At 52.2% G+C, this 57,671-nt stretch carries 46 protein-coding genes and 1 pseudogene (1 of these 47 running past the window's edge); 36 read left to right on the top strand and 11 right to left on the bottom strand.

Features of this window, described 5'->3' with window-relative positions; all coding sequences use genetic code 11:
* The 10 genes from rpsA to ACYVRB_RS01360 all read left to right on the top strand — a co-directional run.
* Nucleotides 1-662: the 3' portion of a 30S ribosomal protein S1 gene (rpsA, locus tag ACYVRB_RS01405; protein ID WP_461213092.1), read on the top strand. The gene continues 622 nt to the left of window position 1, outside the view; the window shows 662 of its 1,284 coding nt (coding positions 623-1,284); its start codon lies beyond the left edge, outside the window; the stop codon is at nucleotides 660-662.
* A gap of 112 nt (nucleotides 663-774) precedes the next feature.
* On the top strand, nucleotides 775-2,085 hold the full coding sequence (der, locus tag ACYVRB_RS01400; RefSeq protein WP_461213091.1) for a ribosome biogenesis GTPase Der: 1,311 nt from the start codon (nucleotides 775-777) through the stop codon (nucleotides 2,083-2,085).
* A gap of 233 nt (nucleotides 2,086-2,318) precedes the next feature.
* The gene (locus tag ACYVRB_RS01395) at nucleotides 2,319-2,594 is read left to right on the top strand and encodes an HU family DNA-binding protein (protein WP_054715215.1); all 276 of its coding nucleotides are present in this window, start codon (nucleotides 2,319-2,321) and stop codon (nucleotides 2,592-2,594) included.
* A 506-nt stretch (nucleotides 2,595-3,100) separates the two neighbouring features.
* Nucleotides 3,101-4,360 carry a tetratricopeptide repeat protein gene (locus ACYVRB_RS01390; RefSeq protein WP_461213089.1) on the top strand — a complete coding sequence of 420 codons (1,260 nt, stop codon included), beginning with the start codon at nucleotides 3,101-3,103 and terminating at the stop codon, nucleotides 4,358-4,360.
* Between the two features lie 52 nt (nucleotides 4,361-4,412).
* Nucleotides 4,413-5,609: a CCA tRNA nucleotidyltransferase gene (locus ACYVRB_RS01385; protein ID WP_461213088.1), complete on the top strand. Its 1,197-nt coding sequence runs from the start codon at nucleotides 4,413-4,415 to the stop codon at nucleotides 5,607-5,609.
* A gap of 42 nt (nucleotides 5,610-5,651) precedes the next feature.
* Nucleotides 5,652-6,104, top strand: coding sequence for a hypothetical protein (locus ACYVRB_RS01380; protein WP_461213087.1), 453 nt, complete (start codon nucleotides 5,652-5,654; stop codon nucleotides 6,102-6,104).
* A gap of 94 nt (nucleotides 6,105-6,198) precedes the next feature.
* Entirely contained in the window at nucleotides 6,199-8,085 is a 1,887-nt protein-coding gene (locus ACYVRB_RS01375; protein ID WP_461213086.1) for an ABC-F family ATP-binding cassette domain-containing protein, read from the top strand.
* 15 nt (nucleotides 8,086-8,100) lie between these two features.
* Nucleotides 8,101-9,051 (top strand): thymidylate synthase, encoded by a 951-nt coding sequence (locus ACYVRB_RS01370; protein WP_461213085.1) that lies wholly within the window; start codon nucleotides 8,101-8,103, stop codon nucleotides 9,049-9,051.
* Between the two features lie 448 nt (nucleotides 9,052-9,499).
* Nucleotides 9,500-9,988, top strand: a complete 489-nt coding sequence (locus ACYVRB_RS01365) for a dihydrofolate reductase (protein ID WP_461213084.1) — start codon at nucleotides 9,500-9,502, stop codon at nucleotides 9,986-9,988.
* Between the two features lie 93 nt (nucleotides 9,989-10,081).
* Nucleotides 10,082-10,840 carry a MerR family transcriptional regulator gene (locus ACYVRB_RS01360; RefSeq protein ID WP_461213083.1) on the top strand — a complete coding sequence of 253 codons (759 nt, stop codon included), beginning with the start codon at nucleotides 10,082-10,084 and terminating at the stop codon, nucleotides 10,838-10,840.
* A gap of 128 nt (nucleotides 10,841-10,968) precedes the next feature.
* On the opposite strand, the gene trhA is transcribed toward ACYVRB_RS01360, so the two are convergent.
* A complete protein-coding gene (trhA, locus tag ACYVRB_RS01355; RefSeq protein ID WP_461213082.1) occupies nucleotides 10,969-11,607 on the bottom strand; it encodes a PAQR family membrane homeostasis protein TrhA in 639 nt (212 codons plus the stop codon).
* A gap of 184 nt (nucleotides 11,608-11,791) precedes the next feature.
* Here trhA and ACYVRB_RS01350 point away from each other — a divergent pair, with 184 nt between their 5' ends.
* The 7 genes from ACYVRB_RS01350 (at nucleotide 11,792) to ACYVRB_RS01320 (ending at nucleotide 17,716) form a co-directional block, all read left to right on the top strand.
* On the top strand, nucleotides 11,792-12,634 hold the full coding sequence (locus ACYVRB_RS01350) for a DegV family protein (RefSeq protein WP_461213081.1): 843 nt from the start codon (nucleotides 11,792-11,794) through the stop codon (nucleotides 12,632-12,634).
* A gap of 97 nt (nucleotides 12,635-12,731) precedes the next feature.
* A complete protein-coding gene (locus ACYVRB_RS01345) occupies nucleotides 12,732-13,625 on the top strand; it encodes an SGNH/GDSL hydrolase family protein (RefSeq protein ID WP_461213080.1) in 894 nt (297 codons plus the stop codon).
* A 3-nt stretch (nucleotides 13,626-13,628) separates the two neighbouring features.
* The gene (locus ACYVRB_RS01340) at nucleotides 13,629-14,243 is read left to right on the top strand and encodes a YpmS family protein (RefSeq protein WP_461213078.1); all 615 of its coding nucleotides are present in this window, start codon (nucleotides 13,629-13,631) and stop codon (nucleotides 14,241-14,243) included.
* Between the two features lie 329 nt (nucleotides 14,244-14,572).
* Nucleotides 14,573-15,088, top strand: coding sequence for a peptide-methionine (S)-S-oxide reductase MsrA (gene msrA / locus ACYVRB_RS01335; protein WP_461213077.1), 516 nt, complete (start codon nucleotides 14,573-14,575; stop codon nucleotides 15,086-15,088).
* Between the two features lie 39 nt (nucleotides 15,089-15,127).
* Nucleotides 15,128-15,370 carry a YozE family protein gene (locus ACYVRB_RS01330; RefSeq protein ID WP_461213076.1) on the top strand — a complete coding sequence of 81 codons (243 nt, stop codon included), beginning with the start codon at nucleotides 15,128-15,130 and terminating at the stop codon, nucleotides 15,368-15,370.
* The gene (locus ACYVRB_RS01325) at nucleotides 15,363-16,787 is read left to right on the top strand and encodes a S41 family peptidase (RefSeq protein ID WP_461213075.1); all 1,425 of its coding nucleotides are present in this window, start codon (nucleotides 15,363-15,365) and stop codon (nucleotides 16,785-16,787) included. Before ACYVRB_RS01330 ends, ACYVRB_RS01325 begins: the two co-directional genes overlap by 8 nt.
* 116 nt (nucleotides 16,788-16,903) lie before the next feature.
* The gene (locus tag ACYVRB_RS01320; RefSeq protein ID WP_461213073.1) at nucleotides 16,904-17,716 is read left to right on the top strand and encodes an alpha/beta hydrolase; all 813 of its coding nucleotides are present in this window, start codon (nucleotides 16,904-16,906) and stop codon (nucleotides 17,714-17,716) included.
* Between the two features lie 114 nt (nucleotides 17,717-17,830).
* Here the strand turns inward: ACYVRB_RS01320 and ACYVRB_RS01315 are convergent.
* Both ACYVRB_RS01315 and ACYVRB_RS01310 read right to left on the bottom strand, forming a co-directional pair.
* Nucleotides 17,831-19,155: pseudogene (locus ACYVRB_RS01315) on the bottom strand (MFS transporter).
* A 167-nt stretch (nucleotides 19,156-19,322) separates the two neighbouring features.
* Nucleotides 19,323-20,675 (bottom strand): MFS transporter, encoded by a 1,353-nt coding sequence (locus tag ACYVRB_RS01310; protein WP_461213231.1) that lies wholly within the window; start codon nucleotides 20,673-20,675, stop codon nucleotides 19,323-19,325.
* Between the two features lie 207 nt (nucleotides 20,676-20,882).
* Between ACYVRB_RS01310 and ACYVRB_RS01305 the strand changes: the two genes are divergently transcribed.
* Both ACYVRB_RS01305 and ACYVRB_RS01300 read left to right on the top strand, forming a co-directional pair.
* Nucleotides 20,883-21,095: a hypothetical protein gene (locus ACYVRB_RS01305; RefSeq protein WP_461213072.1), complete on the top strand. Its 213-nt coding sequence runs from the start codon at nucleotides 20,883-20,885 to the stop codon at nucleotides 21,093-21,095.
* Nucleotides 21,053-21,214 (top strand): hypothetical protein, encoded by a 162-nt coding sequence (locus ACYVRB_RS01300; protein WP_461213071.1) that lies wholly within the window; start codon nucleotides 21,053-21,055, stop codon nucleotides 21,212-21,214. The genes ACYVRB_RS01305 and ACYVRB_RS01300 overlap by 43 nt, the downstream gene beginning before the upstream one ends.
* Before the next feature lie 57 nt (nucleotides 21,215-21,271).
* Here ACYVRB_RS01300 and ACYVRB_RS01295 read toward each other — a convergent pair whose 3' ends face one another.
* Both ACYVRB_RS01295 and ACYVRB_RS01290 read right to left on the bottom strand, forming a co-directional pair.
* Nucleotides 21,272-22,030: a sulfite exporter TauE/SafE family protein gene (locus tag ACYVRB_RS01295; protein WP_461213069.1), complete on the bottom strand. Its 759-nt coding sequence runs from the start codon at nucleotides 22,028-22,030 to the stop codon at nucleotides 21,272-21,274.
* A gap of 52 nt (nucleotides 22,031-22,082) precedes the next feature.
* Nucleotides 22,083-22,856 carry an ElyC/SanA/YdcF family protein gene (locus ACYVRB_RS01290; RefSeq protein WP_461213230.1) on the bottom strand — a complete coding sequence of 258 codons (774 nt, stop codon included), beginning with the start codon at nucleotides 22,854-22,856 and terminating at the stop codon, nucleotides 22,083-22,085.
* A gap of 12 nt (nucleotides 22,857-22,868) precedes the next feature.
* On the opposite strand from ACYVRB_RS01290, the gene ACYVRB_RS01285 reads away from it, so the two are divergent.
* Nucleotides 22,869-23,399: a hypothetical protein gene (locus ACYVRB_RS01285; protein ID WP_461213068.1), complete on the top strand. Its 531-nt coding sequence runs from the start codon at nucleotides 22,869-22,871 to the stop codon at nucleotides 23,397-23,399.
* Nucleotides 23,400-23,423: 24 nt separating this feature from the next.
* Nucleotides 23,424-26,996: a BREX-1 system adenine-specific DNA-methyltransferase PglX gene (gene pglX / locus ACYVRB_RS01280; RefSeq protein WP_461213066.1), complete on the top strand. Its 3,573-nt coding sequence runs from the start codon at nucleotides 23,424-23,426 to the stop codon at nucleotides 26,994-26,996.
* 64 nt (nucleotides 26,997-27,060) lie between these two features.
* Here the strand turns inward: pglX (ACYVRB_RS01280) and ACYVRB_RS01275 are convergent, their stop codons facing one another.
* Complete coding sequence (locus ACYVRB_RS01275) at nucleotides 27,061-28,137, bottom strand: site-specific integrase (RefSeq protein WP_461213064.1); 1,077 nt, start codon at nucleotides 28,135-28,137, stop codon at nucleotides 27,061-27,063.
* Entirely contained in the window at nucleotides 28,040-30,199 is a 2,160-nt protein-coding gene (gene pglX / locus ACYVRB_RS01270; RefSeq protein ID WP_461213062.1) for a BREX-1 system adenine-specific DNA-methyltransferase PglX, read from the bottom strand. The genes ACYVRB_RS01275 and pglX (ACYVRB_RS01270) overlap by 98 nt, the downstream gene beginning before the upstream one ends.
* Before the next feature lie 123 nt (nucleotides 30,200-30,322).
* Between pglX (ACYVRB_RS01270) and pglZ the strand changes: the two genes are divergently transcribed.
* The 8 genes from pglZ (at nucleotide 30,323) to ACYVRB_RS01230 (ending at nucleotide 43,384) form a co-directional block, all read left to right on the top strand.
* Nucleotides 30,323-32,851, top strand: a complete 2,529-nt coding sequence (pglZ, locus tag ACYVRB_RS01265) for a BREX-1 system phosphatase PglZ type A (protein WP_461213060.1) — start codon at nucleotides 30,323-30,325, stop codon at nucleotides 32,849-32,851.
* Nucleotides 32,841-34,886, top strand: a complete 2,046-nt coding sequence (brxL, locus tag ACYVRB_RS01260) for a protease Lon-related BREX system protein BrxL (RefSeq protein WP_461213059.1) — start codon at nucleotides 32,841-32,843, stop codon at nucleotides 34,884-34,886. Before pglZ ends, brxL begins: the two co-directional genes overlap by 11 nt.
* 101 nt (nucleotides 34,887-34,987) lie before the next feature.
* Nucleotides 34,988-35,893, top strand: a complete 906-nt coding sequence (locus ACYVRB_RS01255) for a restriction endonuclease (protein WP_461213058.1) — start codon at nucleotides 34,988-34,990, stop codon at nucleotides 35,891-35,893.
* A 76-nt stretch (nucleotides 35,894-35,969) separates the two neighbouring features.
* The gene (locus ACYVRB_RS01250) at nucleotides 35,970-36,377 is read left to right on the top strand and encodes a (deoxy)nucleoside triphosphate pyrophosphohydrolase (protein ID WP_461213057.1); all 408 of its coding nucleotides are present in this window, start codon (nucleotides 35,970-35,972) and stop codon (nucleotides 36,375-36,377) included.
* On the top strand, nucleotides 36,367-39,252 hold the full coding sequence (locus ACYVRB_RS01245) for a DUF3427 domain-containing protein (protein WP_461213056.1): 2,886 nt from the start codon (nucleotides 36,367-36,369) through the stop codon (nucleotides 39,250-39,252). Before ACYVRB_RS01250 ends, ACYVRB_RS01245 begins: the two co-directional genes overlap by 11 nt.
* Nucleotides 39,253-39,264: 12 nt before the next feature.
* Entirely contained in the window at nucleotides 39,265-39,552 is a 288-nt protein-coding gene (locus ACYVRB_RS01240) for a hypothetical protein (RefSeq protein ID WP_461213055.1), read from the top strand.
* Between the two features lie 77 nt (nucleotides 39,553-39,629).
* Nucleotides 39,630-41,384 carry a restriction endonuclease FokI C-terminal domain-containing protein gene (locus ACYVRB_RS01235; protein ID WP_461213054.1) on the top strand — a complete coding sequence of 585 codons (1,755 nt, stop codon included), beginning with the start codon at nucleotides 39,630-39,632 and terminating at the stop codon, nucleotides 41,382-41,384.
* A 68-nt stretch (nucleotides 41,385-41,452) separates the two neighbouring features.
* Nucleotides 41,453-43,384 (top strand): Dam family site-specific DNA-(adenine-N6)-methyltransferase, encoded by a 1,932-nt coding sequence (locus ACYVRB_RS01230; protein ID WP_461213053.1) that lies wholly within the window; start codon nucleotides 41,453-41,455, stop codon nucleotides 43,382-43,384.
* A 259-nt stretch (nucleotides 43,385-43,643) separates the two neighbouring features.
* Here the strand turns inward: ACYVRB_RS01230 and ACYVRB_RS01225 are convergent, their stop codons facing one another.
* Both ACYVRB_RS01225 and ACYVRB_RS01220 read right to left on the bottom strand, forming a co-directional pair.
* Nucleotides 43,644-44,576, bottom strand: coding sequence for an alpha/beta hydrolase (locus ACYVRB_RS01225; RefSeq protein WP_461213052.1), 933 nt, complete (start codon nucleotides 44,574-44,576; stop codon nucleotides 43,644-43,646).
* A gap of 15 nt (nucleotides 44,577-44,591) precedes the next feature.
* Nucleotides 44,592-44,942 carry a MerR family transcriptional regulator gene (locus tag ACYVRB_RS01220; protein WP_461213051.1) on the bottom strand — a complete coding sequence of 117 codons (351 nt, stop codon included), beginning with the start codon at nucleotides 44,940-44,942 and terminating at the stop codon, nucleotides 44,592-44,594.
* A 195-nt stretch (nucleotides 44,943-45,137) separates the two neighbouring features.
* On the opposite strand from ACYVRB_RS01220, the gene ACYVRB_RS01215 reads away from it, so the two are divergent.
* From ACYVRB_RS01215 to ACYVRB_RS01190, 6 genes are all read left to right on the top strand, one after another.
* Nucleotides 45,138-46,073, top strand: coding sequence for an AAA family ATPase (locus tag ACYVRB_RS01215; RefSeq protein WP_461213050.1), 936 nt, complete (start codon nucleotides 45,138-45,140; stop codon nucleotides 46,071-46,073).
* Nucleotide 46,074: 1 nt separating this feature from the next.
* Nucleotides 46,075-47,079, top strand: a complete 1,005-nt coding sequence (locus tag ACYVRB_RS01210) for a DUF58 domain-containing protein (protein WP_461213048.1) — start codon at nucleotides 46,075-46,077, stop codon at nucleotides 47,077-47,079.
* A complete protein-coding gene (locus ACYVRB_RS01205; RefSeq protein WP_461213047.1) occupies nucleotides 47,060-49,096 on the top strand; it encodes a transglutaminase domain-containing protein in 2,037 nt (678 codons plus the stop codon). Before ACYVRB_RS01210 ends, ACYVRB_RS01205 begins: the two co-directional genes overlap by 20 nt.
* Nucleotides 49,097-49,367: 271 nt before the next feature.
* Nucleotides 49,368-52,886 carry a hypothetical protein gene (locus ACYVRB_RS01200; protein ID WP_461213045.1) on the top strand — a complete coding sequence of 1,173 codons (3,519 nt, stop codon included), beginning with the start codon at nucleotides 49,368-49,370 and terminating at the stop codon, nucleotides 52,884-52,886.
* Nucleotides 52,846-54,978 carry a hypothetical protein gene (locus ACYVRB_RS01195; RefSeq protein WP_461213043.1) on the top strand — a complete coding sequence of 711 codons (2,133 nt, stop codon included), beginning with the start codon at nucleotides 52,846-52,848 and terminating at the stop codon, nucleotides 54,976-54,978. The genes ACYVRB_RS01200 and ACYVRB_RS01195 overlap by 41 nt, the downstream gene beginning before the upstream one ends.
* A 131-nt stretch (nucleotides 54,979-55,109) precedes the next feature.
* The gene (locus tag ACYVRB_RS01190; RefSeq protein WP_461213041.1) at nucleotides 55,110-55,850 is read left to right on the top strand and encodes a hypothetical protein; all 741 of its coding nucleotides are present in this window, start codon (nucleotides 55,110-55,112) and stop codon (nucleotides 55,848-55,850) included.
* 48 nt (nucleotides 55,851-55,898) lie between these two features.
* Here the strand turns inward: ACYVRB_RS01190 and ACYVRB_RS01185 are convergent, their stop codons facing one another.
* Both ACYVRB_RS01185 and ACYVRB_RS01180 read right to left on the bottom strand, forming a co-directional pair.
* Entirely contained in the window at nucleotides 55,899-56,534 is a 636-nt protein-coding gene (locus tag ACYVRB_RS01185) for an HAD family hydrolase (protein ID WP_461213039.1), read from the bottom strand.
* Complete coding sequence (locus tag ACYVRB_RS01180) at nucleotides 56,512-57,129, bottom strand: sugar O-acetyltransferase (protein ID WP_461213038.1); 618 nt, start codon at nucleotides 57,127-57,129, stop codon at nucleotides 56,512-56,514. The genes ACYVRB_RS01185 and ACYVRB_RS01180 overlap by 23 nt, the downstream gene beginning before the upstream one ends.
* A gap of 202 nt (nucleotides 57,130-57,331) precedes the next feature.
* Between ACYVRB_RS01180 and ACYVRB_RS01175 the strand changes: the two genes are divergently transcribed.
* Nucleotides 57,332-57,671: helix-turn-helix domain-containing protein (locus ACYVRB_RS01175; protein WP_461213036.1), on the top strand; the 340-nt coding region annotated here is incomplete at its 3' end.

Below are 57,671 nucleotides of genomic sequence, written 5' to 3'. Positions count from 1 at the left end.
GTACGGTTGCACGTCTCACCAACTTTGGTGCGTTCGTTGACCTTGGCGGCGTGGATGGTTTGGTCCACGTTTCCGAAATTGCCTTTGATCACGTTGACAAGCCTTCTGATGTTTTGAAGGTTGGCCAAGACGTTAAGGTTAAGGTCCTCGCCGTTGACGAAGACCGCGATCGGATTTCCTTGTCCATCAAGGCAACCTTGCCACAACCTTGGGATGATATCGAAGAAAAAGCCCCAGCCGGCGCTGTTCTTGACGGCACGGTTCGTCGCTTGACCAGTTTTGGTGCCTTCGTTGAAGTCTTCCCTGGCGTTGAAGGTTTGGTTCATATTTCTCAGATTTCCCACGAACACATTGCGACCCCGCAAGACGTGCTCAAGGAAGGTCAAGAAATCAAGGTCAAGGTGCTTTCTGTTGACCCAGATGCACATCGTTTGGCATTGTCCATCAAGGCGCTTGAAGAAGCTCCTGAAGGCGCCAGCGAAGAACGCGAAAGCCGCCCACGTAACAACAACCGTGGTGGCGAACGCAACGATCGTCCTCGTCGTAACAACCGTTCAGAACGGACATCTATTCCTGCTGAATATCAACAAGATGATTCCGGCTTCTCTCTGGGCGACATGCTTGGCGATGCCCTCAAGGACTTCGGCAAAGACGACAAGTAAGTTTAAGGTTTCACTGCGGGACAAAAGCAATTTTGTCCCGCTTTTTATTGCCAAACTACTGAGAGGCGCATTACCTGAAGTGCCTCGGCAACACAATTAAGGATGTGAGCAAATGGTATTACCAACATTGGCGATCGTTGGCCGCCCGAACGTCGGCAAGTCCACGATTTTCAACCGGATCTTAGGCGAACGTGTTTCGATCGTCGAAGATACCCCCGGGATCACGCGTGACCGGATCTACGGCAAAGCTGAATGGCTGGGCAAAGAGTTTGCATTGATCGACACCGGCGGGATCGATCTGGGGGACGAACCATTCTTGTCCCAGATCACCCAACAAGCCGAAATTGCGATCGATGAAGCGGATGTGATCATGTTTTTGATGAGTGTCGAAGCAGGGGTCACTGACGCTGACGAAAAAGTCGCCCAGATCCTCTACCGTGCCGACAAGCCGGTGGTGTTGGCCGTTAACAAGGTCGACAACCCTGAGCGGCGCAACGATATCTATGATTTTTACTCGCTGGGTTTCGGGGAACCTTATCCGTTATCTGGGACCCATGGGATCGGCTTAGGGGACGCCTTAGACGCTGTTTTGGCCGCCTTTCCTGAAGAAGGGGAAGCGCCAGAAGACGACAGCATCAAGTTCTCCTTCATCGGCCGGCCCAATGTTGGCAAGTCCAGCTTGGTCAACGCGATCCTTGGTGAAGAGCGGGTGATCGTGTCTGATATTGAAGGCACGACTCGAGACGCGATCGACACCAAGTTCGTCAGTCACGACCAAGAGTTCACCATGATCGATACTGCTGGGATCCGCAAACGCGGCAAGGTGTACGAAAACACCGAAAAGTATGCTGTGATGCGGGCCTTGCGTGCGATCGATCGTTCCGATGTGGTGTTGGTCGTTTTGGATGCTGAAACCGGCATCCGCGAACAAGACAAGAAAGTTGCCGGCTATGCGCACGAAGCCGGGCGTGGCATCATCATCGTCGTCAACAAGTGGGACACCTTGACCAGCAAGGACAACCACACGATGCAAGAATTCGAACAGCACATTCGGGACGAATTCCAGTATCTCGACTACGCGCCAATCGTTTTTGTCTCCGCAAAAACGCATCAGCGCCTTAAGAATCTGCCGCAAATGATCATCAATGTTTCTGAAAATCAGAATCGGCGAATTCAAAGTGCAGTGTTGAACGATGTCTTGTTGGATGCGATTGCAGTCACGCCGACGCCAACAATCAACGGCAAGCGTCTGCGTATCTACTATCTGACGCAAGTGGCCGTCAAACCGCCGACATTCGTGGCTTTTGTCAACGATCCGGACCTGTTACACTTCTCGTATCAGCGCTTTTTGATCAACCAGTTGCGCCACACATTTGATTTCGATGGCACGCCAATTCACTTGATTGCGCGAAACCGCAAGTAATTAGGCTTTGCAGCTTCGGCACGCCGAAACTTAACTTTTCAAAAATGTTTTTTCATTGGTTGCTAAAACTACCGCTAAAACGTGAAAAAACCTTGCTACACCGGCGTTGGTGTGCTATCTTTAAGCATGAAATAGTGATACGGTTTTATCATTGTTTCCTCATTCTGTGAGGTAGCTCACAGTTGGGACTTTAGATGATGAATCATCTAAATCATACGGAGGTGAAATTGCTTATGGCAAACAAAGCTGAATTGATCGAAAGCGTTGTGGAAAAGACTGGTCTGACCAAGAAAGACGCAACTGCTGCTGTTGACGCTGTCTTCAGTTCGATCCAAGATAACCTGGCTGCAGGTGCTAAGGTTCAATTGATCGGTTTCGGTAACTTCGAAGTGCGCGAACGCGCTGCTCGTAAGGGCCGCAACCCACAAACCGGTGCAGAGATTGAAATCCCTGCATCTAAGGTACCAGCATTCAAGCCTGGTAAGGCACTCAAGGACGCTGTTAAGTAGTCTCCTGAGGCAATGATACATCAAACGGCTGAACCTTAACGGGTTCGGCCGTTTCGTTTTGCCCAGAGCGAAAAAACCAGAGCGAAGCAAAGCGGTTTTAGCAGGGAGTCTAAGATGGCTTGGTCATGGTGCGGCGAAGCCGTGCCGTGGCCGAGACAGCTTAGACAGTCCAGCGTTGCTTTGTGTCGCTCGACGAAAAAAACCAGAGCGAAGCAGGACGGCTTTAGGCATGTGCAAAAGGCGGCTTGGGTGCGTGCTGGCAGCGCCAGCGCGTGACCGAGACGACTTATGCGCAATGCCGTTGTCCTGCGTAGCTCGACGAAGAAAACCAGAGCGAAGCGGTGCGCACTTAGCGGGTCGGGTAGCCTAGCTATCGGGTTTGGGGCGGTTTTGGCCCCGAGTGCAATGGCGTAGCTAGCCGTACCCGCGTTGCTCCGCGTAGCTCGACGAAAAAGCCACCCCAGCCGCCTAAGCAGGCATGTCGAAACGATGATACGGAGGGAATCATGAGTTATTCAGAACAGATGTTGACCGCCTTAGAAAATGGCGACATGAATCAGGCCCGTGACCTGTTCATACAAGTGATCGCGCATGATGATGATGAAACCAAGTATAATCTTGCTCAAGAGTTGTACGCCTTAGGCTTCACCGGCCAGGCACAGCGTTTGTATGAAGAGCTGTTGGGCAAATATCCCGATCAAGACGATATCCGCGCGATGCTGGCCGATATTGCCGTATCCAACGGCGATGCTGACAAGGCGCTGAATTATCTGGCGCAGGTGCCTGAGACCAGCGATTACTACGTGCAGGCGCTGATGACCGCCGCAGACGTTTACCAGACGCAAGGGTTGTATGAAGTCAGTGCCCAAAAACTGCTTGAAGCTAAAAAGTTGGCGCCTGACGAGCCGGTCATCACCTTTGCACTTGGCGAGTTGTACTTCGATTGGGGAAAGGACTCAGAGGCCGCCTTGGCGTATTCTGAGCTGATCCAAGCCGGTGTGGATACCGTGGCGAACGTCTCGGTGAAGGCACGCTACGGGGCGACGCTGGCCAATCTCGGCCAATACGAAGACGCGGTGGCGGTGTATGAAGAACTCGGCGACGCCTTGGACTTCAACAGCACCTTCACCTTAGGCGGGCTATACCTGCAACTCAAAGACTACCCGCGGGCGATCGACAAGCTGTCGGCTGTCATCGAAGAAGACGACACGTATGCCAATGCTTATCTGCCGCTGGCCCAGGCCCAAGCGGCCGACCATCAAGCCGACGCGGCCTTGACGACGGTGCAATCCGGCCTGCAAGTTGACGACACCAATCCGGACCTGTATGGGTTAGGGGCGGATCTGGCGCTGAAGGCTGAAGACTTCGATCTGGCACGAACGTACTTACAAAAAGCGCGCGCCATCGATCCGGAAAACCAGGCGCTGATGTTGGCATGGTCGAACCTGTTGCTGGCAACGGAAAAAGACGACGACAACATCGCATTCTTAGAGGCCATCGATCAAAGCGGTGACGTCGATCCGCAGATCTATTGGAACCTCGCCAAGAGTTATGATCGCCTAGACAACGTTGACAAGGCGCGGGAAAACTACCTGTTGGCGTTCCGGTCATTTGCGGATTCACCGGACTTTTTGCACGACATCATCGACTTTTTCCAATCCACTTCAGCGTTGCCGGAGTTGAAGGCCGCACTGACCCGCTATGTGGCCTTGGTGCCTGACGACACCGAGATGCAAGCGCGACTGGATGAATTAGACGCTGAGTGACTCTGCAGGCCGGCGGGGAATTTGCTATCATGGTAGAGAAAGAGGTGCCAGTATGCAAATTGATTTAACCCATCCAGATTTTCAAGCTGCGATCCCGCTCATGCGACAAATCGAAGCAGCCGGCTACGAGGCGTATTTTGTCGGTGGTAGCGTGCGCGATGCGCTGTTGGGGTTACCGATTCACGATGTCGATATCGCCAGCTCCGCTTACCCTGAAGAAATCAAGCAGATTTTTCCTAAAACCGTCGATACCGGGATTCAACACGGCACCGTCATGGTGTTGGACCACGGCGTCGGCTACGAGGTCACGACGTTTCGGACGGAGTCGACTTATCAAGACTTCCGGCGGCCTGACCACGTCACCTTCGTGCGTTCACTTGAAGAAGACCTGCGCCGGCGGGACTTCACGGTCAACGCGTTGGCCGCGCGGCACGACGGCACGATCGTCGACTTGTTTGGTGGTATCGATGACCTCAACCACAAGGTCTTGCGCGCGGTCGGCGATGCCCACGAGCGGTTCCATGAAGACGCGCTACGGATGATGCGTGCGGTTCGCTTCCAGAGCCAGCTGGGCTTCACCATCGAGGCCCAAACCGAAGACGCCATTGCCACCAACGCGGCGTTGTTGGCACACATTTCGGTGGAGCGGATCGCCACGGAGTTTGGCAAGCTCTTGTTGGGCTTCGATCGTGCCGCCGGTTTGGACACGTTGATCACGACGGGGCTGTATCAATACGCGCCGCTGATGGCAGACGCCAAGGCCGGCTTGCAAAAGCTCGCCGCGCTACCGGCCACACCGCTGGCTGATCTGAATGTCGGTTGGACGCTGGTGTGTGCCTGTCTGAACCTCAACGTGCACAAGGCGATGAAAGCCTGGAAGCAGGCCAACGCGCTGGATCGGATCGTGCAACGCGCTGTTGCCTTGTTGCCCAAGATCGATGATGGCGACGTCTGGGCACTGTATCAAGCCGGGACCGATGCCGTCAAAACCGCAATTGCTGCTAAGCAGTATCTGCAACCGGCGTTTGCTGCCGAAGCCGTGCAGGCGCGCTATGCGGCCTTGGCGATCCACAGCAATCAAGAGCTAGCCGTCAACGGTGACATCTTGATGCAACACGGCTTCAAGCCTGGGCGTTTGCTGGGAACGACGCTGCACCGTTTGGAACAAGCGGTCGTGGAAGGCAAGCTACCCAACGACGAATCCAAACTCCTGGCGGCGGCAGCGACTTTTCGTGACGAAGTGTGCTAGAATAGGCATGTAAGCAGATTCACGAAAGGATGGATGGAGCAGATGACTGAACACGTTTTTGAACAGCTGGTGTTTCATTTTCGCAACGGGGACGAGTGGACGGTATCGCACAAGGAGCTGGCCGACATTTGGATCAGCCGTGTGACGACCAGCTACGGTCGGATCAATGGCGGTAATATCCGTGAAATTCACCCGTGCAAGAGTTTTAAAGTCGAGATCCTGCCTGAAGCCGACCATGTGAAGTCGACCGACATCAACACCGGGTCGCTGGAGCTGGGGATGTTTGGCCGGGCGACGAAGTATCAAGATATTGAGAAGATGGATCTGGTCTATGACAACGAGCATGGCATCACGATCTACTTCCCGTTCAAAGAAGTCGATGAAAGTGGCCTCGACAATATTTATCAAAGTAGCAAGGTCAGCAGCAAAAACGGCCATCTCTACATCGTGATCGATGCTCAGCGCACCGTTGATGATGATTATCCGCTGATCTGATCGTACTTAACCCGCAAGCCAACGCTTGGGGGTTTTTGTATGGCCAGGGATTGTCTGTTAAAATAGAAGCAGACTAACATTTGGGACGGATAAAATGCAAACATTAATGGCAAACGGCGTAAGCAAGGCTTACGGCGACAAGCAACTATTCAAAAATATCGACTTTCTGATCAACGAAGGCGACCGCATCGGCCTGATCGGGGTCAACGGCACCGGCAAGTCGACCCTGCTCAACGGGTTGGCGGATGTCGATCCGTTTGATTCCGGCGAGGTCACCACGGCCAAGAACTATCGGATTGCTTATCTGGCGCAGAAGCCGGCGTTGGCGGAAGACAAGCTGATCATGGATGCCGTTTATGGCGGTACCGGACCAATTTTCGCGGCGCTGCGGCAATACCAAAAGGCGCTGGCGGTTTACACCGAAGACCCCATGGACGAAGCCGCACAAGAGGCTTATTCCAAGGCCGACGCGCAGATGACGCAATTGGACGCCTGGCAGGTGGATACAGACATCAAGACGATCCTCACGCAGCTGCATCTGCCGGATCTCAATCAGACGATCGGCAGCCTCAGCGGCGGCCAGCAAAAACGTGTCGGCTTGGCCCAGGTGCTGATTGAATCGCCCGACCTGTTGATCTTGGACGAACCGACCAACCATCTGGATTTTGACTCGATCGCTTGGCTTGAAAAGCGCCTGAGTCAGTACAAAGGCGCGCTGTTGGTCGTCACCCATGATCGTTACTTCCTCGATCGTGTTGCCAACAATATCTGGGAACTCGATCACGGCCAGCTGTATCGCTACGAAGGCAACTATGAAGCCTATGTCACCAAAAAAGCCGAGCAGGTGACGAGAGACACTGCCGCCGCTCACAAGCAGCAACAACTGTATCGCCAAGAACTCGACTGGATGCACGCCGGCGCGCAGGCGCGGACGACCAAACAGCAGGCCCGGATCAATCGGTTTAACGATCTGAAAGCCGACATGGCAGACCGGCCGGCAGCCACCGGCACCGTCGAGATGAAGGTTGCCTCCACGCGTCTGGGCAAGAAGGTCATCACGTTCAAAGACGCGAACCTGACGCTGGGTAAGCACCACATTTTGCAAGATTTCTCATGGTTGGTTCAGCCGGGTCAGCGCATCGGGATCACCGGCGAAAACGGGGCCGGAAAATCGACGCTGTTGAACGTGATCGCCGGGAAGCTGAAGCTCGACAGCGGCGTCGTCGAAATCGGCGAAACCGTGAAGCTGGGCTATTACACCCAGCTGTCACAAGAACTCGACAACAACAAGCGCGTGATCGCGTATCTACAAGACGTCGGCGAAGAGCTGGTGACTAATTCCGGCGAGCGCATCAGCGTCACCCAACTGCTCGAGCAGTTCTTGTTCCCGCGCAGCATGCACGGCGAGCTAATCGGGCGTCTGTCCGGTGGGGAAAAGCGGCGGCTGTATTTACTGCGGGTGTTGATGGAACAGCCTAACGTCTTGCTCTTAGACGAGCCGACCAACGACTTGGATGTGGCCACCTTGACCGTGCTGGAAGATTACCTGGATCATTTTCCCGGCACCGTCATCACCGTCAGCCATGATCGTTACTTCTTGGATAAAGCCGCAGATCACCTGCTGATCTTCAACGGTAACGCCCAGATCGAGCGCTATGTCGGTGAGTTCACCGATTACCTCGCCAAGGCGCAAGCCAAACCCGCTGTCAGCGCGGCCAAGCCGAAAGCCCAACCGGTTGCGCCGGAAGCACCAAAAGTTAAAACTAAATTGACCTATGCGGAAAGCATGGAACATGATAAACTGCAAAAGCAAATGGATGATCTCGATGACAAGATCACCAAGCTCAAGGCCGAAATGGCCGCCACTGACGGCAAAGACTATGTGAAGCTGGGCGACTTGCAGGCACAGATCGATCAGGATAACGCAAAATTAGACGAGATGTTCGACCGCTTTGCAGAACTGGATGAGTACGTCAACTGATATGGAGGGCACGACATGTTAGAGCAACCTTATTTGGACTTGATGCGCCAGATCTTGGCGGAAGGGGATTTCAAAGGCGATCGGACTGGCACCGGCACCTACAGCCACTTCGGGGCGCAGTTGCGCTTTGATCTGCAACAAGGGTTTCCGCTGCTGACGACCAAGAAAGTGCCGTTTGGCCTGATCAAAAGCGAGCTACTGTGGTTTTTGCACGGCGACACCAACATCCGCTTCTTGTTGCAACACAAGAATCATATTTGGGATGAATGGGCGTTCGAGCGTTTCATCGCCAGTGCGGATTACACCGGCCCGGACATGACCAACTTTGGCCAGCGTCGCCTGCAGGATCCGGAGTTTGCCAAGCAATACCAAGAGCAGATGGCGAAGTTCGACCAGCGCATCCTAGACGATTCAGATTTTGCTGAAGCCTATGGGACGCTTGGCAACGTCTACGGGCGCCAGTGGCGTGCGTGGGAAACCAGCCGCGGCGACACGATCGACCAACTGGGTGATGTGATCGAACAGATCCGCACGAATCCCAACTCCCGGCGGCTGATCGTCAGCGCATGGAATCCTGAAGACGTTCCAACCATGGCGTTGCCGCCGTGTCACACGCTTTTTCAGTTCTACGTCAACGACGGCAAGCTCTCCTTGCAGCTTTACCAACGCTCTGCAGACATGTTCTTAGGCGTGCCGTTCAACATCGCGTCTTATGCGCTGCTGACGTCGATGATCGCGCATGAAGTTGGCCTGCAAGTGGGTGAGTTCATCCACACCTTCGGGGATGCGCACATCTACACCAACCACATCGAACAGGTCAAAACCCAGCTTGCGCGTACGCCAAAAAAGGCGCCAACGCTGTGGCTGAATCCCGACAAGCAATCTGTCTTTGATTATGATATGTCTGATATCAAGGTCGAAAACTACGACCCGTATCCAGCAATCAAGGCACCGGTAGCAGTATAACCAGAGCGGAGCAAAGCGGTTTTAGCTGGGAGTCTAAGGCGGCTTGGGCTTGTGCGGCGAAGCCGTGCACGACCGAGACGATTTAGACAGCCCAGCGTTGCTTTGCGTAGCTCGACGAGAAAAACCAGAGCGAAGCGGTGCGCACTTCGCGGGTCGGGTAGCCTAGCTATCGTGTTTGGGGCGGTCTTGGCCCCGAATACGATAGCGTAGCTAGCTGTACCGGCGTTGCACCGCAAAGCTCGACGAGAAAAACCAGAGCGAAGCGGGACGGTTTTAGGCATGTGCATAAGGGCGGCTTGGGTGCGTGCCGGCATTGCCGGCGCGTGACCGAGATGACTTATGCGCAATGCCGTTGTCCTGCGTAGCTCGACGACCCCCAACACAAAATTTGTCAGCTATTCCGCACTGTTCCCCAATCCCACATCCCTTTTTGGAGGAGAAATCCCACATGATCGCATTCTTATGGGCACAAGCCGCCAATGGCATCATCGGACGCGATGGCCGTTTGCCATGGCATCTGCCTGACGACCTCAAGTATTTCAAAGCCAATACGCTCGGACAGTTGACTGTCATGGGACGCAAGACTTATCTCGGTTTGCCCAAGCGGCCGTTGCCGGGACGGGTGAACGTCGTCTTAACGCACGATCCTGATTTTCAGGCTGAAGGCGCGGTAATCGTGCACTCTCGCGATGAGTTGTTGGCACTGGCGGCCAGTCATCCCGATCAAAACGTTGTGATCACCGGTGGTGCCGGCGTTTTTGCCAGTCTCGCTGATCTGCCGGATACGCTTTTGGTTACCCGCCTGGCAGGTGATTTTGAAGGCGATGTGACTATGACGCCGATCGATTGGCAGGCATATCAGCTGGAATCGTCGCGGACGGTTGAAAATCCAGACCCGGCGCTGACGCACACGTTTGAGGTGTGGCAGCGGCGTTAAGTGAGAACCCATCGGCTCAGCCGGTGGGTTTTTGTTTGACCTTCACGCAACGTGAGGGATTATGCTGGTATCAGCAAGGTTGAGGAGGACGACATGGCGACTTATCGGATTAAGGCGTTTGCGGCACTGACAGGCACAACGCCGCGCGCGTTGCGGTATTATCACGAGTTGGGCTTGGTGGTGCCCAAACTCGCGGCCAATGGCTACCGCGAATACACCAGCGCCGACGCAGATCGCTTGCAACGGGTGTTGATGTTACAAGAGCTTGGTTTTCCGTTGCGGGAAATCGCGACGTTGCTCGACAAAGACTCGGCGACGCTGGCGGCAGCGCTGAAGACCCAAGCACAGGTGATTGCTGACAAGCAGCAACACCTTGCGGATGTGGCCCGTCGTCTGGATGCAACTTTGCAGAACTTGGAAGGAGATAACCCGATGCCAGACAATGAAAAATTTGCTGCGTTTAAAGATCAGCAGATTGCGACCAACGACGAACAATTCGGACAAGAAGTCGTTGCCAAGTATGGCAAGACGCAAAAACAGGCCGCAGACGCGCACTGGCGCGATTTGAGCAAAGCCCAGTATGCGCAACTGCAGACGGCCGAACAGCGGCTGAAACAAGCGCTAATCGCTTATCTAGCTGCACCGGTGTTTCCAGGTGCGGATGCTCGGGCGGCGTTTGAAGCTCATCGCCAATGGTTGCGCTTGGCGATGCCCAACTACACCCCGGCGATCCACCGTGGTTTGGCAGATCTGTATGCTGCTGATTCACGCTTTGCGGCGTATTATACAAAACTCGTTGGCAATGATGCCGCGTCGCCTGCGCTGGTGGCAATCATTCGATATTATGCATAGCAAAAGGTGGCAAGAAAGTGAATCCGGCTTTCTTGCCACCTTTATTAGTTAGTGTGAGGTTTTAGAATAGACGCCTCTGGTCATCTTCGAGCTACCCGACCCGCTAAGTACGTGCCACTCCGCTCTGGTTAAACAAACAAATAAATCGATGCGTACATGCAGGCGCTGCCTGCCATGACGAAGAGGTGCCAGATGACGTGAATGTATGGGATATGCTTTTGTGAGTAAACAACTGCGCCCAGCGTGTAGGCGATACCGCCGGAGACGAGCAACCAGAAGCCGATAGGGCCGAGGTGGCGCCAGAGGGGCTGGATCCCGATCAGGCACAGCCAACCTAAGATGACATAGATACTGGTTTCGACGATTTTCCATTTGCCAATGAAGAAGCACTTGTAGCCGATCCCTGCCAAACACAACGCCCAGATCCCGATCAACAGGCCGATGCCAAGCTTACCGCCAATGGCGACGAGACAGTATGGCAGATAGGAGCCTGCGATGAGAATGAAGACGCCGGAATGGTCTAAAACCTGCAACACGTGCCGTGCCTTGGTAAAATAGAGACTATGGAAGGCAGTGGAGGCCGAGTACAAGAGAATCAAGGCCGCCCCGAAGCCGATAAAGGTCGCTTGTCGCAACGGGTCAGACCCTGCGCGGAAAGCGAGCACCACTGTACCGATAATCGCCATGCCCAAGCCAATGGCGTGAGTGGTGGCACTCAGGCTCTCGTTGGTGAAGGTGTAATCTTGTGAGTTGTTAGTTAGTTGCATATGAATCCCTCCGAGATATACCAGTTGTGAAACCAATCGTTTACGACTCCATCATAACATGATAGAATGACCGTATCAACTTAAACTAGTTATCAAAACTAGATAGTCCGATGCTGACAAGGACGACGGTCTTTGTTATACTGACGAAGTGTGTACGTAACCTAGAAGGAAGTGTGGCCGCGACATGGCAAAGATTAAACTTGTAACTGATTCATCAATTCAACTCACGCCAGAGGAAATCGCTGAATACGATATTACCGTGGTGCCGTTGACGATCATGATCGATTCCACTGTTTATATTGATGGGGAAACGATCACCAGATCGGAATTCATGGACAAAATGGCGGAATCTGAGGCCCTGCCCAAGACGTCTCAGCCGGCGCCAGGGACGTTTTTGGATGTCTACAACCGACTAACCGCCGATGGCAGCCAGGTGCTGTCCGTCCACATGTTGCAGGCGATCAGCGGCACGGTCAACTCTGCGCGGCAAGCCGCAGACATGGCAGACGGGGATGTGACGGTGGTCGATTGCGACTTCACCGATCGCGCCCAGGCGTTCCAAGTGATCGAAGCAGCCAAAGCAATCAAGAACGGCGCTGAGATGCCGGAAGTCCTCAACGTGATGCAAAAAGTCAAAGAACACACGACCCTTGTGATGGGTGTGTCGACCTTGGAAAACCTGGTCAAAGGCGGCCGCCTCAGCCGGACGGCCGGTGCGATCGGTTCTTTCTTCAACATCAAGGTGATCTTGCAGGTTGCAGATGGTGAATTGAAGGTCATTCAAAAGGGCCGTGGTGCCAAGACCTTGCATCGCTTCGTCGATAGCTTCATCGAGAAGATGCAAGGCTTCGACAACTTGCGCGAAGTCGGGGTATCCTTTGCCGGTGGTGAAGAGTACGCCCAAGAGATCGGCAACAAGATCCGCACGGCCTTGCCGCATGTGCCGCTCTTGATTCGGCCGACCGATCCAGTCATTGCAACGCACGCCGGAGCTGGCGCGTTTGCGATCATGTGCTATACAGACTAATCACGTCGCCTTACTCGTTTAACGGGTAGGGCGATGTTTGTTTACAGACCCTTAAACCTTTGATGGCGCGGGGTGTGTTATACTAATTTCAGCATGGGTGAGGGCAGGGTGCGACCTGTCCTTTTTCTGTTTGGAAGGAGGGGTCATCATCAAAAAATTTATCCAGGCCTTAGCCGTCGTGGTGGCGGTGGCGGCGGTGACCTTTGGCGGCTGGCAGGTCTTCGGGCCTAAGGTAGAAGCCACACATCTGGAAGGCGTCGCTAACAAAGTGCACACGCGGCGACTAGTCGGAGTGGGCGATTCACTGACGCACGGCGTCGGGGATGCGACAGACTCTGGTGGCTACGTGGCGTTGATCAAGACCGACCTCGAGGCTTCTGGCAATTACCAGGTCACGACGCAAAACTTTGGGGTTACCGGCAACACGGCGCCGCAGATTCAAGCCCGCCTCGATAAGCAAAAGAAGTTGCAAACCGCGGTTGCCAACGCCGATATTTTAACCGTCACCGTTGGCGGCAACGACTTGATGGCAGTGTTACAAAAACACTTTTTTGATATCACGAAACAAGACGTCGCCCAAGGCAACACGAAGTTTCAAAAAAACCTGTTGAAGCTGTTGCACACGTTGCGCAAGGACAATCCTGACGCGCCAATTTATGTCTTCGGGATCTATAACCCGTTTTACGTGTATTTTCCTAAGCTGACGGCGATGACGACCAGCGTGAAGACTTGGAACCAGGCGACGCAACAGACGCTTAAGAAAGTTAACCACGCGTATTACGTCGACATCGATTCTGTTTTGACCAAAGGCGGCACGACCACAGCCAGCAAGGCCACGAAGGCCAAGCTGAAAAAGGCGGTCGCAGGAGACGCCAGCGCCAACCCGCTGATCTTCACGCAGGATCATTTTCACCCGAACAATGCCGGCTACGCCCAGATGACGCAACAGTTGTGGCGGATCATGCAAAAGACGAAGGAGCAATGGCAATAATTAATGAAGCGAGCAGATAGGAAAACCCCGAAGAAAAGGATCAACTGGTGGCGTTGGGTTGCGCTGGTCTTGCTTGGCCTGATCATCGGTACTGGTGTCTGGTTTACCGTCAAGGTGCTGACACCGTACAACGACCCGATCACGCAAACCACGACTACCACTGAAGAAGACAATCAGCCGGCACTGTCTGTGCACCTGACCAAGCGGCAGGTCAACCGGATCGTTGATTATTATCTCAATGATTATCTCAAAGACAGTAAGATCAAATACACGATGACGATCGGAGACCAAGCGGTGCTTGGTGGCAAGTTCCAGTTCTTCGGGTCGACGATCAAATTCCAACTGTTGTTCGATCCGCTGGTCAAAGCTAACGGCGACGTCGAACTCAAGGCCCGCAAGTTGAATATTGGCAGCTTACCGGTCCCAATCAGTTATGTCCTGAACTACGTTGGCCATAGCTACAAGCTACCCAAGTGGGTGAAACTCAATAGCTCAAAAGAAACCATTGTGTTAAAATTGAGCAAATTCACCATGCAAAACGGCATGGCATTAAAAGCCACCAAGATCGACTTACCCAATGACGAAATTGACTTTTCGGTGTACTTACCGGAAAAGTAACCCAGAGTTTTTTGAGGCGTTCTTAGCGATGGGTGTAAGGTGGTCTGGGCTTGTGCGGCAAAGCCGTGCGAGACCGGAACGCCTTACACGCAATCGCGTTGCCTCAAAAAGCTCGACGAACTCCAGAGCGAAGCAGGACGGTTTTAGGCATGTACATAAGGCAGCTTGGGTGCGTAATGGCAACGCCATCGCGTGACCGAGATGACTTATGCGTAATGCCGTTGTCCTGCATAGCGCGACGACAACCGCCAAAGCAAGTCCCAGTTGGCTTGTTATGGTTCCCATTGCCGTTAAACAAACAATCATTATCTCAAAGGAGACGACCAAACATGTCTGAAACTGCAATTTTTGCCGGTGGCTGCTTCTGGTGTATGGTGCAACCATTCGAAGAACAACCAGGGATCTTGAACGTGGTGTCGGGCTATACCGGCGGCCATGTCGCCAATCCTACCTATCAGCAGGTGCAATCCCACACGACTGGCCACACCGAAGCCGTTGAAATCACGTTCGATCCCAAAATCATCAGCTATGACCAGTTGTTGGATGTTTATTGGCAACAAACCGACCCGACGGATGCGATGGGTCAGTTCCAAGATCGCGGCGACAACTATCGGCCGGTGATCTATGTGGCCAACGATGACCAACGCAAGGCGGCAGAAGCGTCCAAGAAGGCCTTGGCCGCCAGCGGCCGCTTCAAGGAGCCGATCGTGACAACGATCGAAGATGCCAAGCCGTTTTACCCGGCAGAACCTGAACATCAGGAATTCTACGCTCACAACCCGCGGCGTTATGCGCAAGAACACGCCCAACGCCAAGCGTTCATCGACGAGAACTGGAAAGACTAGCGATTCTCGATTCAGCGCGGAGACAGAGAAAGGAATAGCATGCGGCAGACTTTTTATCAGTATCTCATGACCTTGCGCAACCCCAACGATCACAGTGAGATCGCGGATTTTGCACAAAACGCCTTCTTAGACCAAAGTTTTCCCAAGCAGGTGTCTGATTTTGACAAACTCAGCGAATACCTCGAACTCAACGGCAACTACCTGCCGAGCATGAGTGTGTTTGATGATGTTTGGCAGGAATACCTGGCGCGGGAACAGATCGGAGGCGAGACGCTTGGCTAAAAAACATTTGCAGGTCCCAGCATGGCTACTCGCCGTTGGCATGAGTGTGACGCTGATCGGTGGCGGCGTGCTCGGCTACACGGTACACACGATGCAAGACGCGACAACGACCAATACGGCCAATTTGCCGAAGGGCTTTGGCAAAGTGTTGTCGACTTATTCGACGATCCAGTCGAGCTACTATAAGAAGACATCGAGCACTAAGCTCGCAGACGGCGCGATCAAGGGGATGCTTGATAGCCTAGGTGATCCGTATTCGACCTACCTCACCAACGATTCCAAGAGCTCGCTGGATTCGACGCTTTCTGCCAGCTTCGGCGGCATCGGGGCCACGGTTCAGCAGGGCTCGGATAAGTTAACGGTCGAAAGCATCATGCCAAACACCCCAGCCAAAAAGGCGGGGATGCAAGTCGGCGACCAGTTGATCAAGGTCAACGGCAAAGACGTTTCCAAAGAAGACGTCAGCACCGCCGTCGCTAAGATCCGGGGCAAGATCGGGACCACCGTCAAGGTCACGGTCAAGCGCGGTAGCAAGCAGCTGACTTTTGACATGAAGCGCGCGAAGATCACCACAGACACCGTCGAAGGCAGCTTGGACAAGACCAACAAGAAAGTCGGGATCATCACGATCGCGACCTTCTCGGAACCAACAGCTAAGCAGTTCGAACAAACCGTTAAGAAACTGCGCAAACAAGGCGCCAAGCGCTTCGTCCTTGATCTGCGTGGCAACCCAGGTGGTGAGCTGACGCAGGCGTTGAGTATTGCGTCGATGTGCTTGAAAGATGGGCGTACCATCGTGAAGGTCCAAGACCGCTCCGGTGCGACCCAGACGTACAAGGCGGCCGAGAAGTACGATAAAGGCTTCAAGGTCACCGAACCGATGGCGATCTTGATCGATGGCAACTCCGCTTCTGCTTCTGAGATCTTGTCAGCGGCGCTCAACGAGAATAACAAGACCCCGCTGGTTGGGGAGCAGAGTTATGGCAAAGGCACCGTGCAAAATGTCGCCAGTCTCAACAAGTCCAGCGAAGTCAAGTTGACCGTCGCCAAGTGGCTGACGCCAAATGGGACCTGGATCAACAAGAAGGGCCTGACGCCAACGGTTAAGGTCAAGTATCCCGCCTACATGAACATCACCGCGTTCTCGACTGACAGTCTCAAAGCCGGTGACGAAAGCGCTGATGTCAAGTCGCTGCAACAGTTGCTGAAGGTTGTGGGTAACGACCCAGGGACCGACAACGGCTACTATGGCCCGTCGACACAAGCCGCAGTCAAGGCGTTCCAGTCTGCCAACAAGCTGGATGCTACCGGCAACGCAGACGCCAACACCTTGGCAGCGATGGTGGCGAAGCTGTCTGCACAGTTTGCCAACAACGATCCGCAGCTCAAAGCTGCGGTGAAGGCCGTGCTCAACTAAACAGACTGAATGGGAAGGCGGCTGACTGGTCGCTTTCCCATTTTTTGGTTAGAATTCAAGTGATTAAACAAGCGTCCGTGAAGGGTAAATCGACGGCGCCATGGAGGCAAATGCTTGTGAAAAAGAAATGGTGGTTACTCGTCCTGATCGTTGTGGCGTTGGTTTGTCTCAATGGGCTGACTTGGCATCAGGAAAAATCGCCAAAATCGACGACCAGCGTACCAACGATATTTTTACATGGATATAGTGGTACGGCCTATTCGACAGATAAAATGATTGCCGCCTTGACGCGGGCAGGCGTCGCCAAACAGACGATGACAGTCACCGTGAGTCCTAATGGCAAGATGAAGGTCAAAGGTGACTTGCACGCCAAGCATCCCCTCGTTCAAGTGGTGTATCAAGATAGCCTTGATAATCAGCAGTTTACGCACTGGTTACTGCAGGTATACGCGATGCTACACCAGCGGTACCATGTGCAGCGGGTCAATGCGGTCGGCCATTCTGATGGTGGGACCGCCGTGATCGAAGCAGCGATGCAGCATCCTGCCGTCAAGATGAACAAGCTGGTCGCGATCGCAGCACCGTTCACCAGCGGTTTTGTGCCAGACGGGACAACGATCGCAGGCAAGTATGCCAAAAACGGCAAACCGCTCGTCGCAAGCGCCAAGTATCGCCAGATGGCGCGCGAAGCTAAGAATTTTCACGCCAAGGCGGTGTTGGATCTGTATGGGGATCTCGGGGATGGCAGCCACTCTGATGGTGTGGTTGACGTCAACGCCGCCAGCAGTCTCAAGTATCTCCTGCGGGACTGGCACGGCGATTACCAGGAACGCGAAGTGAAGGGAAAAGGCGCCCAGCACAGTCAGCTGCACGAGAACAATAAGACGGTCGACACAGCGTTGCGGCACTTCCTGTTTTCTGATCAATAGGGGTAAAAAAAACCAAAGTCTAAGTATTTCGACGTTGTTGCATACAAGCAAATAGCGCTGTCCATGCAGGGCAGCGCTATTTGCGCGTTACGAAAATCGCATTCTTATCTCGCCTTATTTATTGGCAAAGGCAACGTTGATCGTTGCCAGCAAAGCAATCACCATAAACACGACCATGATCACAAGCGAATGGTTATAAGCAAGGACTGGATCGCTGAGCCCTGCCGTCAGCATCGTGATCAATGCCAGGCCGGCAGAACTGCCGACTTGGTGCATGGTATTGACGACCCCAGAGGCTGAGCCGGCGATATCGGGACTCGTGTGTGCGACGCCGGCGACAGTCAAGGTACTCATCGAGAGTCCTTGGCCGACCCCCAAGATGACCATGGGCAACGCCAGCCCCCAGAGATAGCCGCTTTGGACTTTCAGGATCGCGGCCATTACCATCCCCGCCGTAGTGATGAACGTCCCGGCAATCATGATCTGCGTGTTTGAAAACCGGGCACTCAACCGCGAAACCAGCGTTGTGGAAATAAACTGCGGCAGCGTCTGTGGGAGGAAGCCCACCGCGGCCATCAGCGGCGTATCGTGATAGACATTTTGCATGGCTTGTGGCGTCAAGAAGAAGTAAGAAATCATGGCCCCGAGGAAAAAGAACCGAGCCAAATAGGCACTGCTGCGCTCACGATCTTTGAAGAGCACAAGCGGCATTAACGGTTGGGCCGTCCGCCGTTCCTGCCAGATAAACATCAGGATCAGCACGATCCCCAGCCCAATCAAGGGAATTGGGTGCGTGGCACCGTTGATCCCATAAATAATCGCGACGGTACCCAGTACCGATAAGAGCGCGCCGAGCCAATCAATGGTACCGTTTTGACGCGCACTGTGCGGAATAAAACGGATGGTTAAAATAATCATCAAAATGCCGACAGGGCCGTTGATCAAAAAGCCGATCCGCCATGAAAAGTAACTGGCGATCAAGCCCCCGAGAATAAGGCCGACACTGGCTCCCAGACCACCGGTCGCACCATAGTAGACGATTGCCCGGGTGCGCATGGTGCCGGTGTAGTTGTCCATGAGCAGGGCGAGTGTCGTTGGCGCCAAGATCGCCGCGCGACTCCTTGCACCGCGCGCATGGCAATCAGCATGGCACCGGTGGGCGAGACGCCGACCAATAGTGATGCGGCACTGAAGAGCACGAGGCCAATTAAAAAAATTTGCCGGCGTCCGAAGACATCCCCAGCCCGTCCGCCGAGCAGGATAAAGCCGCCGAAAGTGAGGGCATAGGCATTGCTGACCCAGGCCAAAGTTTGCGCGTTCAGCGATAGGTCTTGTGCGACTTTGACTGAGCTGGTAAAGACGATGGCATTATCCAGGAGAATCAAAAAAAAACTGATTAAAACAATTGGCAACACGATGCTAAACTTTTCTTTTTTCACAAGCTAACGCGGGCTTTCTGGATTGATAATGTCACTAGTATAAACTATACAGCAACTGGACACTCAAGCCCATTTCTGAAAATATCCTGACAGGATGTGGATACGGTAAAAAAGCACGCGCTCACCAATCGGTGGACGCGTGCTTTTATGGTGCGACGTGGTGATGGTTAATGCGCATCCGTCTTGTTAAGTAAGACCCAGTAAAGCCCAAAGACGATGACGCCCAGAATGGTTAGTAGCCAAAAGGCTCGCGCACTGCCGGCCGCGATATTTTGGGCGTGACTCAAGTCAGGGCGGTGGACCGACGTCATCAGCAGGGACAACACCGTCGTCCCGATCCCACCGACGGCTTGCTGGCCCATATTGTATAAGGCGTTGGCGTCGGTTTGCAGATCCTTGGGCAGTGCCTTGAGACCATAGGCGACCGAGTTGCTGAAAGCCATCGAGCGGCCGATGGAAAAAATCAGGTAAGCCGCCATGATCCCCACCGCGCCGAGCACAGGAGCGAATGCCGCCATGGCCAAGGCGGCAAGTGTAAAGATGACATCCCCCAGCAACAGCGGCAGGCGCCCGCCAAAGTGATCCAGTAGCCAACCGTAGAACGGTTGCCCAAGTCCGTTAAACGCAGACCCTGGGAGAAGGACCAACCCGGCGATCAAAGCCGAGGCGCCGAAGACGTCTTGAACATAATTGGGGATCAGGAAATTGATGCCCACGTTGCTGAACTGCAAACTGATATAGGGGAGAAAACTGAACAAGAAAGCCGGTTGCTTGAAAACCGCGAGTGAGAATAAGTAACGCGTGCTGGTGCGCGAAAGCCACAGAAACCATCCCATGCACGCGATAACGACCAGCAACAGTAGCGCCACGACCAGCCAGCGGCCTGTGCTCATGGTGGTCAACCCCAGATTCAAAGCGACCAAGGCGACAGCCAGCAGCCCGAACCTGACCCAATCAAAGGTCAAGCGGCTCTGAGGCGAATATTGGTGAATCTGGCCGCTACCCAAAATCAGCAGCACTACCGCTAGCGGTAGTGTCAACCAGAAGATCATCCGCCAGCTGGCAAAGGCGGTGATGGCCCCGCCAAAAGTGGGCCCAAGCGCCGGTGCGATCATGATGATGACGTTGGAGATGCCGATATACACCCCGAGTTTTGCCCGCGGCACGACGTCGAGAATGATGTTGACCATCAGCGGCGTGCACAGCCCGACACAGCCCGCTTGGATCAGCCGCCCAACCAGCAGCTGCGGGAACGTCAACGCGGTCGCACATAGCAGGTCGCCGATGATGAAAAGCATGGCGGCGGCGGAAAAAAGCTGGCGATTGGTGAAGCGTCGTTTCATATATGCTGACGTCAGCATGACTAAGGCGGCGGCGAGCAAGTAGCCGGATGTGACCCATTGCACGGTTGAAAGCGAAACGTGAAAGGCTTTCGTCAAGATTGGAAACGTGGTGTTCATAGACGTTTCAGTGAGTACGCCAACGAATGACATGAGCGCCACAATGGCAACGACAAACATCGGTTTTTGAGATTGGTGGGTGGCAGACAAAAAGCAGGACTTCTTTCAGAAAAGTAATGATACTATTATAGACTATTTTCACAATGAGCGTAAGCAGTCCCACGATGGCCGTAAATATGGTCCAAAAAGTCCGTCACGGCGCCGTGTTTCCATATTTTTGTCCCTTGAGATTAGGTATAATCAACTTGATTGCGAGGGGGTAGCGTCATGAGTGAAAGGCAAGTCGAACAGCTGGTGAATAACGAATATCCGAACGTGTTGCAACTGATCCAAGACGGGTTGACGGAGGCCGGGTTTGTCGCCAATGGGGCGAAGTTGTTGGCAGAGCGTGACGGGCGGCCTGTGTTTGCGCTTTTCGGCCCAAGTCGCGCGGGTCGTTGCATGACGATGCCGCGTTTGCCGCAGATTTTGCGGCATTAGTCAACGCGGGCATCGTCTGGCCGCTCAAGTATGTGCCTGACGCGGTGGTGGCTAAGTTGCGCAGGCAAGCTGACGTGACGCCCGAAGCCGTCGCCAAGATGCAGGCGCTACACCGATAAACGTTGCACGATCGCAGTCACTAAAAAGGGCGTGAGGTTGAACCCCACGCCTTAATGTTAGAAATATGCTGTGTAAAAGAAGTAACCGGCCAGCCCGAAAGCCGCGATGCCAATGGTGATGCGGATCGCGCGCTGCGGCAGGTGGCGGACCACCATCGGCCCGACTATGCCGCCGATGAACATCCCCAGCCCCAGCGGGATCACCCACAGCCAATAGACGTTCGTCGTGAACGCATAGATCACCAGCGACACGATATTGGCCGCAAAGGTCGTGAAGTTTTTCAGCGCGTTGGCCACGTTAAAAGTCAGCGGCAAACTGACCGACAAGATCGCCAGCATCACGATGCCCGCTGCGGCGCCGAAGTACCCGAGGTAGACCCCGACCAGGCCGATGAAAAGGTTGCGAACGACCACGCGCCAGCCGGTGACGGCGGCATCGACGGTGGTTTGGCCGGGCTGATGCCACGCGGAATACAGCATCAAGCCACCGGCGATCGCAATCAGAAACGGCACCACCTTGGCAAAGCTTGCGGCCGGCGCGATCGCCAGGATCAGCGCGCCCAAGATGCTGCCGGCGACGGTGTAGCCGGTGATGACCAACATTAAGCGGCGGTTGGCGCGCAACTCCTTGGCAGAAGACAGCCCGGCGCCGACGCCGGTGAAGATCATCGCCGCAGAATTGGTGACGTTGGCGGAAACCGGCGGGACGCCCAGCGCGATCAAGACGGGGTAGGTGATTAAAGACGCCATTCCCGCCATCGACGACACTAACCCGCCACCTAAACCTGCCAGCAACAAGATCAACGCGGTTTCCATTAGCCCATCCTCGCTTTCGACTCGTTAGTTCTATTATAAAGCAAGTGGGCGCTTAGCGGCTGGCGAAGGCCGAGTTGGCCGGGCGCTCGGCGTCTGGAAAAGCCGCCAGCACGGTTTGGTAGGCAACGCGGACAGCGTCGGGGATGGCGACATGGGCGATAAAGTTCTTGCCGCGCGGGCCGTAGCCGGTTGGTGTGTCGCTGAGGCGCGCGATCTCGCCGCACAGCAGCGAAACATAGTGGGCCAGCGGCCACATGCCCAGCGGCGGATCGATGAACGTCAGGTCTTGCGCGACTTGGACCCGATATGTTGCGTAGTTGACAATCGTCGCTTCTGGGACGAACTTACGCAAGGTCGCCGCCATCCGGCGTTGCATGGTCGCGTCTTGAAGCAACAAGTATGATTGCGGCTGATAATGGTTAGCGGCCAACAGCGCTAACAAGTTGGTGATGTTGTTGCCGCAGTTGGTCGATTCCCGCTCCAGCCAGTCGACACGCAGGCCGTAACGCCATTGCAAAAAATTGGCGAACAGATCGGCTTCTGTCGTTGCTTCTGGCACCTCAGGATAAGCGCGTTTCATCTGCGCAAACAAGGCCGCAGTCGTGTGTCCGAAGCCGCCGACGATTACGTAGCGACGGGCGAGATGTGCCTGGATGGCGTGGGCGAACACGTCGCCACCGGCGATGATCGACCCGCCAAACAAGACCGCCACATCAATTTGCGGCTGGTCGCCGGTTGGTTTGAGACTGGGTAAATCGCGCGGCCCGCAAAACGCGGCCAGCGTGTTGATGGCGTCTGCTCGAACCGTGCAAAAAACAACGTGCACGAGCTTAAAGAATTGAATGACCAGTTCAAAGATACGTTCAGCGTTGCGTTTGATCGCGTTCAAAGTCAGAAGCTGGATGAAATCGATGAGATCAAGAAGAATGGCTTAGACTATCTAAAACGTCGAGATGACGTTGATGCAACGGTCCGAGATGTCAAAGAACGAACGTTTACTGCCACAATTGACCGAATTCGTAAGGAAGCGGATCAGGCGAACGCTTTGGATGATTTGAACGTGACGACCAGCAAGGCGCAAACACAACTAGATATCATGATTCACCAGATTGAAAGCTTACCACCAGTTGAGAAGGAAAATCATGATAAAGTAACGCCATCGACAACTGATCCTGCTTCAGTTTCGCCAGTAGAACCCACAAAGCCCGTGGTTCAAAAGCGTATCCGCACTTTGCACGCGCGTCAGGTGATTACGGTCAGTCAATGGCGCATTGAGAATGATGCAGACATCGATCGCTACATCGAAAAGCTTCGAGGCGAACTCAAAGCCAAGCTTGAAAATGTTGATGAAATTGATATCAACTTCTAACTATAAAATGGACAGGGAGCAAGAATGGATAAGCACGCAATCAATAAGTTTGCTGTACAAGCACGCCGCGATCTGATCGCAAGCACTGCACAACGATTAGCACTCTTAGGAATTACCCAGGCCGGTGCATCTGAAAAAGAAGCACGCTCAACAGCCTCTGCTGAGTTCTACGCTGGCAATGAACAGCCTCTGGAAGGGCGAGACATTCTCAGACGTGCCGACCTGGTGAAGCGGTTGAACGAGATGGCGGCCAAGAGCGATTGGAAGACAGCCTATCAAGACTTAGTTGAAGAAGTCGCCTACACCTGGTTTAACCGTATCATTGCGATCCGCTTCATGGAGATCAATGATTACCTACCAACAGGCGTTCGCGTATTGTCTTCAATTGAGAATCGGAACGAGCCCGATATCATGCACGACGCACTGGATTTGGAAGATGAATTAGGGGGATATCGGCCAGAAGAACTCGCATTGATCCAAAAGGCGCAGGAATTGCAACAGCCTAATGATTTAGATGCGATGTATCAGATGCTTTTTGTGAAGCAGGTTAATAAGCTCAATGAAAGCTTGCCTAAGCTCTTCGAAAAGACTGACGATTTCATGTTACTTTTGTTCACTCCCAGCTATAATCGCGGCGTGATTGCGGATCTTGTAAAGGAGATTCCAGAAGCTGACTTCGACATTGCTAGTGACGATAGTCAGGGGCAAGTCGAGATTATTGGGTGGTTGTATCAGTATTACAACCAAGAACCCAAAGATGCTGCCTTCAAGAAAAGGAATTATTCGCAAGCAGACATCCCTGCTGTGACGCAACTATTCACGCCCGACTGGATTGTAAAATATCTTGTTGAAAATTCAGTTGGCCGTATTTGGATCGACCACTTACAAGCTATTGGTGACAAGCGCACGGACCGAGATTTGGCACAATCTTTCTCATGGCACTATTACATGTCAAATGCCACACAACCGGATGATGTACGACTCCAAGTACACTCCCAGAATAAAAGTCTTGCTAAGTTAACGGCGCAAGATATTACGGTTGTTGATCCTTCCATGGGCTCTGGCCATATCTTAATCTATGCATTCGATGTTTTAATGCAGATTTATGTCACCGAAGGCTATTCTCAACGTGAAGCCGCTCGTCAAATCTTGGTGCACAATCTCTTCGGTGCGGATATTGATACTCGAGCATTTCAATTGGCATATTTTGCAATGATGATGAAAGGTCGTCAGTTTGATCGCCGCATTTTACGGTCAGATATTAATCCTCACGTTATCGATATTCCGGAAGTAAGTTGGACGCAAGATGATTTGAATCTAATGTCAACTGACCCAGATATACTTAGTAGGTTGGAGTCGGTTAGCTCATTGTTCCGACACGGCAATGAGCTTGGATCGTTGATCAGTATTGACTCTGCAACTAGCGTCATTACGATGTTACATCGTCTCGTCGAGGGTGATCTTTCAGGTGAGCAATTGACGTTAGAGAGCTCGAGGCGAGATACGCTCATCACGCAACTTGCCGCAGTTATTAAAACTCTGGAGATGCTCTGTCACAAATACCTAATTGGAATTACGAATCCTCCCTATATGGGGTCTGGCAAAATGCCAAGCAACTTGGCAGAATTTGTTAAAAAGCACTATCAAAATAGTAAATCCGATCTTTTTGCTGTCTTTATGGAAAGATTGCGTGAATTTACGATAGATAATGGGTATTATGCAATGATTACCCAACATCAATGGATGTTTCTGTCTAGTTTTGAATCGTTACGCAAATCGTTGTCTCAGCAGACCTTTATTAACCTGGCACATCTTGGCACTCGAGCGTTTGAAGAAATTGGTGGAGAGGTTGTACAGTCAGTATCCTTCGTAATGCGTAACTCCGCCATAAACAATTTTGTTGGCACATACGAGCGTTTGGTTGATTTTGATTCCCAGAGTAAAAAGGAATCTGCGTACCTTAAGGCAGTCAACCAACCGGATGTTAAATATTTGTATCGTGCTAACCAAGCAAACTTCCAGAAAGTTCCTGATGGCCCACTTGCATATTGGCTTAAGCAAACAACCTTTGATGCATTAATTTCTAACCCAAGAATTATTCAAAACTGGAAATCTGCAGGACGATTGAAGACTCATGACAATAACCGATTCTTAAGATTGTGGTGGGAAATTGTGATTTCGAGTCGATGGAGAATTGCCGCCGACGGAGGACCGTTTAGACGATGGTATGGAAACAACAATGTACGAGTCGACTTTAACCGACACGCACGGGAACTGTATAATGCCAAAGGTGGTTTACCAGAACTATCATTAACGGAAAAGACAGGCATAACTTGGAATTTGATAACATCGGGTACCAATACATTCAGAATAAAGCCTGAGGGTCAGCTATATACTTCCGCTGCACCAACGATTGTGGAACTGAAGGAAAGCCCAGAAAACAGGCTATTATCATTATTGGCTCAGCTAAATTCCAGCGCAACTGCATATTTATTGAAAGCTTTTAATCCAACTTTAAACACCACTATTCATGATGTGACAAATTTACCTATTCTGAGATCAGAAAGTCTGACTAATAATCTGGCAAAATCAAATATCATTCTTTCAAAGACTGATTGGTGCTTGTTAGAAACATCGGCCGAGTTCTCAAGCCAACCATTGATGCTTCATATCGCTGAGCATAATCGAAATTGGACGATCAAGGCCGCCTTTACCCAATGGGCAACAGAGGCAGAGGATCGGTTCAATCAGCTGAAAGCTAATGAAGAAGAACTCAATCGTATTTTCATTGACCTTTATGGTCTTCAAGATGAACTGACACCAGAGGTCGCGGATAAAGATGTGTCTGTTCGTAAGGCAGATCTTTCTCGGGATATCAAAGCTTTTCTTTCGTATTTCATCGGTGTCGTTTTTGGCAGATATTCGCTGGATGTTCCTGGACTTGCGTTCGCCGGCGGAGATTGGGATCCAAACAAGTATCAGTCATTCAAGCCAAACTCAGATGATGTAATCTTGCTTACCGACGAGGACTATTTTAATGATGAACGGGATATCATCAATCGATTGAAGGAGTTCTTGACTGTGACCTTTGGCGCAGAAAAATTGGATGAGAACTTACGGTTTATCGCAAGTGCGCTTGGTAAGAAAGGCGATACGCCAGAGGCACAGATCCGTAAGTACTTCCTTGATGACTTCTACAAGAAAGACCATTTGTCTACTTACCAGAAACGGCCAATTTATTGGCAATTGTCTTCCGGCAAACAAGGTGGCTTCCGAGCGTTGATGTACCTACATCGCTATGATGAGAATACGTTCGCAATGGTGCGGACCTCATATCTACATCCGTTACAAGAAGCATATGGGAACCGGCGGACACAATTACAGAAGATGATTGAAGTCGAGACGAATACCAAGCAACGTAATCTGATGACCAAGCAGGTTGTCAAGCTGGATAAACAACTTGACGAAATTGCGAAATTCGATAGCTCGCTTCAGCACGTTGCGAATATGCACATTGCGTTGGATTTGGATGATGGCGTATTGGTTAACCATGAGAAAGTTCAAGGTGGCCAGAAACTACTCGATCCACTGAAATAATGAAACGTCCTCCAATCGTGATGAGATTAGGGGACGTTTTTGTGCCAATGAAAGTGCCAATTTTCTAGAGTGAAATTATGTTGATGATTTTATCCGTATCCTCTTCTTCCAATTCCTTAATAACGTGCAAGTATGTTGATTGAGTCGTCGTAATATTTGCGTGACCAAGACGTTTGGATACAGTTAACACGCTTATTCCCTGATAGAGGAGTACTGATGCATGGGTGTGACGCAAGCCATGAAAAGTTATCCGCGGAAGTCCTAGAGCACAGAGTATACCAGTGAGTGTCTTGTTTATTTCGGCGCTGACGGGTACTCGTCCATCTTGGAGAAACAGTGGGGAGTCCGGTTCAACATCGTGTACTGAGATGTACGTGTTGAGGGCTTGACATGTATGTTTATCAATAGCGATCTTGCGGACTGAACTCGGGGTTTTGGTTTTCTTAAAACCTGTGTGGTATTTATAATCCCAGGTCTTGTTGACGTCTAAAGTGCATGTGTTGCTATCCAAATCTCGACGCGTTAAACCGACGATTTCTGCATAACGCATGCCGGTTACTGCGGCGATGTAGATAATCAGCTCTTCGCGATTATCGAGGTCAAGATGCTGGATTAGCGTACGCCATTCTTTAAAATCGAGGGCTTTCTTTAAATGCTTTAGCTCGTGACCGCTGAGAACAACTTTACGGGTTGGATCTATGGGAATGATCTTTTCGTCGAGTGCATCAAGTATTGCAGCGTGGATCTGTTTGTGAAAGGTCGCTACCGTCCGGGGCGCATGATTTTGTGCAAATTGGTTAATGGCTTCTTGGTAATCTGAGCGAGTGATGTCTTTTAACAGTTTGTGACCGAATAATCTTCTAATATGTTGTAGCGTGTTGTCGTACTTAATCAGCGTGATTGAACTTACTGAGTTTGCTTTATAAAGTTTGATCCAGCGATTAAAATAATCGGCAAGTGGAATATCGCCGACCTTGTAATGGCGTACAGTGATGTAGTTTGATTTGATTTCACTGGCTGCTAGTTCAGCGTCACCCTTAAATTTAAAACCAGATTTTCTTAGCTTCTTGTACTTTCCGTCGAAATCTTTGTAAGAGATTTCGTATTGCCAGACATTGCCTCGTTTTCGATAACTTACCATAAGTGTCAACACTCCTTTGTTTGATATAAATAATAAATTGGCACAAAATTGGCACGATGGCGCACCTTGGCCTTAATTTATTAAGGAGTGCGAGTGTATGCTCAGCAATTACCAGCGGTGATTTTTGAAAATCACTCGATGCCATAGACGAATCCCAATCATCTTTAGCAATATTTATACACTGATTTGCTATATCGGATACTGTATTAATATATTGTAATGGTTCTCTATATGGTAACAGTGCAACTTGGCCGTTGGTATAATGCATTGTTGGCATGGTGAGTGATGCAAGATAATTGAAGACTTTTGAATTCATATATGCAAGCATCGGAATAATATTATTTCCGAAGTACGATGGACCAGATGCATCAAATATTGAACCTGACGGAGAAAACCGAGCTCCAAATTGACCGCTAGTCAGATCAGTCCAAGTTATTGACTCGATAAAGTAAAATCGTTCATTCCTGATATTTGCTCTCCCGGACGATTTTATAGCCCTACCATTGTCTTCCCAGTTAATGACATAATCTCTATTTCCGTACCATTTTCTAAAATTTCCGCCTTTGTTGAGTGGAATCCATTTCGACTTATTGATGTTAATCTCGAACCAGTGTCTGTAAAATAACGCATTATTCCCAGTATCCAACCCTTTTTTCGCATTGCCAACATCTCTAATTGTCTTCCGAGATGAAAATACATCAAGTGTTGATTGTGGTGCCCAGTATACAACTGGGCTCCCAGGAATCTTTGCAAAATTCGTTTGGTTAGAACTGTAGAAATATGAAACATCAGGATTATCAATCGCTTCGAGCACTCGATCTTCCTGAACTTTCATCCCACCTGTAAACTCAGTCAGGCGAATGTAAGATCCTGTATCATCCGAGCTCCGTCTATTTTGAAGTACAAAGCTATCTATCGTTACAAACGCCTCATCAAAGAACGCATGTGTTTCCATCTGAATAAGGCTTGGAATATAGAAATTGGCTAATAAAGCAGTGCGAAGCTTTTCGAACGTTTTGATAAACATCCAGACCATCGGTGTCATATATGCTGCATAGCCATTCTTCACCGTCATATTAATATTCAGCCAAATAAACACTGAGAACAAATCACCTGAATAATCCTTATAATGTTTCTTAACGTAAGTCTTCAGTGTCTTATCCATCTTGTTTAGGTACGGTGGGTTTGTGACGACAACGTCGTATTTGGCTTGCATAATATCAACAATCTGGAGTAAACGACGTAATTGTGCCAAATTGCGCTCGTCAACAAACAAATTGTTTGTACCATTCGATAACTCGTTCAGCTGCTCAAATAATGACCTTGTGTCAAAGGTATGCTCAAAGTGAATAATTGATCCCAATGTTTTAGCATCGATAAAGCTATCTCTGATTTCTGTGATTGTACTGAGATCATTCTCTGATAATCCAAGATGGCCTAAGAACTCATCAGAAAGGTTCTTGGCGTCTTCAAAAACAAACAGATTCAAATTTAGGTCTCGACTCAGCGCACGACGATCATACTGTCGAACCTTCATCATGATCGCAAAATATGCGAGCTGATAGGCACGCTTATCAATTTCCAATCCATAAAGGTTTTGAGTGGCAATTTGTCTGGCAGCTTCACGCCTGGAATAGCCTTGCTCGTCGTAGATTTTCATCAAGACATCAAAGGCGTAAACCAAGATGTGCCCTGAGCCCATAGCGTTATCCAATATACGAAGTGCTGAAAGATCCAGCGGTGTGCCAACTGGATGCAGCTCTCCAGGTAAGAGATACTTAAGTTGATCAGCCAATTGAGAGTCTGGTGTGTGTTCAAGATAGTAACGGCCTAAGGAGTTGTCGACCATGTACCGGACGACCCAATCTGTCGTAAACAGTTGCGTTGCAGCCGGAATGTCCCGTTCCTTGACGGGACCGCCATTGATATCAACGACTTCGTGGTGAGGTTCTTGGTTGTAATACTGATACAACCACCCAATAATCTCGACTTGCCCCTGACTATCGTCACTAGCAATGTCGAAGTCAGCTTCTGGAATCTCCTTCACCAGATCCGCGATCACGCCGCGATTATAGCTGGGAGTGAACGATATCTGGCGAGTTTGCTAGTCATTGAATCTATCGTTGGTTATACTTAAGTATTAGGAAGAGCGGATTTTAGATAATTAGAATGGAGTAGACAGCGTATGGCTGAATTGGAACTGGCGCAGGTTGTCACAGGGATCGAGGCACTTTTCACAGAAAGCAATCACTTCGTATTCTGGTACGACGAGCAGGGAGACTTTAAGGACAATATTCCTGCAATCGCAGATCAGCTGGAACAGAAAGTGATCGTCATGAATGAAGGAACACAGTTTGCAACCAAGCTCCAGCTGACGACGCTGGAACGTGAGGGACAATCAGCTTTGGTGTACTCTCCAGCACCGCGACCAGCAATCGAATTGAACCTTCTGGAGGACTTCTTACGCTACTCTAAGACTTATGCTGCCGATGCGTTGACGATGCTACAAGAAGAACTGGGCTTGCAGCGGAGCGATCGGGCATTCCTAGAAAAGTACGCCAGTTTCTTTGCAAGCAAGGAACGCAAGCAACGGTTCGTTAAACTCAACTACAACCACCAGCCACTCGAACTGGTTTTGCTAGCGGCGTTAGCCAAGGCATCTACCCCTGCGTTAGGGGCAATTTTGCAGGTGATCTGTCGAGGATCCCTGGATGAAGACAACGAGACCCTGGCTTTGTTTGCCAAATATGGTGCGCTGGATGTTTTCTGGGATTTTGTGGAGCGGGCTTATGGGTTTTCAAATACTCATCGGACACCGCTGTACCTGTTTGCAGCAATGCTGTTGAATATGGCGTACGATCAAGCTGATCGCGAGTTGCCGACTAGTCTGAGTGCCTATGCGCTTAGTCGGGCTAATAACGCGGTCACGTTTATTCAAAATACGCGTAACCTAATTAGCGGGCAACCAGCTATTCAACAAATTGCGACTGCGGTTTGGGATTTTGTTCACGGCCAGACGCTTTTTGGCAAAATGGAGCCAGCCCAGCTGGCCAGAATAGATGCTTTTCCACAAATCGATGGGTTGTTAAGCAAGTGGGTGACTGAGCGGATTCTGGCTGATGATTATGACGTTCGCATCAATCGCCAGTCATTGACTGAATTAATCTCATCTCGGTTGACGATGGCTTATGGAACGCAGTATGCGTCAGCTTATGCGATTCAACGCGACGCTTTAGCAGTTCTGACTGCAAAGTCTGCGACGTCTTCAGCAGATCTGGCGACTGCGATTGATCAGTACGTCAATACAGATTATCAAATCGACACGAATTATCGGGAATTCACAGCGGCTTGTGCAGTTGTCGACCCAGCCATCGAGTCGCTGACAGAAGGAATTCAGGCGAAGGTTGAGAATGCCTATTTGAATGACTTCTTGACGCCATCGATTCGAGATTGGAATACGGTTTACTCGCCGGATGCTGTGCCAAGCGATGCTTACCAGCGCAACTTTTACCGGCAGTATGTGTCCATTGATGACGACCGTACTCTTGTCTTGATCTCTGATGCTTTTCGTTTTGAAGCTGCCAGAGCGTTGCAGGATGAGCTTGATGCACGTGATGTGATGACAACTGAAATGCACCGGTTGATTACAGGCTTGCCATCAGTGACTTATTTCGGCATGCCTGCGCTTCTCCCTAATCGCGATCTGCAGTATACAGATGACAAAAAAGTGTTGGTTGACGGGCAACTCGTCGATAACACTGAGAAACGGCAGCAGGTTTTACAAGCAACCAATCCTGATAGTGTGGCCGGATTGGTCAAAGACTTCGTGGCGATGACAAGCCAGGAGCGCAAAGACTTTTTGAACGGCCAGAAGGTGGTTTATCTGTACGATAATCGAGTCGATACAACTGGTGAAAAGTCAGTTACCGAACAAGAAGTGTTTGCAGCAACTGCGCGGGCGATCGATAACTTGGCGCGGACCATTGAGATCTTGCGGAATGTCTCTGTTCGCCACATTATTGTCACTGCAGACCATGGTTATATTTACCGGCATTCTGCGCTAGACAGCGCTAACAAGATCGAAGTCTCTCAGCAAGCTTCAGATGCTGCCGGTGTGATTAAGAAAGAACAGCGTTACGTGCTATCGGAACGGCCACTCGAGGTAGTAGGAACGGCACATCAACAGCTTGGAGCCTTGCTGGGCAATGACGACACGAGATGGGTCAACTATCCAAAGAATTTTGATATCTTCCAAGCCCCGGGACCAAGCCAGAACTATGTCCACGGTGGAAGCTCGGCACAAGAGATGATTGTTCCTGTGTTAGACGTTCGTACGGCAAGTGGTCGCTCATCGGCAGAACCTGCTCGTCTACACGACGTTACTGCGGCACGCCGAATCACTGCTAGAGATGTTGTTGTGCAATTGATGCAAGATGATGCAGTGGGTGAGTTGGTTACCGCTGCTAATTACCAAGTTTATTTTGTTGACGATCGTGGCGAGAAGATTTCTGGTGTTCGACGGGTGGCTGCTGACAGTCGCGAAACCTTACCAACAGACCGAATTCAGCGTGTTCGCCTGACACTTAAGGATGCCAAATATACAAATGGCCGCAAGTATACGTTGATTATCCGTAACGATGATACAGATCAACAGCTTGAGACGTCGTACACGATGGACATGGTGATCGGAGGAGGCTTCGGTTTTGACATCTGAAGAACAGCAACAACGCCAAGACGCTATTCAAAATAAGCTCGAACAGTTCTTTCCCGGGCGTTTCGTGCGCAAGGACTTGACCCAGCGCATCAAAGAAGGCGCCAACGTGCCGACATACGTGCTGGAGTTCTTGCTGGGTCAGTATGCGAACGGTTCGGATCCGGTCGCGATTGAGCGCGGTGTGGACAATGTTAAGCGGACGCTGGCAAACAACTACGTGCGGCCTGATGAAGCCGAGAAGATCAAGTCTAAGATTCGCGAGAACGGTGCATACACAGTCATCGATAAGCTGACGGTGTCCTTAAACACGCACGAGGATCGTTATGAGGCGAGTTTTGGCAATCTTGGTATCGATGGCGTTCCGGTTGATGAGTCGTATCCGCAACAATACGAACGGTTGCTGATCGGCGGGATCTGGTCGATCGTTCGTCTTAGTTATGACCATGAGAGCGACGACCATTTTAATGTTGAAGAGCTGACCCCCATCCAAGTGCCATTCGTGGATATGGCAGAGGTCTATGTTGGCCGCAAAGCGTTCAGCACGGATGAGTGGATCGATCTGCTTCTGCGATCGATGGGGATGGAACCGGATGCCTTTGATGAGCGAGTAAAGTGGTTGCTGCTATCCAGACTGATTCCATTAGTTGAGAATAACTATAATCTTGTTGAGCTTGGGCCTCGCGGGACGGGGAAGTCGCATGTTTATAAGGAGCTTTCACCCAATTCCATTCTGGTTTCTGGTGGTCAGACAACGGTGGCAAACCTCTTCTGCAATATGGCCCGTCATGAAGTCGGTTTGGTTGGGATGTGGGATGTCGTTGCCTTCGATGAGGTTGCGGGAATCAACTTCAAAGATCAAGACGGAATTCAGATCATGAAAGACTATATGGCATCGAACTCTTTCGTTCGCGGCCGTGCTGAGATTCAAGCCCGTGCCGGGATGGTTTTTGTCGGAAATATCAATCAAAGCGTTGATGTGCTGCTGCGGACCTCTAATCTCTTTGAACCGTTCCCGGATGCAATGGGAACAGACACGGCGTTCTTGGATCGGATTCATAACTATTTGCCTGGCTGGGAGATTCCAAAGTATAAGCCGAGCTTCTTCACTGCGGGATTCGGGTTTATTACAGATTATCTTGCAGAGATGATGCGCGAGCTGCGGAAAATCTCGTTCGGGGATGCTTTTGACAACGATTTTGCGCTTGGTAATCAGCTTAACCAGCGCGACACGATTGCGGTACGTAAGACAGTGTCAGGGATGATCAAGCTATTGTATCCTCATGGTGAGTTTGAAAAAGCGGATGTAGAAAAGATTTTGACGTTTGCGTTGGAGATGCGGCGGCGCGTGAAGGAACAGCTCAAGCGAATTGGCGGTATGGAATTCTATGATGTTAACTTCTCTTATATTGACCGAGAGACCCAACAAGAGACTTTTGTTGGTGTGCCAGAGCAAGGCTCCACGACGTTAATTCCAACCGGAACGGAGAAACCAGGTTTTGTCTACACGGTGCAACGAGATGCTGCGGAGCGCCTGAGTCTGTTCAAACTTGAAAGCCAAGTGTTGGCCGGTTCGGGAAAGCTAGAAAAAACTGGGATTGGTAGTAATCGTCAGGCACGGGAAGCCATGGATACGGCTATGCGGCTCTTGCAATCAAGTTATGCCCGAATCGATCAACGTATTTCACCGAACCACCATGATTTTGTCTTGCATGTTGCCAATCTCAATGCGGTTGAACTGACAGGTCATATAGCTCTCGCAAGTTATATTGCACTGGTTTCGATCGGCACCGGTCGTGCGACCATTGATAGCCTAGCTGTGCTAGGGGATGTCACGATCAGTGGAGTGGCAGCAAAATTCGATGATCTTGCGGATCAATTGCAGATCGCGAGCGACAGCGGGGCGAAGAACATCTTGTTGCCGATCAGTTCAGTTGAGCAACTGCCGTTGGTGCCATCAGACTTGGTTGCAAAGTTTAATTTGAATTTTTATTCTACCGCGCAAGAAGCAGTGTTTAAGGCATTAGGGGTAAATTAATTCGCAATTATGATGTGGACGCATATTGGCACCCGATATTTTCATTAATTGCTTGTGAAAGAAGGATACAACGATTCGGTTGAAGTCGTTGATAATTAATTATGGAATATAAACGTAGGAGTGCAAAGAAAGCAATAATAATTGCGCTACGTACAGTAGGCGGTGTCGCATCGCGAGATAAGCTACATAACACGATCGCAGATGATGAACATAGTGGATTCACATATAATGATGTGTTTGCGCAGGTGACGTCCAAGCGAACAGGCAATAAATATACACCGTTTAATTATGATTTTAATTTTGGCTTGCAAGAACTTGCAATTACTGGTTACATTGAACCAATGCATCGTGGCGCAGACATTGTCCTGACGGAAAAGGGACGGACGGCTGATCTCTCGAAATTTCCAACTGCGGAAGAACAAAAGCAAATGACTGCTTATTGGGAGGAGAAAAAGCAAATTCGTATCGCGCGACAAGCAACTAAGAAGAAACCGTTGACAAGGGTTGCTGAAGATTCTGACGATGAGGATGAAACTGAAGAACTTGATTGGAAAGCACAGTTGCTAGATCAGCTGAAGCAATTCTCCTCGTCTAAGTTTGAGAGCTTTGCGCGACTCCTAATCTCAAAGATGGGTGTCACAATTGATAAACAGCTGGGCATTATAGCAAGTGGTGATCATGGGATTGATGGTTATGGCTACTTCGAATCCGATGAGTTCCGGACCGCTCGAGTTGCAATTCAGGCTAAACGATACACCGACGTTGCGGTTTCTGAGCCTGAGATCGATAAGTTTAAAGGTGTCATGGACGGGTTTAATGCTGAGTATGGTATTTTCATCACAACAACTCATTTTACCGAAATGGCCAAAGCAAAAGCTGTCCAAGGAACGAGAACAGTGACGCTTATTGATGGTCAACGGATTGCAGATCTTGTGGAGCAGTATCAATTACACGTGACGCCTGTTCAGACGTTTAGTTTGGATGACTACTATTTCGAACAAAATTAGGTAAGACGCTTATAACTAGTTTCTTAACAGCGATATACACCTATCAATTTAATCATCCTTCAGGAGGGTCTCCATCGTGACCAAAATCCAAGTCGTCGGCGCCATCATCATTCGCAATCATAAGCTTCTTGCCGCTCAGCGTGCCGCCAATCGGGTGCTGGGCGGTTATTGGGAGTTTCCTGGCGGCAAGATCGATCCTGGCGAGACGCCAGAAGCCGCGATGGCGCGGGAGCTGCGGGAGGAATTTGGCGCCCAGACGACGGTGTTTGAGAAATTTGCGCTCGACGGCGTGGCGGAGCTGACGTTTGGCGAGGTTGTCTTGCATTGTTATTATGTGCGCTTAGATAGCGAGATCACCAAGACGATCGCCCATGACGAGCTGCGATGGGTGACGCCGGAAGAAGCCTTGGCACTCGATTGGGCGCCAAGTGATGTCGCGGTGATGAAGGCGCTAGTGAAGACGGGGTTTGCCAATGAGCACTGATCAGGAAATCGATAAGGGACTACATTTTGGGTTCATCGATAACAGCACCCCGGCGCTGGATCGCTATCAACCGGCGTTAGTGACCAACCACGGTGGCACGGTGTTAGACACGCTGGAAGAGGAACTGCGCGGGACGACCTATTTTGTGATTGCCGTGGCGTTTGTGACACTGGGCGGTTTGCTGGATCTTAAGAGCACGCTGGCCGACATCGCCAGGCATGGCGTCACCGGCCAGCTGATCACGTCGACTTATCTCAGCTTCAACAACCCCGACGTTTTCGCGGATCTTCTCCAGATTCCTAATCTTGACGTGCGGGTGCTGGAGCGCGACGGCTTCCACACCAAGGCGTATTACTTCGACCACGGCGATTATGAAAGTATCGTGATCGGCAGCGCGAACCTGACGCAGAACGCCTTGAAGAAGAACTTCGAGTGGAACCTGCGCGTGACGTCCACCGAGCGCGGGGATGTTGTGTGTGATGTCAAAGACGGCCTCGACGACTTGTGGCAAGAAGCCACGCCGCTGACAGATTCCTGGGTCGTCGGCTACCGCCAAAACTGGCAGGCACCAACTCCGCGTGTGGTTGCCAAGCCGGCCAAATCCAAGCAGATCACGCCTAACGCCATGCAACAAGACGCGTTGGCGTCTTTGCGGCGGTTGCGCGAGGTCGAACACGCCAAGCGTGGCTTGGTGGTGGCGGCGACCGGGACTGGGAAAACCTATCTGGCGGCTTTTGACGTGCAGCAGTTCCACGCTAAGCGTGTGTTGTTTGTCGTGCACCGCGAACAGATTCTGCGCAAGGCGCTGACCAGCTTCCGCGAGGTGCTGGGAGGCCCGCGAAGCGACTATGGGATTTTGAGCGGGAGTCAAAAGGATCTGTCTGCGCGCTACTTGTTTGCCACCGTCAACATGGTGTCTAAGCTCGAGATCTGTGAACAACTCGGGGCAGACGCCTTCGATTACATCATCATCGATGAAGCCCATCGCGTCAGCCAGCGTGTTGCCGGTGACAAAGAGTCGATGTATCAGCGGCTGATGAAATTCTATCAGCCGCAGTTCATGCTGGGGATGACCGCTACACCGGAGCGCACCGACGGAACCAACGTCTATGAATATTTTGGTTACCATCTCGCTTATGAGATTTCGCTATTAGACGCGCTGGACAACGACCTGTTGGCGCCGTTTCACTACATTGGCGTGACCGATTACGAAGTTGACGGGCACGTGATTGACGACCAAACCAGCCTGCGGTATCTGGTTTCCGACGAGCGGGTGAACTATATTTTGGCGAAGACGATGTATTATGGTCCGCGGGCCGGGGGCTTGCACGGGCTGATTTTTGTCAGCCGGGTTGAAGAAGGCCGCGAGCTGGCGGATAAGTTCAACGCGCGTGGGGTGCACGCCGTATTCGTCTCGGCGGTCGATTCGGTGGCGGCTCGTGAAGACGCGGTGGCTAAGCTGACGGCAGGCGAGCTGCAGTATATCATCACCGTGGACATTTTCAACGAAGGGGTCGATATCCCGATTCTCAATCAGATCGTGATGATGCGGCCGACCAAATCCAGCATTATCTTTCTCCAGCAGCTCGGCCGCGGCCTGCGGAAACTGCCTGACAAGGAGTCGGTGACGATCCTGGATTTCATCGGCAACTACGACGAGAACTATATGATCCCGATGGCGTTCGACCGCTCGCACACCAGTAACAAGGAGAAAATCCGCAAGCAGATCATCAGCCCGAGCATCTCTGGCGTCTCGACGATCCACTTCGAAGAAATCGCCCGCAAGCGGGTGCTGGCCGCGGTGTCCAAGGCGCGGCTTGACGAAATGAAACGCTTCAAGGCCGCTTACACTAACGTCAAAGACAAGATCGGCTTGCGCGCGCCAATGTTGCTGGACTTTGCCAAACTCAGCAGCGTCGCCGTGCCGGACATCGTGGCTAAATTCAAGACACTGTACGACATGCAGCGCAAATTCGAGGAGACTGTGCCGCAAACTTTGTCCGAGCGCGATTACAGATTCTTGTTGTTCTTGTCCAAAGAAGTCGCGGTGGCCAAGCGCCCGCTGGAGGCCTGGATTCTCAAGCAATTGCTGGCCGGCGTGCTGCTCGATGACCAGAAGGTCCAAGCGGCGATGAAAACCCAGAACGTTTTCTGTGACGAGGAATCGCTGGTCAACGTCGCGGCGATTCTGGACCTAAGCTATTTCATGAAGACCAACCGCGCCAAATATGGCGACCTGTCGCTGGTGGTGAGAGACGCTGCCGGCTGGCATCTGGGCTCAGAGTTTGCCGCGGCCTTGCAGGTGCCGGCGTTCAAGGCGTATGTGGCCGATGCCCTCGACGCCAACTTGTTTGAGTTGCGACACAACGGCATGGTCCACGGCGATCGCTTCACGATCGGGGAGAAGTACTACCGCACCGACGCGTTGAAGTTGCTGAACTGGCACGGCGAGCAGAACGGGCAAAACGTTGGTGGCTACATCATGCGCCCGGATGCGCGCTTCCTGCCGGTGTTTATCGCCTTGGAGAAAACCGACCAGTTCCAAAACAAGATGGCCTACGAAGATGAATTCATCGACCGCTCGACGCTGCGCTGGTTCTCTAAGAGCGGCCGTCAGACGACCAGCAACACTGAGAAGCAGGTCATCGCCCACGACGGTTACGGGATGATCCAGCTGTTCGTGAAGAAGTCCGATAACGACAAGCGTGAAGGCAACGACTTTTATTATCTCGGATCTGCACGGGTGGTGGCGGCCGAGAACACCGTCGCCCAAAACGCTGACGGTAAGGCGACCAAGCTGGTCGAATTCACGCTGAACTTAGAGCACCAGGTGGACTTGAGTTTGTATCGGGCACTGACAGATGCGGAAGTGTGAAAGGAGAAAACAATGTCGCGTAAGAATCGGAAGAAAAAGTTGGCCAAGCAAGGCCTGGTTCTGTGGCAAGTCGATGTTGATACGGAACTGATGAAGCAGGTTGATCCGATCCTACAGAAGGCAGGGATGACCCGCTCACAGCTTGTTGAGCGGTTTTTGGAAGATTTTGTCGCTGCAAAAGGCTTTCCCGATTATATTGATCTAGATGCCCTTGCAAAAGATCCGGCGCTGAGTGACCAAGAACGGGCAATCGTTAACCAGCAGATTACCAGGAAAAACAATGTTTTGAATCAGGTGTGACAGTGTGAGACGTTTTTGGCAGGCACTTGGGTTGCGGGTGCAAGCAGGGTCAGTCCACTTTAAGGAGCTGAAAACCAATGGCAGATAGAGCTTTTGGCTGGGTCCAAAATCCTAGTGATTTTCAATCTTTGCAACGTGTCGTACAAATTTTTGATGCCGAGTCCAGCTATTATCAAAACGAATTACCTGACAAGGTGACGCAGTACATTCCGTTTGCGGATGTGCGCGAGCACTTGTTAGCGCAACTGAGCCAAAACGTTGACAGTTTCAGCTATCCTGAGCTTGTCGGATCAAGCAAAACGATTAACGGCCAGACACCAGAAAAGCGTTCCCTGGCGGTTGCGGATGCGTTGATTCAAGTCACCATCCCGTCGCAATCCGCCAAGACAACCGGTAAATATTGGACCGACAACTGGACGGCAGATGGCTATTTGCGCTGGGCGGTGTCGTTCAACTTTGTTGCTGTCGACCGCGATAGCGATCGGTATTCGTTGACGGCATTCGGAAAACAACTGTCACAAGCGGCTACACCGGAGCAACTGACGGCGGTGATGCAACGCGGCCTGTTAGCATATCCCCCAGCGACGCGGATCTTAACGATTCTGAGCCCGGATGGGGTGAAGCTGACTAAGTTTCAGATTGGCCGCTTGTTGGGTTTTTCAGGCGAATCTGGCTTCACGTCGTATGCCAACGACTTGATGGTGGACTTACTTACCAATGCGGAGCAGACAGAAGTCAGCCAAGTCAGAAACAACATTGAAGGTACCAGTGACAAATATGCCAGAATGATCGCGGGTTGGCTGAAAAAGGTCGGTTTCGTCAAGACAGAGCGTCAAAAAATTGTTAGTCAACGACTCAACAAAAAGATTGCTGGCTTTCAGACTTATGCGATTACTGGGCCCGGTTTGCACCGCTTGCGCCAAGCAAACGGCAGCGCCAAAAACAAGCGCCTCAGCAAGTTTGTCATGTGGGAATTCTTCGCGACCGGCGGCACCGATCGCGGCTATGTTCGCACGCGTCGGGCGCTGATTTTGCAGGCGTTGATGCAGACGCCAACTAAATCGTTTGTACAATTGCTCAAGGAGCTAGCCGCCAAAGGAATCCAAGATCCAGAAGCGGTGATCCGTAATGATATCGATGGCCTAAACCGCATTGGCATTACCATCGATGTTCGTGATAAGCGGCTGAAATTGCAGGATGTACTCCATCCTTTTGATATCCCAGCTTCACATCAAACCATCATCCATCAGTTGTCTGAACGCGAACAGCTGAAAGCCCAATTTCTTACAGAGACGACACTGGATCCCCACTTCATTGCATTACTGGACATCGCTTACGATTCGAACAAAAATCAAGACTTCGAAATGTTGACGACAGAGCTCTTTGCCCAAGTATACGGGCTTAACGCCATCCATCTCGGTCACGCGCGCAAGCCCGATGCGATTGTGTTTACAGATAAGTTCGGGCTGATAGTCGACACCAAGGCATACAGCCAAGGCTATTCGCGCAACGTGAATCAAGCTGACGAAATGGTGCGTTACGTCACTGAAAACCATCATCGCGACGCAGGTATCAATCCCAACCGCTGGTGGGAGAGTTTTGCGCCTGAGATTCCGGCGGACCGGTATTACTTTCTCTGGGTCAGCAGCCACTTCAACGGTGAGTTTGCCAAGCAGCTTGATTACACCGCCAAGCGTTCGCACGCCCGCGGTGGGGCACTGGCCGTCAAGCAATTGCTGATCGGAGCTGACCAGGTATTAAAAGGCCAGCTGGATGTCGACACGTTGCCGACGTTCATGACCAACCAAGAGATCCACTTTGGTGACTTGTGACCACATAGACGAGCCGCATTTGTTTATGCTATACTGACCCAACAAGGATGTCATAGGATGTGTAAATCATGAGGTTCATCGGTAGCAAAACCAACTTATTGCCGCAGATCGCGGCGTTACTGGCCAAACACGTCGACGGCAGCGAACGCAGCTTCGTCGACCTTTTTGGTGGCTCCAATGCGGTGGGGCAGTATTTCAAACAACAATATCAGGTCATCAGCAATGACATCATGTACTTCTCGTATGTGATCGCCCGCGCGTCGATCCAACTCAACCAGACGCCGGCTTTTGCCGGGTTGCGGCGCCAAGGGATCCCCGACCCCTTGCGCTATCTGCAGGCGACGCCTATCGAAGCGCAGCCGGTGGGTTACGTGGCGTCCAACTATTCGCCGCTGGGAGAGGCTAAGCGGATGTACTTCACGCCGGAGAATGCGCGGCGGATCGATTTTATCCGCGAGACGATCGAGGCCTGGAAGCAGGCCGATGCAATCACTGAAGACGAGTATTTCTACTTATTGGATGCGTTGATTCAAGGCATCCCTTACGTTTCCAACATCACCGGCACATACGGCGCCTACCTCAAACACTGGGACAAGCGCGCCTACAAGCCCATCGAGCTGATCCCCAGCGCCATCAGCGACAACGGCCAGGCCAACCGCGCGTTCAATGTCGACGCGCTCAAGCTGATCCACGAGTTGGAAGGCGACATCGTCTACATCGACACGCCTTACAACTCGCGGCAATACGCGCCGAACTACCACGTGCTGGAGTCGATCGCCGCTTGGGACAAGCAGCCGCTACACGGTGTCACCGGCCAGCGCGATAACACCGATGAGAAGTCGCTGTTTGCGATGAAGACCAAGGCGCGTGCCGCCATGGAAACCTTGTTTGCGGACCTCAAGTTCAGACACGTGGTCGTGAGCTATTCCACCGACGGCATTTTGCCGGAAGCCGAGCTGCGCGAGATCTTAGAAGTCAACGCGGTGCCCGGGACGCTGGAAGTCGTGCGGATCCCGTATCGCAAGTACAAGTCCAAGATCGTCAACGAAGACACCAGCGTGGCCGAGCTCTTGTTTTATTTTCAAAGCAAAAAAGCCGTGGTGCCTGCCAGCAAGCCTCGTCCGGTGATCAAGGCCAGCGCGCCCAAGCAAGCCGGCGGGTTCATCAAGAGTCCGCTGAATTATGTAGGTGGCAAGTATAAGTTGCTCCCGCAACTCTTGCCGCTGTTCCCGCCACATATCAATACCTTCGTCGACTTGTTCTCCGGCGGCGGCAACGTCGGCATCAACGTCGACGCCAAGCAGGTGATCTTCAACGACAACAACGTCAAGATCAACGAGCTGTTCCGGTATTTTCAGGGCAAGGATCCGGAAGCCTTGATCGCTGAGATCGAGGCTAAGATCGCCCAGTACCACCTGAGCAAGACCAATCAAGAAGGCTTCTTGCAATTCCGCGTGGACTACAATGCTGATCCCAAACCGATCGACTTGTACACGCTGGTGGCCTACAGCTTCAACTACCAGTTTCGCTTCAACAACGAGAGGCAGTACAACAACCCGTTTGGCCGCAACCGCAGCCACTTTTCTGAGCGCATGGCGGCCAATCTGCGGCGCTTCGTCACGCGGCTGAACAGCATCGATGCCGTGTTTACCGACGATTACTTCACAGATTTTGATCTGGATCAGCTGACGCCAGGCGACTTCGTGTACGCGGACCCGCCGTATCTGATCACCACCGGGTCGTACAATGACGGCAACCGCGGCTTCGTGAACTGGACGGCCAAGCAGGAACAAGAACTCTATGCGTTTCTCGACGAGCTGAACGCGCGTCACATCAAGTTCGCGCTGTCCAACGTCACCGAGCACAAGGGACGCGTGAACGACAGCCTGATCGCGTGGTGTGAGCAATACCACATCCACGAGCTCAGCGCCGACTACAGCAACGCGTCGCACAACACGACGCACGCCGGGAGCCGCGAGGTCTTGATTACGAATTACTAGCATATTTGAGCAATTGAATGAATCCGGATCAGTGGCTGGTGTTACAGCTTTCAATTTCGAGAGGATCTGCCATGACTGCGTTATTATCCACTGCGACAACAGACGTCTCTCTAGCTTTCTTCTGGCTCTGGGTCAACTGGTGTTGAAGAATATTTTTATCCTTTTAGAAAGTCTCCACGATAGGGGGCTTTTTATTTTGGTCTGCTTCAACAAGAGGTTAAGAATCATTTTTTAGGAGACGACATACTGGCCGGAGACGTCAATGTAAATTACTCGTGAAGAAGTGCCGCAGTTTTTCCAGTGTCGTTTCACTCATGCGATCGTAAAGAGTGACATGGCCCGCATTGGGCACGATGTAGAGTTCTTTCGGTTCTTGGGCCTTTGCGTAGGCTTGTTCGCTGAATGGTTTGGTGTCGGCTTTGTCGCCTGCGACCAACAGGATCGGGCGCGGGGAAATTTCGTCGATATGTTGCATCAGAGTGTTGGTCATGTAGGGATAGGCTACCGTGGCGCTCCACTGACCGTTAGAAAGGATCGAGTTTTCGTGAAAGCCTCTGGGGGTCCGGTAGTAATCGTAAACATCTTGGCCTTGGGCGGATTCGTGCTCTGGAAAACCGTCTGGAAAGCGGTCGGGGCCAAGACCAGGGGAGCCAGCGTCGACATCCGCCCAGCGCTGAGCGGCGAGTTGGTCGAGCTGAGTGGATCTTGCTTCGCTGTCGCTGGCGGCTAGCATCGAAACGTCAAACATTGAAACCGTGGCGACAGCCTTCACCCGTTTATCGATTGATACTGCATTCAAGGCGAAGCTACCCCAGCCGCAGATGCCTAAAATTCCAATTCTTTCCCGATCAACGTTTGGTTGCGTGCCGATGAGATCGACAGCTGCCATGAAGTCTTCGGTGTTGATGTCAGGTGACGAGACGTTGCGGACAGCGCCTGCGCTTTCGCCGGTGAAGGATCCGTCAAAGGCGACAGCGACGAAGCCGCGGCTGGCCATTTCGTTGGCATAGTTGCCAGAAGCTTGTTCTTTCACGGCGCCATACGGGCCACCGATCACGATGCCTGGGACCTTTTTGTTGCCAATGTTTTTGGGCGTGTAAACATCTGCCGCGAGTTTGATGCCGAAGCGGTTGACGACGCTGGTTTCTTGGCGCTCAACGTTGTTGTGTAAGTCAAAAACAAATTTCCTCATGTGGCACTCCTTTCGCTATCTTGTGTAGGTTTCGTAATGATCGATCTTGTCTGTCACGAGGTCGACCGCGCTTTGAATTTCTTCAAGCTGGGCGCGCAATTGATCGCGCTGTTTGATCAAGATTTCTTTGCGTAGCTTGATGTTCCGACCGGCATGAGCTAGTTGTGTGTATTGTTTGATTTGGGCAATGGGAATGCCAATTTCGCGGATACACTTGACGTATCTGATCCAATCGATGTCAGATCGATCGTACTCGCGATAACCAGAGTCGTTCCGCTTGACCTTGGTGATGATGCCTTCCTTTTCCCAGTATCTTAGGGTCTCCGGCGGCAGGTGAAAGTAAGCCGCCACTTCATTGATTTTCATATCCAACGCTCCTTTCCTTGTAATCATACAACCTTGAAGTTACTTCAAGGCAAGCACAATTTCGGCGTGTTTTGATTTTGGGTATTCGGCCAATGCCGATTGCCTAAGAGATTCTTAATCTCTTTTATTTTGTATCCGCCGAATCTTTGTGACTATAATAGAAGCTACCCTAAATCCCCCGAAGGAGAAAAACGCATGGACGCACAAGCTGCCAGTCAAGTCATCGCCCAAACTGTCGACCATATCGGCCAGGTCATCGTCGGCAAAACCCAGGTCATCCAGCTGACCATCACCGCGCTGTTGGCGCAGGGACACGTCTTATTTGAAGACATCCCCGGCGTCGGCAAGACGACCTTGATCAAAACGATGGCGGCGACGTTTGCCGCAGATTTCAACCGCATTCAGTTCACCCCAGACTTGTTGCCCAGCGACATCCTGGGGGTGACGGTGTATGACCAACATTCCGGCCGGTTCCGCTTCCAGCAAGGTCCGATCTTCACCACATTCTTGCTGGCAGATGAGCTCAACCGCGCGACCCCGCGGGCGCAAGCCGCGCTGTTGCAGGCGATGGCGGAGCGGCGGGTGACAATCGATGGGCAGACGTATGCGCTGCCGGATGATTTTTTTGTGTTGGCAACGCAAAACCCGACGGAATACGAAGGCACCTTCCCACTGCCGGAAGCCCAGCTGGATCGCTTCTTGATGCGGCTGACGATCGGCTATCCCGACGCGGCTTCAGAAAAGCAGATGCTGCTGGCGGGCCAAGAGACGCCGGCGCTGCCAGAGGCTCTGATCTCTACCGCCCAGCTGCAAGAATTGAAAAAAGTTGCGGCGACGACCAAGATCGCCGACAGCCTGCTGGATTACGTGCTGGCACTGGCGGCGGCCACCCGCACCCAAGCTGATCTGGCGCTGGGCGTGTCGCCGCGTGGGACGTTGGCGTTGGTGGCGGCGGCCAAGGCCTGGGCGCTGGTTGCCGGGCGTGATTACGTGACCCCTGAAGACATCCAGTTCTTGGTGCCCCATGTGTGGACCCACCGCCTGATCGGCCAGCCGGGAGCCAGCCTTTTGCCGCAACAGGTGCTGGCGGCGATTATCAAGGCGACACCGGTGCCGCTTCGAGGCGCTTAAGATGAGAAGATGGGGGCACAACTTACTGGTCGCCGTCGTCTTTGTGCTGGGTTTGAGCGTCGGGATCGTGTTTAACACTGATACCACCTGGCTGATCAGCGTCGTGGCCGCGGTGTTGTTGGTGCTGAGCTTGCTTTCCATCGCTTGGCCGCTACGCTGGTTGCGCGCCGTGCCAGATCATGCCGTCGCCGGCGAACCCAGCCGCTTGACCGTATCCGGCCGAGCGCTGTTCGGGCGGCTGACGGTGCAAGGGGCCACGCCGGAAGTGGTCGCAGAGCCCGTGATCGGCCGCCTGCGCCAGCCGGTGAGCGTGGTCTTGGCGCGTGGCGTTTACCGGACGCTGCCGCTACGCGTGGTGGCCCGCGACTTGTTCGGCTGGTGGCAAAAAGCTCACCGGCTGGCGCTCACAGAGCCGCTGGTCGTTGGGCCGCGCCTGGAAGCCAGACTGGCTGCGCAGCTGCATCGCAAACTGCAACCGCAGCTGACGCGCGCAACCGCAGGGATTCCAGGGTTCGACCTAGTCGGGTTGCGGCCGTATGTCGCTGGCGATCCGATGCAGGCGATCGACTGGAAGGCCACGGCCCGCACCGGCGAGCCGATTACCCGCCAGACATCCAGCGTCGCGCTGCAACCCTGGCAGGCGTTGGTGGTCGCAAGCGGCAGTCAGCTCGAGACGCTGCTGGGCGTCGCGCATACGCTGGATCAAACCGAGATGTGGCAGACGCTTTCCGGTCTGGCTGCCGGCGGCTTGCGGCGCGACCCGGACTTGCGGTGGTATGCCCAAGCCCAGCCGGCCGATCGAATCGACTGGGGTGCCGTGGGTATTTTGGCAAGCAAGCAGCCGTTGATGATCTTGTGTGACGCCAGCGTGCAACAGGCGGCCGTGCAGGCGCTAGGCCGCCGCGCCGGGCTGGTCGTTGCCATCGGGACCACGGCCGTCACCGTCGTCTCGGGAGCCAAGCAGACACAGATTCGGAGGACAGCAGATGCAAGCAAAAACGCATGAATGGCACGCGCTGTTAACGGCATGGCTGTTGATGGTGTTATGCCAAGCCTACCTGCAGGTCAACCCGATGCCCAATGTTTGGTTCGTCGCCTTGGCCGTGGTTGTAGCCGTAGGGACGGCGTTGCTCGGGCGGCTTTTGCCACGCTGGCGAGGGCTGTGGTTTGCCATCGATGTGGTCGGGCTGGCGGTGATCTGGCCGCTGGTGATTGCCGCTAAAAACCGGGGCAATGCCTGGCAATCGTTGCTCAAGGCGCTGCCACAGTTCGGGCAGACCCACGGGGTGGATGTGCCGCTGATCTTGACCTCGGCGCTGTTATTGATGCTGATCGGGTTGCTGGCGATGATCGGGGTCTATTGGCATCAGCCGATCTGGGCTTGGGTCGTCGTGGTGGCGTATGTGCTGTTGGTGCATGTCGTCAACGGCAATGAGCTGTTGATCCCGGTCGTACAACTGCTGGTGCTGGCGGCTATTTTTGCCTTCGGTTCCTGGCAGGCGGTGGGGTTGCGGATCGTCGTGATTGCCGCGGTGGTCGGCCTGGCTTTTGTCGGGCTTACGCAACTGACGCCGCCGCTGGCCCAAGCCACAGTCGGCATCCGCACCTGGCTGAATACGCACGGGGTGTATGACCGCATCAGCCAGATTAAGGCGGGGCCGTCACGGACCGGTTTTTCCGAAAACGACGAGAATCTCGGCGGGCCGGTGTTCGATGACAACACCGCCGTTTACACCGTGACCTCCCCGACGCCGCAGTACCTGCGGGTGGAGGCCAAAACAGACTATACTGGCCGAGGGTGGACGACCAGCCAGCCGACGCGGGAGGATTTTGGCGGGACCGTCACCGACCGTGAACTCAAAGACGCCAGCGACGCCGCTTATCAGCCCACGACCAAGATGACGATTACCGCCGCGACGACCACGCGCGTCTTGGGTCTGCCCAACGGCGCCATCACCGTCACCGCGACGACACCACAGGCCCGGCACATGTATTATGACGGTAACACCGCGCGCTTGTATCCGGAGGTGCCGCTCAAGCAACTCGAGCTCCAGGTGCGCGCCAAAAAGCCCAGCGCCACGGCCTTGCGTAGCGTCACTGGCGTCGCGACCGATCCAGCTTGGACGCAGGTGCCCAAAACCCTGCCGGTGCGCGTTCGCCAGTTGGCGCAGCGTGTGACCCGTGGGGCGACCACCGATTACGACCGCGCCAAGGCCATCGAGCAGTATCTCAGCCAGACCCCGACGCTGACGTATTCCAAAACCGACACCCCGAAGCTGCCGCGCGGCCGCGACTACGTGGACTATTTCTTGTTCACCAGCCACATCGGGTATTGCGACAATTTCTCCAGCGCGATGGTGATGATGTTGCGCAGCATCGGCGTCCCGGCACGCTGGGCCAAGGGCTTCAACCAAGGAACCAAAACCGGCACGGATCAATACACAATCACCAATGCCAACGCGCATTCTTGGCCTGAGGTCTACTTCGGCCCGCAGTACGGCTGGGTCGACTTCGAACCCACGCCTGGTTTTGCCGCTTCGACTTCGACCAACACGCCAGTGGCCAGCAGTAGTCAGTCCAGTGCGGCCAGCCAGTCGTCGAGTTCGTCGAGTAGCTCGTCTGCTTCCAGCAAGTCAGCCGTAACAAAGACGACGACCAAGCCGCAACATGTTTCTGGTGATTACCGCTGGGTGCTCGTCGTTGTTGGCTTGGTGCTTGTGGTGGCGTTGACGATTACACGCCGCCGGCTGGTGGCCTTGCTGACACTGATCGGGTTGAACGCGACCAATTTCCCTAAACGCTATCGACTGTTGTTGTGGTCGCTGCGCGGGGTGGTGAAACGCCAGTCTAGCCAGCCGCTGAGTGCTTACGCGCGAGAGGTCGATGCCAAACTCGGGTTGCCTGGGAGTTTCGCTGAAGTGACCGCGGCTTATGAAGCCAGCGAGTTCGGCGGGCGAGGGCAGTTGCCTAAGGATGCGTTCGTGCGCGTTGTGCAGGCGGTAGCTTGGCATCGCAAACGATAGCGACATGAGGTCGCCGCTTTTCTGCTAGACAGAAGCGGCGGCCTTTTTTGGTGCTTGCATCAAAGCCTCGAGAAATGCTATTCAAGTATTATCAGGATATGAATTAAATAATTAATAGATTATTTTTAGTTGTAATCGATCCTGCAACATTCTTTTGAACCATTTTCAGCGTATACTGAGTTAAATAAGCTTTTATATAACAATGGCTATAACGGGCTGCGGTTGCGCAATGCCTGAACAGTGCGTTGCAATGAATCGAGGAGTTGAGACGATGCATGAAGAAGATTTTATGAAGATGTTAAAGGACTTGTCTTCTCGCAGTGAACATCAATTGATGTTGGTGACGGCACCGACAGGAACTGGGAAGACGCATGCCATCGTATGGGCGATCTGCCGATATGCCGCCGAGCATGATGAATTCCGCGCCTTTTTTGTGACCGATCAACGCAAGAATTTGAATGACGACGAATTCCGCAAGGCGTGGCGCGCCGTGCATCCGGGTGACTTTTATCAACATGCGGCGGTGATTCGATCGCTACCCGATACAGCCAAGTTGGTCTTAGACGAATGGAAAGCACATCACATTCCCAACCGGTTGCTTACCCCTAAACTTGAGCAAGCCCTTGAGATGCTTCAGCAACAGTTGGCATACTACGAACAGGCGCAGAAGCATGAAGTTGGGGTTGAGAACGCTTGGACTGAATTGAGCCACGCCGATTTTGCCGTGCGCACGCAACTGACGGTGACCTTGATGCAATTGGCTGATGTTGCTGAGCCACTGGCTGCGGCGGGACAAGCCAAGATCCGCAATTATGTGGCAACGCACGATACAGACGTCTGTCGGTGGCTGAATCAGTATTATCCGACGATCGATTTGGCTCGGCGGCAGTTGCTGATCATGACGACGGCCAAATTCATCAGTTCGTACACGCCGTTTTTCAAGGAATATTCGATCCCGTTTTTACATTCGGCGGTGCTGACCAATGCAACGGTCGTGCTGGATGAATTTGACAGTACGAAGGGCCAATTGTGGGATAAAGTCATTGAAGATACGCTGAAGGTGCGCGTTGATTTGGTCAGTTTGTTTGAAGCCGTGTATCAAGGACTCAAGCGGATCAATGCGTCGGCCCCAGCTTGGTTGAACGATTCGTTTGCCAATCAGAATCAATTCAACGCCATTCTGGCGCGTGCCGAAACGTTGCGCAAGCGCTTTGCTTTGGATCACTTGTATAAAAATCTCAATGTTTCTCGCGATCCGGGTTTTGTGCTTCATACTGCGCAACGGACGCTCATGAGCCGTGGCCAGGCTTGGCACGCGCATCTGGACGAGCAGCGCAACCAGGTTTTGATCGGAACCGATGTCGCAGATGATCAGCATTTTCAAAGTATGTTGGGGCAAGTCTCGCGATTTTTGCGTCATGTTTCGCGATTCGTCGTCACGCGCGGATACGAGTACCAGAATTTTCACAACAGCGCACTCGCAGATCAAGAATCCGGGTTGACCATCCGTGATGCGTGCTATGCCATATACGACGCGCTGGGCTTGGCGGCTGACCAAATCAACGTGTTGCTGGCGCTGGGGCTGGATCGGCAGATGAAAAAGTTGCCGCTGACCCAACAACAACCCAACAGTTATCATCGGTTCCAAGAGCAGGGCTTGAGTTTCTTCAACTTTGTCGATGCCGATACGCATGATTTCCGCACGACAATCAATGCGGCATTTTTCTCCATGACGTCTGAGCGCTATTTGTTGGCGGTGTTGAATAAGGCCAATGTGTTGGGGCTGTCTGCAACAGCCATGTTGCCGAGCGTCTTGGATAACTATGATCTGGCATATCTGAAAGAAAAGCTAGGCGACCGCATGGTAGATGGGGCCAAGTTTTTCAGTGCGCAGACGGTTGCCGACCTGGACTTGAGAAAGCGTTATTCAGATGCTGGGGTGACGATTCAACCACAAGTTTGTGCAACCGCCGACTCGTTTGCGGCATTGCTTGACCAACGTGCCCCGCAACAAGTGACGCCGCAAAAAGCCCGAGAATTGGATGCGGGGCTGGAAACCCAGATCAACCTGGCGGCATCGGCGAATCCTGATACCACGCCGGCGTATATCAAACGTCGGTACCTCGCCTTATTTGATAGCTTCATTTTGTTTTTGTCGGATCCGCAAATGACGAGTTTCTTGGGGCTGCAGGCCTTAAAGCCAGATGCCAACAAGCCGGAAATGTCGACGCCGTATGTTGAGGACGTTTTTTCGCAACTGGCTCACATTTTGGCCCCAGATGAAGAACAGCACCCAAAATTGAGCATCATTGCCGCGGTTGTGGATGGCCAAGTGGCAGCCGTGCTGGAAGACGCCTTACAATTGCCGGCAGAAAAACAAAGGCGGTTGTATTTGCTGAGTGCATACGGCACCATCGCGGTCGGACAAAATCTCCAGCACAAGTTGGACAGTCTTGAAAAAGAATTTGCGGTCAGCGTGGCGCCACAAGCCGCCGATGCCGAGGATCCGCGCCGGAAAACTGTTGATTTGGCCGGGATCTATTTAGGCGACGTGACGCATATTTTAAGCAATGAAAAGCAATTTACGATGACCAAAGCCGGTTTGCGGATGATCACTGAGTTGGAATATCTCTTCGATGCCAATGAAATCAGCATGACGACCCTCAACGCCAATTTTCAGGCGTTGCAACAATCACGGCCGCGCAAGCAACCACAATCTGCGACTAGCCTGGTCGTCAGCTACTCACGGATGATCATCCAGGCCCTTGGCAGAATGAATCGGTCGTTCAACAAAATGCCCCGGTTGCGTCTATTGGCAACCAGTAATGTCCTGACCAAAATCAGCCATATCGGGGTCGACCCGGCCACAATTTCGCCAGAATATCAAAGTCTGCTCGCGTTTGCGCGTGAACAACCCCGTAACCTCGACGAAACAGATATGGCGCGCAAGGAAAATCGGACGTGGTACACCCACCGTGATCTGAAGGTGATGGTGTCTGGCCTGCAAACCAACGAAGCGGTGGCGGCGTATTATCGCCATTTGCGTGACTTTATCCTCGCCAATCCGCTGATTTCTTCCGAACAGTTGGCGCAAGTCAGCAACGATGGGGACTTTCAAGGCCAAGGGCTGCAGTATATCGAAGCGCCAAAAGACGCGGTGCAATATCTGGTCAAGCGACACCAGCAAGATGATGGTCATTTTGAGTTTAAAGACGGCAACATGGTGATTTCGGCTGAGGCGGCAGGGCTGCCCGCCATGTGCGGCTACCCAGGTTTTGCTGAGGCGATGCGTCGCGCCGGTTATCCCAGCCAATGGCAACCCGCCGAATATATCATCAATCCCGTGCAGTTCATCAATTTGTATCTAGGCGCATTAGGTGAGTTCGCCGGCCAATACATTGTTGAGCACGAGTGGTCGGTAAAATTACAGGGCTTTGAGAAACTCAGTCATAATGAACTGTTTGATTTCAAAACTGACCGCTTCGTTGCCGTGGATTTCAAAAATTGGCGCGGCTTTCGCAATATTTCAGGTGACGAGGCTCGACGACACGTCTTGGACAAGTTGGACGTCTTGGAAGCCGACACAGGGCATTCCTGGCGCGTGCTGGTGATCAATATTGTTGCAACAAGCCCGGATAGCCTGCAATTATCCGCAGACGGCCGCATTCTTGAAGTACCAGGATTGATCGACGATCGCGGCCAGAACGTCTTATCGCCCGCAGACAAAATGCAGATTGGAGCGTTTTTCATTGGAGAAACAACAGATCCTGACCACAAAATTGGATTATGAGCTTGATTTAGCCGCCTTGCAACACGATTACCGCTTTGTGCTGGTGCGTCCCTTGGATAAAGAAACTTATCCCAAGTTTTATCGGTTGTTAAGCCGCTGGCAGGCCGTCGCCTGTGCCCTGGTAACCAAAGGGATGCTGGTGATGGTCAAAGACCTGCCAGATCTGGCCGATAATGATGGCCTGCAGTTGAAGCAGGTCTGGCTCAATGAGATGGAGGATGACAAAGTCTACGCCAATCATATCTTGCAGTTGTTGCTGAATTTGCAGGCAGACGGCACGCCGGCACTGGCTGAACCCAGTTTGACCCCGAAGTTGCTGATCGTCCGGTCGAAGTGGGTATGGCAGAAAAAAGAGGGGTTTCGGCAGTGCTACGGGCTAGAAGTGACGATCGGCTGGCAAGGTGATTTGGAGATGCGGGTGCGGACTTTTACCGAGCAACCTGCGCCAAAAAAAGGCAAGCCAGCATACGTGTTGAATGTTGAGCGTGGTTGTTTGCAACGGGCGACTGCTTCGTCCCAGCATCCCGTTTTTGTGGAAGGCAATGGCACCAAGCATCGCAATCAAGTTCATTTTTTGGCCATTCAAAATCTGGCCAAGTTTCGGCTCAGCAAAGTCGGCGTGGCAACGCAACTGCTGGCTAACTTGAATGCAAACGAAAGGGGCTATTTGAACCAACCGGTACGTTTTCATCAAAGCGAAGTGACGATGTTTGATAATCCCAAGCTCGAGTCGACCCGACTGGTTTGGCAAAAACTAACGCCACTGCCGTTAACGATTTACGCCCAAGTTGGCGATGAGCTGTCGGCAGAACTGGCAAAACAAGTCGATACGGCGCTGCAACACAGTCCGTTGGTCCGCAAAGCAGGGCTGAAAGTTCAGCTGGGTGCGCAAGCTGAAGCTGGCTGGAATATTCAAGTGGTGCGCGATCTGCGCGAAAAGCCTGCTGAAGATCAGTATCAAGTCGGCGATGCTGATACCGTTATTCAACATGTGACCGTAGAAAATTTTGGCGGCTACGATGAAGAAAAAAAGGAATTGACTTGGCAGCCCACTGGCGATGACTCGGCCAAAGACGCCGGGGCAGATCCGGCTCTGATCAAATTGGCGCAAGAGTTATTGATCCGCCAAGATATGATGCTGTCACAGTTGGCTTCAGTCGATCCCAAGTTGGTGGCCGAAGCTCAGAAGTTTGCGTTTTATCGCGTTGAATTTATGCATGAGTCGCCGCAACCAGAGGTCATGGTGGTGGGGATGCATATCAGTGAGAATGGCGGCATCACCTTCGATAAACAGTGGGTTAACTTAGATCATCTCGAGGCGAATGACCACGCGACGCAATTGTGTCATGGCTTATTGGTGAACGTCTTGTACGGTGTCAAAAAAGCTTATCAATGGGATACGATCGATTGCATCGTGGAAGCCGATGGTCAACAGCTGGTCATCCAGTCCCTGGCGCGTTCGACGATGCCAGATGGCGAGCGGATCCTCAAACAGTTGGCACAAAGCAATCTCGATCATGAATATTCCAGCGAAGAGATCCTGGCTGGACTGGATCAAGCCCGACCGTATGTCAGTGGCGAAGGGGTAACGGCGCTGAACCAAGTCCAAGCGTTGTTACCGCAGTTACCGCTTGTTTTTCCTCTCAAGCAGCTGGATGCGTTGCTTCGAAATGCTGGCTTTTCGCCAAAACAGGCCGGGATGAAGCAGTTGAACGCCGTGCTTGAAGCGCATGCCAACTTTACCTTCAAAAATACGTTGCAGCGCAAGATGCCGAATTCACCGATGGCGGGGATGAAAGGCATGGGGCTTGTTCGAATCGATCAAGCATGGCAGTATTTTGTCGGTACCAATACGTCGCTGCGCCAAACGATTCACCGTGGAGCCTTGCTTCGGCGGCTATATCCGCTGCAAGGGGATGATGAAACTGTGATGACGATGTTCCCGATTCTTGAAACGTTGATGAGCGTTGAATTTGTGCGCAATGCGCAGTATACCGTCATGCCCTTTCCGGCCAAATATTTGCGTGAGTATTGGTCGATGCAGGTGCGTCAGCATCCGGCGTATCGGCGGCCGAAAAAACCGAGAAAGTAGATTTTGTCAGGGTACGGATTGGGAACCCGGCATGGCGCGATTAGAACGATAATTTTTTCGAGATAGCGTTTATATTCGTCACTGGCCAAGCCCTGTTACCCGCGGTAAAATGAGACGACGGGAGGGGAACCATGAGAAAAATTAAATTGGGGTTAACTATCGGCGTCTGTCTGCTTGCGCTTGGAGGCGCGGCAGGCTGTGGTCAGGTATCTGGGCCGAGCACCAAGGCCAGTTCGACAACGTCGTCGCATTCATCGCACAAAACGAAGCCGTTGTTGCCGGTTGATAAGGCGTCGCACAGCAAGTCGTCTTCGCAGTCATCAGACAGCGAATCTGCTACGCAAGCATCCGTGCAGTCATCGCAGACAGCAACAAGTACATCTACGGTCAAACGCACGACCGCCACTTCCAGTTCAGTTTCTAGCTCAGCACCGGCAAAATCAGCAACGATGGATTTCAATGCAATCAAAGCCGGTGATTATAACAGTTTGATCGGTAACTGGCGCGATGTTGCGGAGGCCTACAACAGTTATGACGGCAACGGGGTCCGCTGGGGGAGTGTCGACACCCCGGGGCAGCTGACGATCACTACCAACTCGATTCGGACCAGTGAGATGTCTATGAACCAAGATGGCGTCATCAGCTCACAGGACCAGACTGGCCAGGCGACGTTCAGCCAACGCGGAGGCGCATTATGGGCAGACGCTGATGTTGGTGCAATCGCGTGGTCTATTGCCTTTTTCCCCAAAGGGCAGTCTGTGGCTTCGGTCGTTGAAGGCAACACGCAACCAACCGGTGTTGATAACAGCCGCGAGCACGTGGTGGTGCGCACTAGCAACAACGGGCTTATCCAGGTGTTTGAACGCCAATAATCGCAAAAAATCCCGGCCAACATTTGTTGTTGGCCGGGATTTTTGTCGTCATTGCGTCAGTATGGCCGCCTGCAAGTCTGCGACCGAGTGGTAAATGTCTGCTTGCGCCGCCAACAGCGGCTTCAGATCAACGCTGGGCGACCACGCCGCTGAAAAACAGTGCACGCCGGCTTCCGTCGCTGCGCGCAGGTCACTTGCAGCATCGCCGACATAAGCCAGTTCGCCTGGCGCCAGGTGTTGCATTGTCAGGAGGTGTTTGAGGTTTTCCACTTTCACGTCGCGCGCTGGCGAACCAACCAGGATCGGGTCAAAATAGCCGGTCAGTCCCAGCATTTCCAGTGAGAGAGTACACGAACGCTGGCCTTTGCCGGTGAGTAGTGATAGCCGAATGCCATGACGCAACAAGGATTCCAGCAGGTTCGAGATTCCTGGAAAAGGGTGCCGCAGTGCTTGATGTGCTTGCGCGTATGCACCATAGAAAACGTCTGAGGCACTGGCCAGCGGTACTTCTGGCAACAAGTCTTGGAGCATCCCTTGTTCGTTTTTTCCAAAAGTATCAAAAATCTCTTGATCGGAAATCACCCGCCCGGTAAAATGCTGAACCGTACGGCGAAATGCCGTCAGAATCACTGGGAACGTGTCTGCTAAGGTGCCGTCTAAATCAAAGCTGATCATACGATACATGGGCTTCACCTAACTTTCTGATGACGTGGCAGGGATTGCCGACCGCAACGCTGTGGTCGGGGATGTCTTTGGTGACGACGCTACCGGCCCCAATCACACAACCGCTCCCGATCGTGACGCCCGGTAAGACAATCACGCCGCCGCCCAGCCAGCAGCCGTGTTTAATGTGAACCGGCAAGGCGCGGGTTTGGACAAAATGTTGACGATGGTCGGCATCCCATTCTGGATTTAACCGCTCAGCCAATTCGACAGGGTGTGTGCCGGTGTAGATCTGGACGTTAGGGGCAATCATCGTTTCGTCATCGATCGTGATACTGGCGGAGTCCATGAAGGAACAGCCCATGTTCACCGAGATCTTATTGCCGAGGTGAATGTTGCGGGCATAGTCACACAGAAAAGGCGTCCCAACTGAGACATAGTCGCCAACACTACCTAAGTACTGCTTCAATAATGCCTGGCGCTTGGCCGCCTGATCATAGGTCAGGTTGTTGTACTGCTCCAAAAACTGACTGGCGGTTGCTTTGAAGCGTTTGAGTTCTGGATCATGGGCATCAAATAATTCGCCCGCCAGCAACTTTTCATAATTTGATTTCATTCAGTTCACCCACTTTGCACGTTAGTCACTGCCTTCATTGTGGCACGATGGGTGATATGGTTCAAGATGACCGATGCCTTCCTTTCCTGATTTCAATCAGGAGAGGAAGGCAAGTCACTGCCAAGCAGTGAAAGGAAAAGACTGTGTCTTGATATTAGAACGTACGTTTGGTATAATTGAAGCACCCATCGGAGGTGAGATTATGCCTAAGCCCAACGCGTTATCCATGGCGGAACTCCCATATCACTTTGGGGTACGTGTCCGCGTGTATCCATCTACTGAACAAAAACGCCTTATCAAACGTAATAGTGATGCTAGTAGATTCATCTACAACGAGATGGTGGCGATGAATCGCGAGTTGTTTGCTTTGCGTCAGGTGAAGTGTCCTATCAGTCTCATTGCGCAGCGGATTGCCACACTACAAGAACGCCTAAAGCATCCAGCCAGTGGCATCAGTAACATTCACGGTTGGCTGAATCATCCTGATTTTGATGCTGACATGAAGGCCAATGCGGTCAAAAATTACCGAGTGGCTTGGAAGC

The sequence above is a fragment of the Lacticaseibacillus boliensis genome, from assembly GCF_054784775.1.
Note: the sequence above shows the minus strand (reverse complement) of the source record. Positions and strands in the feature narration are given on the sequence as shown.

Coding starts and splice junctions, on each gene's coding strand:
- der (WP_461213091.1), top strand. CDS start 775: ATGGTATTACCAACATTGGCGATCGTTGGCCGCCCGAACGTCGGCAAG.
- ACYVRB_RS01395 (WP_054715215.1), top strand. CDS start 2,319: ATGGCAAACAAAGCTGAATTGATCGAAAGCGTTGTGGAAAAGACTGGT.
- ACYVRB_RS01390 (WP_461213089.1), top strand. CDS start 3,101: ATGAGTTATTCAGAACAGATGTTGACCGCCTTAGAAAATGGCGACATG.
- ACYVRB_RS01385 (WP_461213088.1), top strand. CDS start 4,413: ATGCAAATTGATTTAACCCATCCAGATTTTCAAGCTGCGATCCCGCTC.
- ACYVRB_RS01380 (WP_461213087.1), top strand. CDS start 5,652: ATGACTGAACACGTTTTTGAACAGCTGGTGTTTCATTTTCGCAACGGG.
- ACYVRB_RS01375 (WP_461213086.1), top strand. CDS start 6,199: ATGCAAACATTAATGGCAAACGGCGTAAGCAAGGCTTACGGCGACAAG.
- ACYVRB_RS01370 (WP_461213085.1), top strand. CDS start 8,101: ATGTTAGAGCAACCTTATTTGGACTTGATGCGCCAGATCTTGGCGGAA.
- ACYVRB_RS01365 (WP_461213084.1), top strand. CDS start 9,500: ATGATCGCATTCTTATGGGCACAAGCCGCCAATGGCATCATCGGACGC.
- ACYVRB_RS01360 (WP_461213083.1), top strand. CDS start 10,082: ATGGCGACTTATCGGATTAAGGCGTTTGCGGCACTGACAGGCACAACG.
- trhA (WP_461213082.1), bottom strand. CDS start 11,607: ATGCAACTAACTAACAACTCACAAGATTACACCTTCACCAACGAGAGC.
- ACYVRB_RS01350 (WP_461213081.1), top strand. CDS start 11,792: ATGGCAAAGATTAAACTTGTAACTGATTCATCAATTCAACTCACGCCA.
- ACYVRB_RS01340 (WP_461213078.1), top strand. CDS start 13,629: ATGAAGCGAGCAGATAGGAAAACCCCGAAGAAAAGGATCAACTGGTGG.
- msrA (WP_461213077.1), top strand. CDS start 14,573: ATGTCTGAAACTGCAATTTTTGCCGGTGGCTGCTTCTGGTGTATGGTG.
- ACYVRB_RS01330 (WP_461213076.1), top strand. CDS start 15,128: ATGCGGCAGACTTTTTATCAGTATCTCATGACCTTGCGCAACCCCAAC.
- ACYVRB_RS01310 (WP_461213231.1), bottom strand. CDS start 20,675: ATGTTTGTCGTTGCCATTGTGGCGCTCATGTCATTCGTTGGCGTACTC.
- ACYVRB_RS01305 (WP_461213072.1), top strand. CDS start 20,883: ATGAGTGAAAGGCAAGTCGAACAGCTGGTGAATAACGAATATCCGAAC.
- ACYVRB_RS01295 (WP_461213069.1), bottom strand. CDS start 22,030: ATGGAAACCGCGTTGATCTTGTTGCTGGCAGGTTTAGGTGGCGGGTTA.
- pglX (WP_461213066.1), top strand. CDS start 23,424: ATGGATAAGCACGCAATCAATAAGTTTGCTGTACAAGCACGCCGCGAT.
- ACYVRB_RS01275 (WP_461213064.1), bottom strand. CDS start 28,137: ATGGTAAGTTATCGAAAACGAGGCAATGTCTGGCAATACGAAATCTCT.
- pglZ (WP_461213060.1), top strand. CDS start 30,323: ATGGCTGAATTGGAACTGGCGCAGGTTGTCACAGGGATCGAGGCACTT.
- ACYVRB_RS01255 (WP_461213058.1), top strand. CDS start 34,988: ATGGAATATAAACGTAGGAGTGCAAAGAAAGCAATAATAATTGCGCTA.
- ACYVRB_RS01245 (WP_461213056.1), top strand. CDS start 36,367: ATGAGCACTGATCAGGAAATCGATAAGGGACTACATTTTGGGTTCATC.
- ACYVRB_RS01240 (WP_461213055.1), top strand. CDS start 39,265: ATGTCGCGTAAGAATCGGAAGAAAAAGTTGGCCAAGCAAGGCCTGGTT.
- ACYVRB_RS01235 (WP_461213054.1), top strand. CDS start 39,630: ATGGCAGATAGAGCTTTTGGCTGGGTCCAAAATCCTAGTGATTTTCAA.
- ACYVRB_RS01230 (WP_461213053.1), top strand. CDS start 41,453: ATGAGGTTCATCGGTAGCAAAACCAACTTATTGCCGCAGATCGCGGCG.
- ACYVRB_RS01225 (WP_461213052.1), bottom strand. CDS start 44,576: ATGAGGAAATTTGTTTTTGACTTACACAACAACGTTGAGCGCCAAGAA.
- ACYVRB_RS01220 (WP_461213051.1), bottom strand. CDS start 44,942: ATGAAAATCAATGAAGTGGCGGCTTACTTTCACCTGCCGCCGGAGACC.
- ACYVRB_RS01215 (WP_461213050.1), top strand. CDS start 45,138: ATGGACGCACAAGCTGCCAGTCAAGTCATCGCCCAAACTGTCGACCAT.
- ACYVRB_RS01210 (WP_461213048.1), top strand. CDS start 46,075: ATGAGAAGATGGGGGCACAACTTACTGGTCGCCGTCGTCTTTGTGCTG.
- ACYVRB_RS01205 (WP_461213047.1), top strand. CDS start 47,060: ATGCAAGCAAAAACGCATGAATGGCACGCGCTGTTAACGGCATGGCTG.
- ACYVRB_RS01200 (WP_461213045.1), top strand. CDS start 49,368: ATGCATGAAGAAGATTTTATGAAGATGTTAAAGGACTTGTCTTCTCGC.
- ACYVRB_RS01190 (WP_461213041.1), top strand. CDS start 55,110: ATGAGAAAAATTAAATTGGGGTTAACTATCGGCGTCTGTCTGCTTGCG.
- ACYVRB_RS01185 (WP_461213039.1), bottom strand. CDS start 56,534: ATGTATCGTATGATCAGCTTTGATTTAGACGGCACCTTAGCAGACACG.
- ACYVRB_RS01180 (WP_461213038.1), bottom strand. CDS start 57,129: ATGAAATCAAATTATGAAAAGTTGCTGGCGGGCGAATTATTTGATGCC.